This window comes from Azospirillum fermentarium, assembly GCF_025961205.1.
Taxonomy (GTDB): domain Bacteria; phylum Pseudomonadota; class Alphaproteobacteria; order Azospirillales; family Azospirillaceae; genus Azospirillum; species Azospirillum fermentarium.
On sequence record NZ_JAOQNH010000001.1, the window covers coordinates 747214 to 803590 of the forward strand.

Genomic DNA, 56377 nt, shown 5'->3' on the forward strand with positions numbered 1-56377 from the left:
TTTTTCTTGTAATGGTTCTGTTGCTATTTGAACCATTTCCAGGTCAACTGTTGACCCAAAGCCGTACCTCCGTAAAGGCCGTTCCCCGAATGGCTGGTATTTGCTGAAAAGACATACGGTTGGGCCGGGCACAATCCTGCGCGGCTTTTTCCCCTGCGGTGCCGTGCCGCTGGCGGAAAGCGGTGGCGGTTGAAAGGCTTACCTTGACGGGATCCGGCGGCTTTGGCACGCTTGACCGCACCAGGGCGCGGGGAGCCATACGGCACATGTGTGCGGCAACCCGCGTCGGCCATCCGGGGGGGGACCGACGGCGCCATGACCAAATCCGAGCTGATCCAGCGGCTCGCGGAACGCAACCCGCACCTCTACCAGCGCGACATCGAACGGATCGTCGGCACGATCTTCGATGAGATTTCCGATGCCCTGTCCCGCGGGGACCGGGTGGAGCTTCGCGGGTTCGGTGCCTTTTCCGTCAAGCGGCGCGACGCGCGCCAGGGGCGCAACCCGCGCACCGGCGAATCGGTGGCGGTGGGGGAAAAGTACGTGCCCTTCTTCAAGACGGGCAAGCAGCTCCGCGAACGGCTGAACATGGATGAATAAGCGTGGACCACACAGCCGCCGGAGCGTATGCCCGGCGGCCATGATCCTGTTTCGATAAGGAAACCCCTTCCCGTGCGTTATCTCAGCCTGATTCTGACCATCCCCGTTGCGGTACTGGCGGTGCTGTTCGCCGTTTCCAACCGGGGGATCGTGACCTTCTCCCTGTGGCCCACGCCGTTCACGGTGGATGCGCCGGTTTATCTGGCGACGCTGGTGTTCCTGGTGGTCGGGTTCGTGTTCGGCGGCGTCATCACGTGGCTGGGGCAGGGGCGTCACCGCCGCCGCGGCCGGGTGATGGCCGACCGGGTGGCGATCCTGGAACGGGATCTGAAGGACGCGCAGGTGCGCGCCGCCACCGCCGAAAAGCGTCTGGCCGAGCTGAACAAGCCGGTGTCGGGCCAGCCCCGCGCGGCGGTTCCGGCCGCCCCGGCAGTCGCGGCGGCTCCGGCGCCCGCGGCCCTGCCCGGTTCGCCCACCGTGCATTGAACGGGGGCTGTCCGTTCGAGCCGATCCCGAAGGGGGGTGCCGGAGCGATCCGGCACCCCCATTCTTTTTTTCGGTCCGCCCGTTCCATCCGCCCCGCCTCACCCAAGGAGCCTTCGCCCATGCGCACCATCACCGGCGCCGAACTGCGGTCGGTCCTGCACCACCGGATGCTGATCGAGCGGCTGCGCCAGAGCTTCCGCGCCGAGGTGCAGGTGCCGCTGCGCCATCACCACACGGTGCCCACCTATGGCGCGGACGACGCCACCTTGCTGCTGATGCCGGCGTGGGAAACCGGGCGCAGCATCGGCATCAAGGTGGTGACGGTGTTCCCCGACAACGCGGCCAAGGATCTGCCGGCGGTCCAGGGCGTCTATCTGCTGCTGGACGGCAAGACGGGGGTGCCGCAGGCGCTGATCGACGGGCAGGCGCTGACCAAGCGGCGCACCGCCGCCGCCTCGGCTCTGGCGGCCGGCTATCTGGCGAAGCCCGACGCCGAGCGGCTTTTGGTGGTGGGCACCGGCGCGCTGGCCCCGGAACTGGTGGAGGCCTATGCCGCCGTGCGCCCGATCCGCCATGTGCTGGTGTGGGGACGCAATGTGGAGAAGGCCAAGCGGGTGGTGTCCCGCTTCCACCGGCCCAAGTTCCGCATCGAGGCGACGGCGGACCTGGAAGGGGCGGTGCGCGGGGCCGACATCATCACCTGCGCCACCTTGTCCAAGGAGCCGCTGATCCGCGGGGAATGGCTCCAGCCCGGCCAGCACCTGGACCTGATCGGCGGCTTCACACCCGAGATGCGCGAGGCCGACGACGAGTGCATCCGCCGGTCCCGCGTGTTCGTGGATACCCGCGAGGGAGCGTGCAAGGAGGCGGGTGACATCGTGCAGCCCATGGCCGCCGGCATCCTGACCTCCGACGACATCGCGGGCGACCTGTACGATCTCACCCGCGGCGAGCGGGCGGGGCGGCGCTATTACGACCAGATCACCCTGTTCAAGTCGGTGGGCACGGCGCTGGAAGATCTCTGCGCCGCCCAGCTTGCGGTGGAGATGGTCATCCACAACGAGACGATCCGGTAACAGACGATCCGATAGGGATCACATCGCCGGGTCGCTGAATTCGGTGACGCCGCTGCGGTGGCAGGTGCCTTCCACCACGCGGACGGCGCCGTTGGCCCGCTCCAAAATCAATTTCCGATGATGGTGACGCTCCAGGGCCTCGTGGTCGCCGATGCTCATCACGGTGGCGTGGGGCAATTCCTCGTCCAGCAGGCGCAGCATGGCCTCCTCGCTGGCGGGATCCAGGGCGTCGGTGGTGTTTTCCATGAACACCCAGTCGGGCCGGCGCACCAGCAGGCGGGCGAAATTCAGCCGCTGCTTCTCGGTCACGGCCAGCGCCTCGTTCCAGGGCGCCACCTCGTCCAACTGGGGGATCAGGTGGTTCAGGCCGACACGGTTGAGCGCGGCCACCGCCTTGACGTCGCTGACCGTCACCCCATCGACGGGATAGGCCAGCACCGCGCGCAGGCTGGCCCGCGGCAGATAGGGGCGTTCGGGCATGAAGAACACCCGCGTGTGGGCGGGCAGGGCGATCCGCCCCCCACCCCACGGCCACACGCGGGCCAGCGCGCGGAACAGGCGGATGGCGGCCGGCGGATCGCCGGTGATCAGCACCCGCTGGCCGGGCAGGATCTCGGTGCTGAACGGTTTCAGCACCAGCTCCCCGCCCGGTTCGGTGATCGACACGCCGGTGAAGGTCAGGCTGTGGGCATCGTCGGTGCGTTCCACCAGGATGCGCTCGGTGCCTTCGCCGCCGATTTCGCGGTCGAGCTGCTCCAGCGCGTCGTGCAGGCCCAGAACCCGCTCCACCGACGCCTTCCACTCGGCGGCGCGGGCCAGATTGTCGATGGGCCAGGACAGCGCCTGCACCGTCTGCTGGAACGCCTGGGCCGTCTGCATCAGCACGCCCAGCGTGATGGCGCCGGAAATGTAGCGGGGGGCCGTCACCAGGATGGGAAAGGCGGTGGTCAGCACCGAATAGCTGGCGCTGAACATCATCATGTTGGCCAGCGCGTGGGTCTGGATGTGCCAGCCCTGGCGCACCCCGGCGAACAGGCCGGTCAGCCGCCCGCGCTCTCCCGATTCCCCGTGCAGGAGCGCGATGGGCTGGGCGTTTTCCCGCACCTCGGCCAGACCGAAGCGGAAATCCGCCTCGTACCCCTGGCGGCGGTTGGCGGCCTTGACCAGCGGCTGGCCCATGATCAGCGCGATGGTGGTGCCCAGGGCGGCATAGGCCAGCGCGATGTACAGCAGATACCCCGGCACCGGGATTACGGTCACGCCGACGCTCACCTCCAGCGTGCCGGAGAGGGTCCACAGGATGCTGGTGAAGCTGATCAGCAGCAGCACGCAGTACGAGAAGGACAGCGCCAGTTCGATGGCGGATTCGGTGGCGATACGGATGTCTTCGGCGATGCGCCCGTCGGGGTTGTCGTGGTCGCCGTCCATATAGGTGATCTGGTGCTGGCGCCCGCGGGTCAGCCAGCCGTCCAGCATCTTGGCCGTCAGCCATTGCCGCCAGCCGAGCTGCAACTGGCGCTTGACCCACAGATGCCCCAGCGTGTTGGCGATGTTGAAGGCGATGATGCCGCACACCGCCGCGATCATGACCATGAACTGGTCCATGGACCGCTGTTCCAGGGCATTGAAGAAACGCTCGCTCCACAGGTTCAGCAGAATGGGCACCACCACCATGCCCATGGTGAGAATCCCCAGAAGCACCGCCAGCAGCCGGACACCCCAGCGGTCCTTTTCCGACCAATAGCCCCCGGCCAGATCAAGAAAGCGCCGGGCGAAGCCGATCATCGCCTTGGATTTGACCCTTGAAGGAATCCTGCCGATCATTTCCGTCAAATTCCACCGAACCTGCCAGCCACCCTATACCAACACCCGCATGTCCCAAACAGGGGAGTGATCCGCCGCATACGAATGCTGCGCCGCAACCGGAGGGAGAGGGGGACGGCGGCCCTCCTGCTTCCCGGATGGGAAGGAAGAATGGCCGCCGGGGACGGAAGGATTGGTTTCATCCGGTGAAAGGTCACCGGATTATTTCACATCCTTGGCGTGTGCCTTATGCCTCGACCACCCCGCTCTTCGCCACGGTGCTGAGGAAGCGGTAGCTGTCCTTGGGCGTGCGGGCCAGGGTGTCGTAATCGACGCGCACGATGCCGAACCGCTTGGACAGGCCGAAGCCCCATTCGAAGTTGTCCAGCAGGCTCCAGCACAGATAGCCCTTGACGTTGCAGCCGTCGGCCAGCGCCCGGCCCACCGCCGCCACATGGTCGCGCAGGAAGGCCACGCGCTCGGCGTCGTGGATCCGGCCGTCGGCCTCCACCACGTCGTCATAGGCGGCGCCGTTCTCGGCCACGAACACGGCGGGGTTGCCGTAATCGTCGCGGAAATGGGCCAGCAGGTCATAGAGCCCGTCGGGCTGCACCGGCCACGCCATGGCGGTCCAGCGGTCGCAATGGGCATCGCCCCACCACACGTCGAACAGCCGTCCCGCCTCGTGCTTCATGGTCATGCGGGAGTAGTAGTTGATGCCCAGCAGGTCGATGGGGTAGCGCACGGCCTCCAGGTCGCCCGGCTGGACGATGCCCTCGGCATAAGGCGCGAGCACGGCGGGGAATTCCCCCTTCAGCACGCCGTCCAGCGCCACCCGGTTCCACACCGCGTCCCAGCGGACGGCGGCGGCGGCGTTCTCGGGTTTGTCGTCCTCGGCCCGGCAGGGCTGGAGGTTGATGACGGTGCCCAGCGTCAGGCCGGAATGCTCCGCCGCGATGGCGCGCAGCGCCGCCCCTTGCGCCAGATTCTGGTGGTGCAGGGCCTTCAGGATGCCGGCCTCGCCGAACTGGTGGCCGGGGGCGTGCTCGCCGGTGCCATAGCCGTGGGTGGCGACCACGTTCGGCTCGTTCAGCATCATCCAGTCCTTCACCCGGTCGGCCAGACGGGCGGTGACGATGCGGGCGTAGTCGGCGAAGGGGCCGACGATCTCCCGGCTCTGCCAGCCGCCGCGGTCCTCCAGCGGCTGGGGCAGATCCCAGTGGTAGAGGCAGGCCATGGGACGGATGCCCGCTTCCAGCACCGCGTCCACCAGCCGGTCGTAGAAATCCAGCCCCGCCGCGTTCACCGCCCCGGTGCCGGTGGGCAGAATGCGCGGCCACGCGATGGAAAAGCGGTAGGCGTTGAAGCCGGCATCCTTCAGCAATGCGACGTCTTCCGGCCAGCGGTGGTAGTGGTCGCAGGCGACGGCGGCGCTGCTGCCGTCCTGGATGCGCCCGGCGGCGGTGTAGGTGTCCCACACGCACGGTCCGCGCCCGTCGGCGTGGATGGCCCCCTCGATCTGATAGGCGGCGGTGGAAGCACCCCAGAGGAAGCCGGGGGGAAAGGTGATGGCGGCCATGGTCGGTTGTCCCTCGGACGGTCGGCGTTGGGACGGGAAAGCATGCCCGAAACCCCGCCCGCGCGCCATGGGTGGAAAAGCCGCGGGGAGCCGGGGCGGGCTGGGTGCGGGTGTGCCGGGCATCGCCGGGGGCGCCCGGCATAACATCTTAAAAGAACTTAACCCTTCCGCTTGATTGATTAATTAAAAATACTAAGCAAATATCAAAAAGAATGCCTGCCGTGAATTGACTTTGACATATATGTTGAAAATCTTCTCCATTTATCGTATTTGATAAGTCATAAATATAGAATACTTTGTACCCTATCGTATTCTGTTCATGCAACGGTATGTGTCCACCGATCCCGCCGCCGGGTGTCCGCCATGTCTTCTTCCCTTCCGTCCCTGAGGGCCGTGCTGTTGCCGGCCATCATCCGCGCCGTCAGCGTCTGGATGTGCGTGCCGGGACCATTGCCGCCGGTCTCTGCCAAGAGGCCCGCCCAAGCCCGGCGCCCCTGACGAATTCCGCCACAATTCCAGCCGCAAAACCGCCGCTTTCACCGCCCAGCCTCCGCTCGGAAAAAGACGAGGGGAGAACCGCCGATGAAACGGTTGGCTGTGGTCTGTGCAACGCTGGTCCTGGCGGGATGCGCGCCGGGGACCGGTTCCCTTCCGCTGAATTTCGCCAACGGTTCGGGCAGCGAGTTCGGCAACTACCCCGCCCAGGAGGATGGGGAGATGCGGGGCCCGGATGGTGAGCGTTGCGTCATCTTCAACTGGGACCGCCCGCTGACGGACACCCAGGCCCTTCGCCTGCGGTCCATGTCGTGCGAATCCCGGGAAAAGCCCGGCTGGATGGTCGGGCGCGACCTTGCCCGCACCGTCATCCCGCTGTCGGAAAGCACCCTGAAGGCTCCCTGACGGCCCTGCCGCACGCGCCGCCCTGCGGCGGGCTGCCACGCGGGGGCGTGTTTTCGTTGCGCCGGGCGCCAAGAGGCGTATCATCGGAAAAAATGCAGTGAAATCATTATGTTGCAGCGCAACTCGCGTCTGCCGCAGCGCATGAAGGGGGGCTGGATGACCCAACCGCTCAACACCGGCAAGATCGTCTTTCTCGGGGCCGGCAGCGCTGCCTTCGGCCTCAGCATGTACAAGGACATGTTCACCTGCGGCGAGCTGGCCGGGTCCACCGTCGTGCTGGTGGACACCAACGCCGAAGCTCTGGAGCGCATGACCGCCCTGGCCCGGCGGATGAACGCCGTGTCGGGGGCCGGCATCACCATCGAACACACCACCGACCGCCGGGCGGCGCTGCCGGGGGCGGATTTCGTGGTGAACGCGGTGGCCATCGACCGCAACCGCCTGTGGAGGCTGGATTTCGAGGTGCCGAAGAAGCACGGCGTGCGCCACACGCTGGGGGAAAACGGCGGCCCCGGCGGGCTGTTCTTCACCCTGCGCACCCTGCCGCTGATCTTCGACATCGCCCGCGACATTCACGAGCTGTGCCCCAACGCCCTGTTCATCAACCTGTCCAACCCGGAAAGCCGGGTGGTGTTGGCGCTCAGCCGTTACAGCCCGATCCGGTCCATGGGCATGTGCCACGGCATCTTCCTGGCCCGCTGGTTCATCTGCCAGATCCTGGGCATGGCGGAAAAGGACGTGGATTGCTGGGGGGCGGGCCTCAACCATTTCCAATGGCTGCTGCACATCCGCGACCGCGCCACGGGCCGCGACCTCTATCCCCTGCTGCGGGAGCGGGAGAAGGACCATGACCCGGCCTTCACGCCGCTGACGCGCAAGCTGTTCCGCAGCTTCGGCCTGTGGCCCACCTGCTCCGACGACCACACGGGCGAATACCTGCCCTATGGCTGGGAAGGGGGCGAGCACGGCTTCAACTTCGAACAGGACGCCCGCGACCGGGCCGGGCTGATGGGCCACATGGACCGGGTGATCCGCGAAGAGATCCCGGTGCCGGAGGACTGGCTGCAGCCCTCGTGGGGCGACCGGGCCATCCACGTCATCACCGGCATCCTGCAGAACAGCAAGCGCTTCGTGGAATCGGGCGTGGTCTGCAACCGCGGCACCATCCCCAACCTGCCGGCCGATCTGGCGGTGGAGGTGCCGGTCATCGCCGATGCCGCCGGGGTGCACCCGGTGTCGCTGGGGCCGCTGCCCGACGCCTGCGCCCGGCTGCTGACGGTCCAGGCCGGGGTGCAGCAGATGGCGGTGGAAGCCGCGGTGCATGGATCGAAGGAGATGGCGCTTCAGGCGCTGCTGCTCGATCCGGTGATCAATTCCACCGACGCCGCCGTCCACATCCTGGACGAGCTGTGGGAGATCAACCGCCCCTACATCCGCCCCTGCATCTGAGTGAGCAACGGGGCCAAGGCCGCCAGCAGCACCGCCCAGGCTGCCGGCGGCTTTTCCTTTTTGCGCCGCGGGGCCGGGGGTGGGGGCGGGGCATCGCGCGCCGGCTCGGGCAGGCGGGCGGCCAGGGTGGTGACGGTGGTCAGGGCATCGAACAGCATGGCCGTTTTCCGTGAACCAAGAGGGTCGGGTCGGCCCAGGCTGCCGCTGCCGGCGGATTTTTTGAAACGAATAGGGCTAATGCACTTATCACGGGGCGTGATGAGGCTTTGCCGTCACGGATCCGCCCGCCGGCCTTGACCGGGGATGGGACGCTCCCCTTGCCGTCCCCCGGCGGGTCTGGCAAGAATGGCGGCCATGCCGGCCAATCTCGACACCGATCTTTTGCGGGCCTTCGTCGCCGTCGCCGAGACGCGCAGCTTCACCCGTGCGGCCGATGCCCTGTACCGCACCCAAAGCGCCGTCAGCCAGCAGATCCGCCGGCTGGAGGAGACGCTGGGCTGCCGCGTGTTCGCCCGCGACACCCGCGGCGTGCGCCTGACGGGGGAGGGGGAGACGCTGCTGGCCTATGCCCGGCGCATGCTGTCGCTCAACGACGAGGTGATGGCCAATCTCGGCACCGGCCGGGCGCCGCAGCGGCCCCTGCGGCTGGGCACCCCCGACGATTACGCCTATCTGCTGCTGCCCCCCGTCCTGGCCCGCTTCGCCGCCAGCCACCCGCACCAGCCGGTGGAGGTGGTGTGCGACAATTCCAACGACCTTGCCCTTGCGGTGGAGGAGGGGGCCTATGACCTGGCCCTCATCACCCGCCCGGTGATGGACGGGGTGGCCGGCGACGGCATCCGCGTGCGGCGGGAACAGCTCGTGTGGACCGCCGCCCCGTCGGCCACCGGTCTGAGCGCCGCCGATCCCCTGCCGCTGGCGGTGTTCCCCGAGGGGTGCGTGTGCCGCAGCACCACCATCGCCGCGCTCGCCGCCGCCGGGCGGGCGTGGCGCCCGGCCTTCATCTCCGACAGCGTGGTCGCCATCCACGGCGCCGTGCTGGGCGGGGTGGCGCTGACGCCGCTGGAAGCCTGCACCGTGCCCCCCGGCCTGCTGGTGCTGGGGGACGACTGCGGCCTGCCGCCGCTGCCGCCGGTGGACATCGTGCTGCTGGGGCTGGACGTGGCGCCGCCGCCGGCCCGCGCGCTGGGCGAAACCCTGCTGGCGGTGCTGGCGGCATGAGCGTCCGGCCGTGTCATGCGCTGGCCGCCGCCGTGCTGGCCGCAACCCTGGCCGCTGCCGCGGTGCCGGTGCGGGCGGAAAGCCCGGCGTCCATCAACGCGCCCATCGAAGGGGAGGCGGTGCTGAACCGCGACGTGGAGGTGCGCATCCTCCCCCGCGAGGATTCGCGCATCATCATGACGCTGAAGGAGGGCAAGCACCTCAACGCCCTCGACACCCCCCGCGGCACCACCTGGACCAAGGTCGCCATCGGCGGCCAGCCCATCGGCTACGTGCCGTGGGACGCGCTGGACCCCGCCTTCGTCATCGCCGGCGTGGAGAAGGAGGAAAAGGCCGAGCAGCGCCGCGCCGCCGCCGCCGACAAGACGGTGGGGAAGGAGACGGGCAAGGACGGCCCCGCCACCAGCGCCACCACCGGCGCGCTGGTGCCGCTGGACGCCTGGACCCGTGCGGTGTCCAGCAACGGCGGGGCGGGAATGCCGGTGCGCGGCTACATGGTCGCCACCCGCACCACAAAGGCCACCCTGCCCAGCGTGGAGAAGAAGAAGCCCACGGTGACGCTGAACAAGGGGGATGTGGCGGGGTTCCTGGGATTCTCGTCGGGGCAGGTGGATCTGATCGTTCCGGGGGTGGGCACGGCGTCGGCCCCGGCGGCGGGCCTGATGGGGGTGGCGTCGGCCTATCCCCAGCGCACCCTGCCGCCCATGGAAAAGGGGCCGCAGGTCGCCATCCGCATCGGCGAATATCCCACGTACGAAGAGGCGCTGAACGCCTGGAACGAGTTCGTGGCCGGTCCGGGGCTGCAGTTCCGCGACGTGCCGCCCATGGTCTGGCCGCGGGTGTCGGGCCGCACGGTCAGCTTCGCCACCGGCATCGGCCCCTTTACCCGCGCCCAGACCGGCACCGCGTGCGCCGAACTGGCCAAGCGGGGCCGCGGCTGCACCCTGATGCCGCTCACCACGTTCTGACCGGCATTTCATTCAGACACTGAAATATTTTGAAGTGATGGTATCGCCCGATGATATTTGGCGATGGCTCTATTGCATTCGGTTTGTGTTGAGATATCTTTGATGCCGTGCAAGCCCCCCTGATCAGGGGTATATTGCTAAGCAGCATTTGGAAAAATTGCATGTAATCTGAATATCCCCTACTCATAGGGTGACATTTTTCCCTTTTGTTTTTGTTTTTTCTTTTAAGAAATAAAATTTCGACCTGACGGGATTCTCGGTCGGGGCAGGATCGGAAAAAGGGTAGAGGGGGCAATGATGTTCTTCAGGCGGGGTAACGAGGAGCAGAGCGCCAACGACCGGGAGTTGCTGGATCTGTTGGGGCATAACGCCGGCGTTGGCCTTTGGGATGCCCGGTTGTTTGATGGCGATCCGGCGCATCCCAAAAGCGAATGGCGCTGGTCGGACGAGTTCCGCCGGCTGGCCGGGTTCGAACGCGGCGACACCCAGGGCTTTCCCAATGTGATGGCGTCATGGTCCGACCGGCTTCATCCCGAGGATGCGAAGCCGACCTTCGATGCGTTCAGCGCCTGTCTGGCCGACCGCACCGGGCGCTACCAGTACGATGTCACCTACCGCCTGCGGGTCAAGGATGGGTCGTACCGCTGGTTCCGCGCGGTCGGCGGCGTGGCGCGCAACGCCAGCGGGGTGGCCCACCGGGCCTGCGGCGCCCTGATCGACGTGGACAAGGAAAGGAACGAGGCGGAAGGGGCGGCTCTGCTGGCCGTCTATGCCGGGGTCGGGCTGTGGGATGCGCGGCTTCACAACGCCGATCCCATGCACCCGAAGAGCATCTGGCATTGGTCGGACGAGTTCCGCCGGCTGCTGGGGTTTTCCCACGGCGACACCCAGGGGTTCCCCAATGTGGTGGGATCGTGGGCCGACCGCCTGCACCCGGACGACGCCCCGCCTACCTTCCAGGCGTTCGGCGCGTGCCTGAACGACCGGACGGGCCGGGTGGGGTATGACGTCACCTACCGCCTGCGGGTGCGGGACGGGTCGTACCGCTGGTTCCGCGCCATCGGCGGTGTTGCCCGCGATGCCAACGGCACGGCGCTGCGGGCCTGCGGCTCGCTGATCGACATCCACGCGCAAAAGGAGGCGGAGGAGAACCGCCAGCAGGCCGAAGCCCAGCGGCGCAAGGACATCAACCAGCTCACCACCACGCTGGAGGCCGACGTGTCCGCCGTCGCGCAAGGGGCCACCGGCACCGCCCAGACCGTCGCCTCCGCCGCCGAGCAACTGGCCTCGTCCATCAGCGAAATCAGCCACCGGGTGAACGATTCCGCCCATGCCTCCGCCGCCGCCTCGGCGGAAGCGGAACGCACCAACACCACGGTGCAGGCCCTGGTCGTCGCCGCCGACCGCATCGGCGAGGTGGTGCAGCTCATCAATTCCATCGCCGCCCAGACCAACCTTCTGGCGCTGAACGCCACCATCGAGGCGGCCCGCGCGGGGGAGGCCGGCAAGGGCTTCGCCGTGGTCGCCAACGAGGTGAAGACCCTGGCGAAACAGACCGCCAACGCCACCGAGGACATCACCGCCCAGGTGTCGGCGGTGCAGGAGGAGGCGAAGAACGCCGTCGCCGCCATCAAGACCATCGGCGAGGTGATCCGCAAGGTGGGCGAAATCTCCTCCGCCATCTCCGCCGCGGTGACGGAGCAGGACGCGGCGACGCGGGAAATCGCCTCCAGCGTTCAGCAGGTGGTGATCGAGACGCAAAAGGTGTCGGGCATCATCAACGAGACCGCGGGGAAGTTGCGGCGGTCCGGCTCGGCGTGACCGTCCCGCGGGGGCCGGGACCGGCATCCGGTGGAAAACGGGGCGGGGGCGCTCCGTTTTTCCTGCGGAAAGGTCGAATATTCGTGCATGCCGTGTTAGCGTTGCGCCTGTGAAGCGGCCGGCGGGACCGCCAGAGCGGGATGGGGACGATGAACGGCGACGACGACCTTCTGTTTCTTGACGATCACGATCCGGCGCAGGACCGGCCGCCCGCCTATCCGGCGCCGCGCTGGAAGATGCTGATCGTGGACGACGAGCCGGAGGTTCACTCCATCACCAAGCTCGTCCTGGCCGATTTCGAGTACAAGGGGCGCCCGGCTCATTTCATCTCCGCCTATTCCGCGGCGGAGGCCCGCGCCATCCTGGCCCGCGAGGATGACATCGCCATCATCCTGCTGGACGTGGTGATGGAAACCGACGACGCCGGGCTGAAGCTGGTGCACCACATCCGCGAGGAGCTGCGCAACCGCCACGTGCGCATCATCCTGCGCACCGGCCAGCCGGGGCAGGCGCCGGAACGGGCGGTGATCCTCGACTACGACATCAACGACTACAAGGCCAAGACGCAGTTGACCGCCCAGCAGCTCTTCACCACCACGGTGGCGGCGCTGCGGTCGTACGAGGACATCACGGCGCTGGAAACCAACCGCCGCGGCCTGGAAAAGATTATCGAGGCGTCGTCGTCGCTGTTCAAGGCGCGGTCGATGAAGCTGTTCGCCGCCGGGGTTCTGACCCAGCTTTCGGCGATCCTGGGGGTGGGGCCGGATGCCATCCTGTGCGTTCAGCGCGGGTCGGTGATCGGCGGCACCCGCGACGGCCTCTATGTGCTGGCCGGGTCGGGGCGGTTCGAGTCGCTGATCAACGAACCGGCGCTCGACCACATCGACGAGCCGGTGATGGCGTCGGTGGTGCGGTGCCTGGAAACCCATGCGAACATCTATGAACCCGATCACTGCACGCTCTACATCCGCACCCCCAACGACCGGGAGAACGTGGTCTATCTGCGCTCCGACCGTCCTCTGTCCGACCTGGACCGGCGACTGATCGAGGTGTTCTGCGGCAAAATCTCGGTGGGGTTCGACAATCTCTACGCCTTCGAACAACTGCGCCGCGCGCAGGAAGGGACGCTGCTGCTGCTGGCCGAGATGGCCGAGCGCCACGACGCCCCGTCCCCCGCGCCCGTCCCGGCGGCAGGGCGCGGCGAACCCACCCTGCGCATCGCCGCGGTGACCGAGACCATCGCCCGCCACATGGCGGAGACGGGCGGGCACCCGGACCTGGACACCGGCATGGTGGAAACCATCGGTCTGGCGGCGATCATGCACGACGTGGGCAACGCCGCGGTGGACCCGGCGGTGCTGGAGAAGCCGGGCCTGTTCACCGAGGACGAGCGCAAGGCCATGCGCGCCCACGTCAACCACGGCTGGCGCCTGCTGGAGCGGGCGGCCCATCTGGCGGAAAGCCGCACCTATCTGCATCTGGCGGTGGACATCGCACGCCACCATCACGAGAACTGGGACGGCACCGGTTACCCCGAGGGGCTGGCGGGCGCCGATATTCCGCTGGCCGCCCGCATCGTGGCGGTGGCCGATGCGTACGACGCCATGACCTCTCCCCGTCCGCACCGTCCGGCGCTGGGCCACGATCAGGCGATGGCCGAGCTGCGCGCCCAGGCCGGCGCCCGTTTCGATCCCGCCGTGATCGCCGCCTTCCTGGCGGTGGAGGAAACGGTCAGGGAATTCTGATAAAGCCTGACGGGTCCGGGGCGGCGGCCCCGTTGACCCCTACCGCGTCTCGAACCGCGGCGGCTGCAGGCTGGACCGGCAGGCGATGACCCGCGCCGGATCCGGCTGCTCGATGAACGCGCCCGCCGTCTCCAGCGCGCAGCCATCCGTCGCCGTCACCCCGTGGCCTGCGGCGCGGAACACCAGATGGCGGCTGTTGGGCAGGGTGGCGGCGGCGCGTTCCCCCCATTCCGGCGGCGTCACCGGGTCATAGGCGCCGGACAGCAGCAGCACCGGCACGGTGCTGGCCACGGGCAGGCGCTCGGCGGCGTCCTGCACCCCGGCGGGCCACAGGGCGCAGACCCGCTGGCCGGTGTCGCCGGCCCCGGCGGACCCATAGGGGGCCCAGCGCTGGCGGTTGGTGGCCACGCGCGCCGGGTCCGCCGGGTTGACGGTTTCGCGGCATTCCACGGAAAAGGCCATGCCCTCCGCCGTGTCGGGGTCGCCGATGGCCAGCGGCGGCGCGTCGCGGGCCAGCCGTTCGGGCCGCCCGCGGGTGGCGCGGTCCAGCGCCAGGGGCAGGCGGGCCAGGCTGTCGCCCTCGGCCATCAGCTCCAGCGTCGCGGTCAGCAGGCGGCGCCCGTCCAGCATCATGGTGCGGGGCACCATGGAATCCCCGACGGCGACGGCCATGGGGGAACGGTTCAGGGCCGGCACCAGATCCAGCACCCGTTTTTCCAGGTTGGGGAAGGCGGCGCGGCAGGGCCGGCTGGCGGCGCAATCGTCGAACAGCCGCCGGAACGCGCGGTAGGACAGCCACGCTTCGTCCTCGCGCGCGTTGATGTCGGGGGGATAGACGGAATCGAGAACGGCGGCCCGCACCGTTGCGCCGTGGCGGCGCAGCAGCTCCAGCACGACGCGGGTGCCGTAGGAGACGGCCAGCAGATTGACCTTGCCCCCGCCGCGCCCGGCGGTGACGGCGCGGGCGAGATCGGCCAGATCGTCGGCGGCGGTGGGGGTGGAGAACTGGGCGAGATCGACGCCCGCGGCCTGAAGCCGCTGGGCGCAGGCGGTGAGGGCCGCCCGTTCCGCCGCCTCTTCCCCCTCCTTGGCATCGGGCTCCTTGGTATCGGGGGTGGTGGCGGAGCGCCCGGCAAGCGTGTCCAGCTCGGGGCAATTGGTCTCCGGCTCGGCCCGCCCGACGCCGCGGGGGTCGAACAGCACGATGTCGCGGGTGCGGCGCAGCGGGGCCAGGGCGTCCCACCACCCCTCCATCCGCTCTTCCGCCGGTTCGCCCACCCCGAAGACGGAGGCGCCGGGCCCCCCCTCCACATAGATCACCGGGTCGGGCTGGGGGGGACCGTCGGTGGCGTGCAGGATGGCGACGGGCAGGTGCAGCATCCGCCCCTGGGGCCGGTCGCGGCGTTCGGGCACGGCGAGCGTGGCACAGGTGGCCTCTTCCCCCTCGGGCACCGAGAACCAGCAGGGGGCGGTGGTCAGCCGCGGGTCCGATGCGGGGGCGCCACGCGTTTCCGCCGCGGCTGCGGGCATGCCCGCGCCGACGGCAAACAACAGCAAGGCCGCACAAGCGGCAGGGCGGAACGCGGACAGCACGGGAGATCGCCAGACGCCAGGATCACGAAAGACGTCGGCTAAAGTGGCGGGATGGCCCCGCTTTGTCCAGGGAAACACACCGATGTGTTGCTGGAATGTCACTGCAACTGTTGCTGCGATGCAGCAAAGCTCAACAGCGGCCCGATCCCCAAAAAGAACGCGGCGGGCCGAAGCCCGCCGCACATCTTGTGCCGTCAGGGGCGAACCCCTGCGACGTGTTAACAGAAGGACCCCGATCCCCCAGCGGCTAAGCAAGGAAATTGTCATTCCATTCTTAGAATTCCACGGAACCGGACACGCGTCAAGACTGCATCGAATGCTTTCGGTGCCGGGAATTCGGCGAGCATGTTGCGATAATATTCTCTTTTAAAGAGAATGTTTTCCGAACGACCCGCTCTGGAGGAGGTCCACTGTGTCCGAACGCCCCCGCTACCGCCTCGCCCTGGATCTCGGCACCAGCAGCATCGGCTTCTGCCTGCTTGATCTGAACGGTGACGGGTGGCCCTGCGCGGTGCGCCGGATGGGGGTGCGGATCTTCCCCGACGGGCGCGACCCCCAATCCCAGGAGTCGCTGGCCGCCGACCGCCGGCTGGCCCGTTCGATGCGGCGGCGGCGCGACCGCTATCTGCGGCGGCGCGCGGTCCTGATGACCGCGCTGGTCGCCGCCGGCCTGATGCCGGCGGACAGGGACGCGCGCAAGGCCCTGGAACACACCGATCCCTATCCCCTGCGCGCGCAAGCCTTGGTGAGACCTCTGACGGTGCTGGAACTTGGCCGTGCCCTGTTCCACCTGAACCAGCGGCGCGGTTTCAAGAGCAACCGCAAGGCCGGCGGCGAGGAGTCCGAGGCCGGCAAGATCAAGACCGGCGTCTCTGCCCTGAAGACCCAGCTTCAGGAAAGCGGGACGGCAACGTTGGGGGCGTGGCTCGCCGAACGGCACGCCAAGCGCCAGCCGGTGCGGGCACGGGTGACCGGCAGCGGCGCCAAGGCCTTCTATGGCTTCTACCCCGACCGCGCCCTGGTCCGGGAGGAGTTCCAGGCGATCCGCGCCGCGCAGGCCCCGCACCACCCGGCTCTGTCGGCGGCACAGTGGGACCGGGTCGAGTCGATCATCTTCCACCAGCGCCCGCTGCGCCCGGTGCGGCCCGGTAAATGCACCCTCTTCCCGGCCGAGGAGCGCGCGCCCTGGGCGCTGCCCATCGCCCAGCAGTTCCGCATCCTGACGGAACTTGCCAACCTGCGCTTCAACCGGCCGGGTGAAGCCGCCTGGGGCCTGACGCCCGATCAGACCGCCAGCCTGTTCGACCGGCTGTGCCGCAAGGGCGACCTGTCCTTCAAGACCCTGGCCAAGGAACTGAAGCTGCCGTCCGACGTGGCGATCAACCTGGACGACGGCAAACGCGACCGGCTGAAGGGGGACGCCGTTGCCGATGCCCTGTCCGCCGACAAGGGCAAGAGGCGGCGCATCGGTGCCGCGTGGCACGCCCTGCCGCCGGACCGCCAGCGCGCCGTCGTCGGCCGCCTGCTCGACAGCGAGGACGCGGGGGAACTGGCCGATTGGCTGGAGTCGGAACTGGGCCTGAGCCGGGAGGTGGCCACCATCACCGCGGAACGGCCGGGCCTGCCCGATGGCTATTGCCGCCTCAGCGAAAAGGCGCTGGAGGCGATCGTCCCCCTGATGCGCGACCGCCACCTGACCTACAGCGAGGCGGTCGAGGCGCTGGGCCTCCACCATTCGGACTTCCGCCCGGACAGGCTGCGCGACGCCCTGCCCTATTATGGCGAGCCGCTGGAACGCTTCATCGCCTTCGGCACCGGCGAGCCGGACGACCCGCCGGAACTGCGGCTGGGGCGCTTTCCCAACCCGACCGTCCACATCGGCCTGAACGAGCTGCGCAAGCTGGTCAACCGCATCATCGAACGCTGGGGCAAGCCGGACGAGATCGTCGTCGAACTGGCCCGCGACCTGAAGCAGAGCCGCGACGAACGCGACCGGACCCAGCGCGAACAGGCGCAGAACCAGCGGAAGAACGAGGAACGGGCGCGGAAACTGCGGGAACTCGGCGTCGAGGTGAAGGCCGAGTCGCTCCTGCGCCTGCGGCTGTGGGAGGAGTTGCCCCAGCATGGCCTGGCCCGCGTGTGCGTCTACAGCGGCGAGGTCATCAGCCTGACGCGCCTGCTGCGCGGCGACGTGGACATTGACCACATCCTGCCCTTCAGCCGGACGCTGAGCGACGGCGCCGACAACAAGATCGTCTGCGTGCGCGCCGCCAACCGCTTCAAGCGCAACCGCTCGCCATGGGAAGCGTTCGGCGCCGTTCCGGTGGACGGGTACGGCTGGGCCGGCATCGCCGAACGGGCGGCGCAGTTGCCCCCGAACAAACGCTGGCGCTTCCTGCCCGACGCCATGGAGCGATTCGACGGCGAGAAGGGTTTCCTGGCCCGCCAGCTTGTCGAAACCCGGCATCTGTCGCGCATCGCCCGGCAGTATCTCGGCAGCATCCTGCCGCTGGAAAAGGTCCGGGTGGCGCCCGGCCGGCTGACGGCGCTGCTGCGGGCGCGCTGGGGGCTGAACAGGATCCTGTCCGACGCGAACCTCAAGAACCGGGGCGATCACCGGCACCACGCCATCGACGCCGCGGTGCTGGGCGTCATCGACCAGCGGCTCGTCCAACGGGTGGCCAAGGCGGCGGAGCGGGCCGAGGCCAACGAACTGGAGCGCCTGTTCGACGGCCTGCCCGATCCGTTCGACGGGCTGGGCGGCGCGTCCTTCGGCGATCAGGTGCGGGACAAGGTGCGCGGCATCATCGTCTCGCACAAGGCGGAACACGGCTGGCAGGCCCGCATGCACAACGATACCGCCTATGGCCCGGTCGGCGTTCAGCCGGACGGCACCCATCTGGTGGTGACGCGCAAGCCGCTGGCCAGCCTGACCGCCAAGGATCTGCCGGACATCCGCGACCGGAAACTGGCGGCGGCGCTGGAAGCTCACGCCGCGGCGCAGGCCGCGCAGGGCCGCAGCTTCGCCGAGGCGATGAGCCGGTTCGACTGGACGAACGGGACCGTGCGCCGGGTGCGGATGCTCGACAGGCTGGGCAGCCCCGTCCCGGTCCGCGATCCCGCCGGGGCGGTGTTCAAGCTCTACAAGGGCGACAGCAACGCCTGGTACGAGATCCTGCGCAACGGGCGGGGACGCTGGATCGGCCGGATCGTCAGCACCTATGAGGCCTATCAGCTTCACCGGGCATGGGTGGCCGAAACGGGGGTCGCGCGGGCCGAGGATGGCCGCCCCTTCCTGGATTGGGCGGCGCGGCGGGTGGCCGGCGGCGCGGGCACGCCGCTGTTCCGGCTGTTCAAGGGCGATCTGCTGGCGCTGGGCACGGCCCCCGACCGCCAGATCATGCGGGTGGTCAAGTTCTCCGAAGGGCGGATCGTGCTGGCGCCCCATCACGAGGCCGGAAACCTGAAGGAGCGCGATGCCGATCCGGGCGACCCCTTCAAGTACCGCACCTGTTCCCCGGATGCGCTGCGCAAGGCACAGGCGCGCCCGGCCGGCGTCGATCCGCTCGGCTATGTCCACGACAAAGGCCCGATCGAGTAAGCACCGTATGGAGTAGGCAATGGCAAGCGCGGCGGGAATCGTCATCGAGGTGGCGGAGGACGGGCGGCATCTGTCGCTCGACCGTGGATTCATGGTTGTCTCGGTCCGCGGCACCGAAATCGGGCGGGTGCCGCTCGACGACATCGCCGTGCTGATCGGCACCGCCCATGGGCTGACCTATTCCAACAACTTGCTTCTGGCCTTGCTGGAACGGGAATGCGCGGTGGTCCTGTGCGGGCGCAACTTCAGCCCGGCGGCGATTCTGTGGCCGGTGGACGGGCATCATGCCCAGGCCCAGCGGATGCGGGCGCAGGCGGAGATCACCGACGCCTTCCGGAACCGGCTCTGGCAAGCCATCGCGCGGGCCAAGGTCCGCAACCAGGGCGCGGTGCTGGAGGCGCTGGGCCAGCCGGCCGGGGCCTTTGCCGAGCTTGCGCGGCGCTTGCGCTCGGGCGATCCCGAGAACATCGAGGCGCAGGCGGCGCGCCGCTACTGGCCCTTGCTGTTCGGCCCCGATTTCCGGCGCGACAGCGACGAACCGGGCATCAACGGGCTGTTGAACTATGGCTATGCGGTCTTGCGGGGCGGCACGGCGCGGGCGGTGGCGGCGGCCGGTCTCCATCCGACGCTCGGGCTGAAACATTCCAACCGTTCGAACCCCATGTGCCTTGTCGATGACCTGATGGAGCCGTTCCGGCCGTTGGTCGATATCCTGGTCCATCGCCTCGCCGCCGCCGGGCAGCGGGAGGTGGACCGGGACACCAAGCGCGTGCTGGCCGGCATTCTGGTGCAGGATCTGAGAACGGAGGCCGGTGTCACCCCTTTGGGAACCTGCCTGTTCCGGCTGGCGTCCTCGCTGGCGCACCTGCTGCTGGGCGAGCGGCAGGTGCTGGACCTGCCGCTGTCGCCGCTGCCGCTCGATCTCGTTTCCCCACACACTCGCAAGGAGGGCGCGCATGGTGCTCAGCGCGTATCGCCTGATGTGGATGATGGTGATGTTTGACTTGCCCACGGTGACGAAGCCTGACCGGAAAGCCGCGGCCAAATTTCGGAACTTTCTGCTCGATGAAGGTTTCGAGATGTCCCAATTCAGCGTCTACCTGCGCTTTTGCGCCGGCACGTCACAGGTCGAGGCGCGAATCGGGCGTATTCGGGCGAACCTTCCGAAAAGGGGAAAGGTGCAGATCCTGACCTTTACCGACCGGCAATATCAGACGATGGTGTGCCTGGAAGCACGGACAAAACAAGAACCTGCTGCGCGTTATGAGCAGTTCAAGCTGTTTTAGCGGGTGATTTATGAGGCGAGACGGACAAAAATCCCGGATAATGCATTTAATTTCAATGCGTTACCCGGGATCCTATTGTAGCCGCTGGGGGATCGGGGTCCAGCCGCAACAGACACGGCGGCGGGTTTCATCCGCTGACATTGTAGCCGCTGGGGGATCGGGGTCCAGCCGCAACTGATGAGTCCAGCACGCCGGCACCGTCTGAATTGTAGCCGCTGGGGGATCGGGGTCCAGCCGCAACGTTCATGCCGCTCTACATCGAACGCCTGCGATTGTAGCCGCTGGGGGATCGGGGTCCAGCCGCAACGCGGTGGGCTCGGATGAAGAATCCTTGGCGATTGTAGCCGCTGGGGGATCGGGGTCCAGCCGCAACGTCACCATGGCAGTCGCTGGCGTGGCTGCCATTGTAGCCGCTGGGGGATCGGGGTCCAGCCGCAACAGCGTGCTCCTCCACTGCTCCAGTGCCTTGGATTGTAGCCGCTGGGGGATCGGGGTCCAGCCGCAACTGTTGGCAGTGGCGAACGACGCCGTCCGCAATTGTAGCCGCTGGGGGATCGGGGTCCAGCCGCAACGACCTTGCCCGCTACGCCGTGGCGTCGGAAATTGTAGCCGCTGGGGGATCGGGGGCCAGCCGCAACTTCTGCGGGCCAACAACGGCGACCTGCTGAATTGTAGCCGCTGGGGGATCGGGGTCCAGCCGCAACAGCATAGGGGGACAGCTACCCCCGCTTGTCATTGTAGCCGCTGGGGGATCGGGGTCCAGCCGCAACTGTCCGATATGACGCTCGTCCTGCGATTGATTGTAGCCGCTGGGGGATCGGGGTCCAGCCGCAACGTTGGCGGAGCACCAGTTGAGCACCGGGTTATTGTAGCCGCTGGGGGATCGGGGTCCAGCCGTACTGCAAGCAACAGGCTCATGTCTCGTGAGACATGGGTGAGACACCGGCTCTCAATCGCTCACAAAAAATCACGTCAGATGCTGCCGTTGCAGGTAGTCCTCGCTCTGCATCTCCATCAGTATTTCAGGCCCCTCGGCGAGGTGAACGCGAGGGCCGGAAAACGCTGGAAATGCCGGAATCCTATATGCCGGCAACAGGCTGAAGTTTCAAGGCAATTCCGAAAAGCGTGACATCATGCAGGCGACTGATTGGGCCACCGGGACTACGCTTGGATTCGCTACTCTACCCCCTGGCATCCGCGATTTGTGTGACACCGGCTGTGACACCATTTATCGGACTGTATTTCTGACAGTCTAAGAACGGCCATGCCCAAACTGACCGACACGACGATCCGTCACACCCGCGCCAAGGACGGGATTCGGACCATTCTGAGGGACGGCGCCGGCCTCGAATTGCAGGTCCATCCGAGCGGCACCAAGACGTGGTACCTGCGCTGCCGCGTCCGCGCGGAGGGCGGCGGCAAGGGCATCCAGCGCCGCGTCGCGCTGGGCGCCTATCCCGCGGTGTCGCTGTCGGACGCGCGGCTGGCGGCCGGCCGGGTCGTCTCGGAGGCGCGCAGCGGCCAGGACCCGAAGGCGGCTGAAACACGGGCCGTACTCGGCCTGGAGAAGCCGCGCACGGTGGCCGACGCTGCCGCGCTCTACATCGCGCACCTGAAAGCGGTCGGGCGGGCGGAACGCTACTGGAAGGAGCGGGAACGGCTGCTGAAGCTCCACCTCGTGCCGGCGCTGGGCAAGCTCGCGCCGGCCGACGTCGATCGCGCCATGCTGTCGGCCGTGGTGGACCGCGAGGCGAGGCGCCAAGCCAAGGCCAAGCAGAAAGGCGTGCAGACGCGCCGGCTGGGCAGCGTGATCACCGCGCTGTGGCGGCACCTGGAGGACAAGGGGTGGCTCCCCACACGCGGCACGGCGGATCGGTTGCTGGTGTCCGCCGCCGCGGAGCGCTGTACGCATCCGGTAAGCGCCGCCTTGGCAAAGTAGGGTCCGACGTCTGAGTTTTGCGTGGCGCGTCATCGCGCGGACGCAAACGAGTGGCAAACGTCATGGCTTACCAGCGGGTCGAGGTTCTGACGGGGACGGAGCGGCGGCGGAACTACACGCCGGCGGAGAAGGTCCGGATGGTCGAGGAGGCGTTCCGCCCCGGCGTGGTGGTGACGGAGGTGGCCCGCCGGCTGGGCGTGCACGAAAGCCTGCTGTATCGCTGGCGGGGGCTGATGAAGGCCACGGGGATCGCCGTGGGCGAACCGCCCAGCTTCACTGCGGTGACCATCACGCCGGAGCCGACCGTCACGGAACTGCCGGTCGTGGAGCCCCGTGCGCCATTGCCGCCTCCGGCGACGTCGGCCACGAGCCCGGCGATCCTCGAGGTCATCCTGCCCAGCGGGGCACGCCTGCGTCTGGAAGGGCCGGTCGACCCGGCCCTGGCGGCGGCCGTCATCGGTGCCCTGGCATGATCCCGGTGCCGAGCGGGGTGCGGGTGTGGCTGGCCAGCGGGCACACCGACATGCGCAAGGGCTGGGCGAGCCTGGCGTTGCTGGTGCAGGAACGCTTCGCCCAAGACCCGCACAGCGGCCATCTCTTCATCTTCCGCGGGCGCCGCGGCGATCTGGTGAAGATCATCTGGTATGACGGCCAGGGCAGTTGCCTGTTCATGAAGAGGCTGGAGCGGGGCCGTTTCATCTGGCCCACGCCGGCGGACGGCGCGGTGTCGATCTCGGTTGGGCAGATGGGCTATCTGCTCGAAGGCATCGACTGGCGCAACCCGCAGAAGACTTGGCGTCCCGAGACCGCAGGGTGACTGCGACACGGTGAATCGACGGGCCGGTTCAGGGGAGATTGCGACGGCTCGAAGGCGTGATCCCAGGTAAACTGGCGCCATGACCGCCGCCCCGCCCCCTGCCGCCGTGGCCGACGACATCGCCAGCTTGCGCGCCGCCTTGGCGCAGGCCGAGGCGCGGGCGGACGCGGCGGAAGCCGAAGCGGCGCGGGCCAGGGCGATGGCTTCGAACACCGAGGCGCTGATCGCCAGCCTGAAGCTGGAAATCGAGAAGCTCCGGCGCGAGCTCTACGGCACGCGCTCCGAGCGCAAGGCACGCCTGCTGGACCAGTTGGAGTTCCAGCTTGAAGAGCTGGAAGCGACGGCCAGTGAGGACGAGTTGGCAGCCGAGCAGGCCGCTGCCCGAACCACCGGGGTGACGGCCTTCACCCGCAAGCGGCCCTCGCGCCAGCCCTTTCCCGGCCACCTGCCGCGCGAGCGCGTCGTTGTGCCGGCCCCCGCGACCTGCCCGTGCTGCGGCTCGGACAAGCTGTGCAAGCTGGGCGAAACGATTACCGAGACGCTGGAGGTGATCCCGCGCCAGTGGAAGGTGATCCAGACGGTGCGCGAGCGGTTCTCCTGCCGGGCCTGCGAGACGATCAGCCAGCCGCCGGCACCGTTCCACACCACCCCGCGGGGCTGGGCCGGCCCCAACCTGCTGGCCACCATCCTGTTCGAGAAGTTCGGCCAGCATCAGCCGCTGAACCGGCAGGCCGAACGCTTCGCGCGGGAGGGCGTGCCGCTCAGCCTGTCCACCCTGGCCGACCAGGTGGGCACCGCCGCCGCGGTGCTGAAGCCGCTGCACGACCTGATCGCGGCGCATGTGATGGCGGCTGAGCGGTTGCATGGGGACGACACCCCGGTGCCCGTGCTGGCCAAGGGCAAGACCGATACCGGGCGCCTGTGGGTGTATGTGCGCGATGACCGGCCGTTCGCCGGCCAAGCCCCACCGGTGGCGCTGTTCCACTATTCCCGCGACCGCAAAGGCGAACATCCCGAACGGCACCTGGCCGGCTTCAAAGGCTGGCTGCAGGCCGATGCGTTCGCCGGCTACAACCGGCTGTACGAACCCGAGCGACAGCCGGGGCCGATCAGCGACGTGCTGTGCTGGGCGCATGCCCGGCGCGGCTTCTTCAAGCTGGCCGACATCGCTACGAACACCAGGCGCGGCAAGGATGCCCCGCCGATCTCGCCGCTGGCGCTGGAGGCCGTGACGCGCATCGACGCCCTCTTCGATCTCGAGCGTGCCTTGAACGGCAAGCCGGCGGCCGAGCGGCTGGCGGCACGCCAGGAGCATGGCGTCACCCTGGTAGCCGCGCTGGAGGGCTGGATGCGGACGGAGCGGGCCCGGCTCTCCCGCCATGCCCCCGTGGCCAAGGCGATGGACTACATGCTGACGCGCTGGGACGGCTTCACCCGCTTCCTCGGCGATGGCCGGCTGTGCCTGACGAGCAACGCCGCCGAACGCGGCCTGCGCGGGATCGCCCTCGGGAGGAAGGCGTGGCTGTTCTGCGGCTCCGATCGCGGCGGCCAGCGGGCGGCGATCATGTATGGCCTGATCACCACCGCCAAGCTGAACAACGTTGACCCGCAGGCCTGGCTCGCCGACGTGCTGGCGCGCATCAACGACATGCCACAAAACCGCCTGCACGAACTCCTGCCCTGGGAGTGGAAGGCGATGCGCGAGCAGGCAAAAGCTGCCTGACCGCGGTACTCAGCGGATGCTTACGGAGCGCTCGCGCGACCGCATTCTGAGCGACGGCGAACTCGGCGAACTCGCCCTGGCGCTCGGCCTGCTGGACGGCCGCACGATCTACCAGCGGGAGGCGGACGGCACCCGCCCGATCAGTCGGCAGACACTCGACGCCATGGCCCTGGCGCTGCTGCTCGGCCTGCGCGCCGGGGAGGTGCTGCGCATCCAGGCCGGCAACATCCAGGAGGACAGCGAGACGGGCTTTGTCCTACTGCGCGTGGCCGCACACGGCGGCAAGACGGCGGCGGCGCGCCGTGATCTGCCGCTTCCCCCCTTGGCGCTCAGCGTCCTACGCCGCCGCCAGCAGGCATGCGGGGATGGCCTCCTGTTTCCCAGCCCAAGCGGCAAGACCGCTGGCGCGCTCACCGTGGACGGGCTCGCGTGCGCCGCCCGGTTGCTGACTAACAAGCTGGGCCACAGCGACCTGGAAGGCCGGCGCTGGACGCCCCACGATCTGCGCCGCACTTGCGCCTCGATCCTCGGCGAATACGATACGCCCGACGCGGTGCAGAAGCGCATCTTGGGTCACGCGAGCGACGGGGTGACCGCGCGCGTTTACGACCGGTCGCGCCGGCTGCGGCAGATGCGGGAGGCGCTAATGTCGGTTGAGAAGCACACGATCATGCAGGCGCGCAAAGCCGCTGGGCTGGATACGGAGCCGGTGCGGATCGGCGGGTAGGCGTCACGCGCACTTCGGCCCACCATCGTCTCAGTCTCCGTTCCGCCACGGGCTGACCACAGCGGCGGTTTCGTTTGCTATAGGTTGACAGCCCAGCATGGGAAGCAGATCCGCCAATGACCGCATACCGGTCACCAAGTCCTCAATCTCCTGCTCGGTCAAACGCTCCCGCAAGATCTCGCCGACGGGTACCGCCCCGGAGAAGCGGGCCCCGAACGCAGCCTGGACGATCCGGCGGATTTCCCGTTCCCGCTCGATACGCTGACGGGCTTCCTTCCGTTCGTTGTCCACCCGACTCCGACCAGCAGGCAGAGCGCCGTCATGTTCAACAGGTCTTGTTGAATCCGGTCTTGTTCTGGGTGACAGCCGTGTCACGGGCCGAGGTGACGCCTCTGGCATCCCTCCGGCGACAGCGCTGTCACCCCCAGCAGCCTTTTCCACAGCCTGACCGGTGACAGCCGCGTCACCGGTTCTGTGGCGGGACGACACACCGCGACGACCACATTCACCGTATCGGGCGCGCCGCTTGTCCGTCTGAGCGACACCAATGGCCCGGCTCGACGCGAGATCTGCCGGATTGCGGATCACCCGAAACTGTCCTGCCTTTCCTTTAGCATCCACACGCACAACCCGGCCGTGCTCCTCCAGTTCGCAGAGCCAGCGCTGGAGACTACGGCGAGACACGCCTTGCTCATCGGCCAAGCGCCGCAACGAGCGCCGGCAAAGGCCCGAGCGGTCGGCATGGCCGCAAAGGAGGGCATAGAGCCACCGAGCGTCGCGTGAGAGTGCGCGGTCGCTCAGTGCGTCCACCGGGACGATGGCAAATGCACTGCCGCCGGTGATGTCGCTCATGATACCAGGCATGCAGGGCATCTCCAACGCGCCACCGGCATGCCGCACCTAGAAGACATAAGGCTACCCTGTAATTCTCAAACGGCATCTCAGTCGATACACAAGCTCTCGAAAAATTCATCATCCCCAAAGGGTACCGCAGCATAGCGTACAACTGAATACTGCGTCGTAGAGAATGCAAGATCCCGACGCCTTCCATCAGCATCGAGACGTTCATTCTTCGCACCGAATCAGCGACTCGGACGAATGTCTGCACGTCCGCTGGACGCTCCAGCCTGACAAGCGGCACACTAATCTTCACGCTTGCCTGAGCGCTGCGGTATTCGGTGCAAACACACCCACAGCCAGATAGCCGCCAAGATGGGTTGACGCGAATCCGATATAAAGATATCTTTATGTTTACATGGTTTTAAGGTGCGAAGGAACGGTGGTGACAGCTTCGCCCCTGCGAGATGGCGATATCCGGCGCCCCCTCCACCTGTGGCTGGAGAGGCAGCATGAAGGCTGCCCGGAAACCGGCATTATCCACGAGTTGAGGATACCACGCCCATCGGCGCGAGCTGATATCGCTGTCGTCAACGGAGAAATGGTCGGATACGAGATCAAGAGCGATGTGGATAGCCTCGCGCGGCTTCCAAGGCAGGCCCGCGCGTTCAACAGAGTTTTTGATCGGGCCTATATAATAACGACTGAGAAACACCTACACCAAGTCGAGGCGTCCGTGCCGTTTTGGTGGGGAATTGCCGTGCCATCATCAGGCGAAGGAACTAGCCTATTCAGCCTTATTCGCTCGGCAGGACAAAACCCATCGCCGAGTTTGGAGGCTGCCCTATTCATTCTGCGCAAGCCCGAACTGATCTCCATACTCGTCGCACATAACCTAGCAAAGGGTATGCGCGATAAGCGACATGCAGAACTAGTTAGATATGCAACTTCAAACATTGAGCAGGATACTTTGAAGGCAACCCTTCGCAAGACCTTGCGTGGACGCTTGGCGACGGCGCCCGCGCAGATGCCTTATTCGTCGTAACCCTCATCTTCGCCATCGAGACCTGCAACGTTCACGGCCGCAGCACCTATCTGCCGGTGGATATGAATGTTGACCTTCACCGCATGCCAGAAACGGGATGCGAGCACGTCGGCCGTATCTCCGTTGGCGGCCCGGCCAATCACCTCGGCGCCCCATACCTCTGGGACGGGCTGATAGCGTTCATGCGCCACCACTTCCTCCGCGCCAGCGCCCCAACCAGCTTCATCGTTGGCGTCCGGGTGGCGATAGACTAGCCACGCATCATTGAGGGGGTACACTACTGTAGCCCGGTAATCAGATGGCGTAAATGTAGTCATTCTGCGGATACGGTTCATTGCCGCATAGTCTCCGAATAGAAAAGGGAACGATTCCCTCGCAGCGCGCCAGATCCCCCAATCGTCGTTACGATAATAAATCAAACCATCATGATTTGGCTTCATGAATGTGTTGCTCATGCACACGGCGCGAATTAATGCGATTTGCGCAGGATCAAGCCCTTCCGTGATGCGCCCGATAGCATTCCGTGCGAAATTCGCGCGGTCACGGAGGCGCTGCCGCCCCTGCCCGCAATCTATAATGATGAGAAGATGGTCTGGCGAGTCGATAACCGAGATGATTTGGGAGATAATTTCAAAGATACGGGCGTTGTCCTCTTGTCGGATACGAATAGCTATTGATCCAGTCCTCGAAAAAAATGCCGCTTGCCGCAAGATTTGCCGGGCCTGCGCATCAGCGTCAGTGTATTGGATTACCGGTATTGCGTTAGGGAAGGTCGTCACCAGCCGTCGCCATGCGGAGAAACCGTCAGACGGGTCGAGCAATCGCGCAAGCCCCCTGTTGTAGGCTTCCTGCGCCTCACGCTCTTGCTCGACACGCTGCCGTTCGGCAGCCGGGTCCCGAGGATTTGCGGAGATATGGGGGTCAGGCGCGGGTTCATGGCACAAATCAAGAATGAATGCCCTCGCCCCGATGGTCTGCCTGATGTTGGCAATGGATGGGTCGAGGCTAGGGGAGTTTCCGCGCTGGCTTAGCTCAAGGACAGGGATTATCCAGTCCTTATCCGAATTTCCAAGGGATCGATAGCCCAGATGCTCTCCTGTCGAGCAACGCAACGCAGGATAGTATGGATATTGGGAGAAATCGACTATCGGCATGACGATCAGCTCCTTTGCCGCAGGAGAGGGCGCCCCCTCCTCCACCGCTAAAGAGCATACACCTTGAGACGAGCTTCTGTCGAATCCCACCTATCAGCGCGCATTCGCCACCAGCCCAATTCCACATACAATGGTATGCAACAACGGCGTCTGCGGCATAGCTTTCGACCATGGAAATTGCCTTACGCCCGGCCGTGCTGCCAGCGCGCACCATTCCACGCGCAGCGCTGCGTCGTGAAGACCGTTGCGGCTCTTCATCAGTGCGCGCCTCTGGCAATCAGCTTGGTTTCCTTGCTGCGCCTATGGCGGAACAGCTTGTAACTCATTCCATTAGGCACAGCATGTCTGAGGATAATTTACACTATTTTTAGCGTATAATTTGCAGCGCGCAGCCATCCAATTTTGAACGGGAAGTTCCCGAAATGTTCATGTATGATGCTCCTTCAGCGTTGGACTGTATGGGTAACACACAGCCAGAAAGAGAGGTGTTGTCGGGAGCTATAGCTTGGCACTAGCATCGGATGCGTCATGGACCGCCGTGGCCGCTGCGAGCCGCTAGGTTGCTAGAAGAGAGTAATAGGATGCGGAACGACCACAGAGAATTTTATGTATATGATTTAGAAATTGGAGTGCGAAAGGCGGGAGCAAAAGTACCAGACATGGAAACTGTAGTTTCCGTTTGGGACAAGCTGTCAAGGGCAAATAGGTGCCACCCCATCCAGAGTGGAAATATGACCTTATTAATCGGACAGGTGGAGATTAACCGGGAAAATAACGTGGCGACCATATTAGTTCGCCTGTCGAACAAGCTTGCCCCAAATAGTGTTTATTCCGATCCAACTACAGGAGATTTCAACGAGCACATCAAAACAGAAAATCAAGGCTCTGATTTCGCGTGCCACGTTTTGGTTTCCACAATTCAGGAAGAGAACAAGCCGAACGTATATACATGTATTATCGAAAGAGTTGCCGGACTGACTCCAAATCTTGCTCAGCGTGTCTTATCCAAGTTTCTCAACTTTGAATTCCACGAAGACACTACATCGTTCCAATACCGCTCCCCCGGAGGTGGGTTAGATCGGGCTGGTCAACCACGTATGGAAAGGTGCTGCCCACACATTGAATTGCGGGGCCGCCCTTCTGATTCGTTGGTTCGGGATATTAATAATGGCCGTATTCACGGGATATCATTAGTAAAAGTCGAACAAAATACCCCAATTGCTGGAGCTGCCTTCCTTACAAAAGAATCATCTGAGCTTAAGCTTGGGATTGATCGTGGGAATTTACCAGCAAATCTGTGGGATAATCTTCGCACAGCATTTCAAAGGAATGCTGGCAGTTATCAGCAGGCTAAAATTAGACTTGAGATGGATGGAACGAAAAGAAGCGTTACCGTAGATATCGATGCGCAAACCGGAGCCCCACTAAGAGATCTTTACATAAAATCTTTTGAAATCACCGACATCAGGCCACTACTAGCTCAATCAGCTCGCCAGATTGTACCGCATTTGCGGGATCATGCAATCCCAAGGCTACTGGAACACAGGACGGTATAGAAATATGCTGCGCCAGACAAGATATGAGCTACTTCGCGGCTTTGCATATCTCAGGATTATTCATCCTGAAATTCGAACCTATACGACGTGGCTACCGGTATGCTTGACGGTAATCGCACTTTTTTGCTATTTGGCGTTACCAGTTCCCCCAGTTTTGTTCGGGAAGGACGGAACCCTTGCGTCTCTGTTGACGCTTTTGTCCACGCTCCCGGGGTTTTATTTTGCAGGCCTTGCAGCCGTCGCTACCTTTGGCGGGGAAGGCATGGACAGGGAGATGCCAGATCCAGCACCACAAATACGGATAGTAGAATCCGGGCGGGACGTTCTAATTAAGCTGACAAGACGGCAGTTTTTGTCATATCTATTCTCTTATCTTGTTTTAATATCATTTATTATTTGCCTACTTATAATAGGATTGAATTCCAGTGTTGACTCCATCTCTTATGTGAAAACCTTAATATCTAGCTATAATTATGGAAAAGAAATGATTGCAGTTGGGCGGTTTTTGATTGTTGCTCCTCTAGCGATTTTGCTTAGCTCAATGCTGGTAGTAACATTGCACGGCGTGTTCTTTCTTGCCGAAAAAATTCATCTACCTTAAGCATAGAGAAACGTCCTTGCTGGAGATTTCGATTTAGTGTTCTACAGCCCACAACCGATTTTGTTGGCACTCTTAAAAAGATGAGACCGTTCACTGAGGTTTTAGAACTCCCCTGAATACGCAATCGCGCTACCTCCAAGCAGCACATATCGGCCAGTATTTTAGATCCGTCTGCGGTGGTGGATAGCCCAAATCTCGTCCTTGATAGCGGTGACTTCGTCCGCGTTCAGCTCATGCACTGCGTTCTGGATGGCTAGAAGCGCCACTACCATGTCCTCAATGTGTGCGATGGGGCCGATGAGTCGGTTCGGCTCATCCACGCCGTTGGCAACAGCGTCCAGGCCGAGTTCCAGGGCATAGAACAGCGCTTCGCTGTAGCTCCGCAGACCTTTGCTGGTTTGCAACAGGTCGATGCGATCCGACAAAGCCGTCGGCAGACGGACCGTCACCTTGCGCGTATCATTGGATAATGAGGTACGAGACATGGGATATCCACTCAACAGGTCTAAGAACAGGGCGCACGGCTGAACAATAAACACTTAGAGTTGCCAGCCGTTCCAGATATTTTTGCTGTGTTACAATGTATACGAAGCCGACGTTTGTCGGGCAATTTTTCCGTTGATCATCAATAACTTACGCAAACGCGTCGGACATCCTTTTATCTTGCTGAGCGATTTTGTCCGCCATCTCTACACCACGCTACGCCCCATTGCGCGGGCGTTATCCTTCGCCACCTCTTCTTCGATGCTGCACGTGATAAGCAGACGTTTTAGGCGTAGATCAGGGATGCGGCCGATGCGTCTTCGCGATCCGTTCGGCATCGGCGAGGACGCTCCAGATCAGTCGCCGCTCGGGTGGAGCGTCGTCGGACGGTTCGGTGAAGAGCTGGCCGGGCTCGTCCTGGACCATCCGCCAGAGGACCCGGAGACGGGCAACCAGACTGGCGGGCGTGTGTGCCGGCAGGGCGGCGATGCGCGTCTCGATATCGTCAAGGCGGGTGCACAGGGCTTCGAGGCGGTCGTCCAGCACATCGAGTCCGGTGGCCTTCGTGGCGGCCTTGTAGCGGGTGTAGTCGTCGGGCGGCATAGCAGCGGGGTAAGGGTAGCGGCCGATCCACTGCGCCTCCTCGGGAGCCGTGGCGCTCTTCAGGCAGGCAGCGATCAGCGTCTCGTGGTAGCGGCGCAGTAGCTTCCGGTGCTCCGCCCCGAGCCGAAGCAGCTCGGCATCCTTGCTCCACCGGATACGGGCTCTCCGGCGTGTCATGGTGGGCCTGTCGTGATCGCGGGTAGGTCGGGATGGTCCAGGGCGCTCAGCTCATTCAGGGCGCCTTGTACGAGCCGCCAGGAGGGGTCTGCGCGCTCGACCGGGTCGGCGAGTTCGAGGGCCAGGGCCAGCTTGGCGGCGATACCGGCGCGGGTCTGCGACGACTGGTCGATGATCGTTCTGACCAGGGTGTCGAGGCGGCGGTCCAGCTCCAGTTGGCGCGTCTCAATGTTCAGGAGGTCGCCGGCTTCAGGGGCGCCCGCCTTCATCGTCTCTTCGAAACGGTTGGCGCCGACCAGTTGGAGGAGCGCCTGCTCCAGGCGGCTCCACTCGCTGCGCAGAACCTCGGCTTGCACCATGTCGGCCTGCCATTCCCGCCAGAGCGGGAGGACGGGATCGGGTCCCGATGCCATGATTGAAGGAGCGAGCGTTGAGGAAGCAGCGACGCCGGCCAGCAGCTTGCGGCGGGAGAGCGGAGGAACGCTGGCGGGCGCTCCCGGATACAGGCATGCGCCATGGGCGTCGGCCATGAGATTCCCTTCCACCTCATCCGTGACCGTTTTACTATCACGCATGACCGGAATTCGTCAACACAAAACGATCTTGCGTGATCAAAAAAGGAAAACGGCATGCTGACGGGGGCACAGATCAGGGCGGCGCGCGCTTTGCTCGACTGGAGGCAGAACCGCTTGGCGGAGGAGTCCGGCGTGTCGGGGCCAACGATCCGGCGCATGGAAGGGGCGAAAGGGACGAGCAAAAGCTTGGTCGAGAACGTTGAGGCTGTCCGCCGTGCGTTGGAGGCAGCGGGGGTCGTGTTCCTGGCCGACGGGGAACAGCGTGCCGGCGGCCCCGGCGTGCGCCTGCGCGAACCGGAAGAGACCTGACCGCCCTTCCCCATCCTCCTGTTCGACCGGGAAACGACCATCCTCCCGTCCCGACCTGCGGTCCGGAGAACCCCGCCCGCAGCGGCGCGCAAGGCTGGCCGCAGGCCACCGCCGGAGGCGGCTTGGCCTTGCGCGGCGCGAGGACGGGGTTAGCCTCGGGAGCAGCGGACGGGGCGGCAGAGCGGCCCCTTCAGGCCGACGGATGCGAAGTTTTCATGGCTGCCCAGCCGTGCGGGCATGCCTCGTGAGACACAGGTGTGACACCGGCCGGAAAGCACTCGGAAAATATCAAGTAAGATGAGGGCGTTGCAGGTAGTCCTCGCTCTGCATCTCCATCAGGCGGGAGACGGTGCGTTCGAATTCGAAGGCGTGGGTGCCGTCGGGGTACAGGCGTTCGGGGGGGCCGTCGGCGGCGATGACCACGTTGACCTTGTGCTCGTACAGCGCGTCGATCAGGGTCATGAAGCGCTTGGCCTCGTTGCGCAGCTCGTCCCGCATGGTGGGAACGTTGTCGAGCAGCAGCGTGTGGAAATGGGTGGCGATGCCCAGGTAATCCGCCGCCCCCAGCGGCTTTCCGCACAGATCCCAGAAATCGGCGCGGGCCACCGATTTGGCGGCACAGGGGATCTCCACCCGGCGGCCCTGCACCAGAAGGTGGGTGGGCTCGCCCGCGGCACCGCCGGTCAGGGCGGCAAAGGCGCGGTCCAGGGCGGCGGACGCCGCAGGCCCGAGGGGATGGTGATAGATGGGCACGCCCTTTAGCCGGTCCAGCCGGTAATCGGTGGGGCCGTCCAGCGACAGAACGTCCAGCTTTTCCTTCAGCAAGGCGATGAAGGGCAGGAACAGTTCGCGCTGAAGCCCGTCCTTGTACAGCATGTCGGGCGGCCAGTTGGATGTGGCCACCACCACCACGCCCAGATCGAACAGATGGGTGAACAGCCGGCCCAGGATCATGGCATCGACGATGTTGGTCACGTGGAATTCGTCGAAGCACAGCAGCCACGCCTCGTCCGCGAGCGCGCGGGCCAGGTCGGGCAGCGCCTCGTCGGGGCCGTCGCCCTTGCCCTTGCCGGAGCGGCGGTGGTCGTGGATGCGCTGGTGGACCTCCAGCATGAATTCGTGGAAATGGACGCGGCGCTTGCGGTCCGCCGGGGCGGTTTCGAAGAACAGGTCCATCAGCATGGATTTGCCGCGCCCGACGCTGCCGTACAGGTAGAGCCCCTGGGGAGCGGTGGCGGCGATGTCGGGCGGCGGCGGGGCGGGGCGGCGGCGGCCCAGCCCGAAGCGTTCCAGCCAGCCGCCGGCCGAGGTCTTGCCGCCGTCGCCGGTGGGCTGGGGCCGGTAGCCCTTCAGCGCGTGATAGAGGCTTTCGAACTTTTCCGCCGCCAGTTCCTGATCGGGATCGGGGCGCAGCGTGCCGGTGCCCCGGCGGGCGCGGTACAGCGAAAGCGGTCCATTGAGGGGCATGGCGGCCAGCCCTGGCATCTGTCAAGCAAGACCCCCTTCCTAACGAATCGCAGCCGATGCCGCAACGCACATATCTCGACGGGTTCCAAGGGCCGCCGGCCCTTGGCGGGGGAAGCCCGAGGGGGGCGGCGCCCCCTTCGTATCCCTTCTCTGCCGAAACGGACTCTTGGCAAGACCGCGCCTTGCGGTTAACCCTGTGATGTCATCGACCAGCCCCGGAGCGTGTCCGCCATGGCCTACGCCTTTCCCCTGTGGCCCCATCCCGCCGTGCCGGTGGCGGGCAGCGATCCCTTTCCCGTGCGCCGGATCTATTGCGTCGGGCGCAATTACGCCGCCCATGCCCGCGAGATGGGGGCGGACCCGGACAAGGAGCCGCCGTTCTTCTTCATGAAGCCGGCGGACGCCATCGTCACCGACGGCGGCGTGGTGCCCTATCCCCCCGCGACGGCCAACCTGCACCACGAGGTGGAGCTGGTGGTCGCCATCGGGCGCGGCGGCAGCAACATCCCGGTGGAACGCGCGCTGGACGCGGTGTTCGGCTATGCGGTGGGGCTGGACATGACCCGCCGCGACCTGCAGAACGCCGCCAAGAAGGACGGCAAGCCCTGGGACATGGGCAAGGGCTTCGACCGCTCCGCGCCGTGCGGCTGCATCCAGCGGGCCGCGGCCATCGGCCACCCGTCCAAGGGTGCCATCCGTTTGACCGTCAACGGGGACGAGCGCCAGCACGGCGACCTGTCGGACATGATCTGGCCGGTGGCCGACACCATCGCGTACCTGTCGGGTCTGGTGGAGCTTCAGCCCGGCGACCTCATCTACACCGGCACGCCCGAGGGCGTGGGGCCGGTGAAGGCCGGCGACGTGCTGGAAGCGTCGGTGGAGGGTGTCGGCACCCTGTCCGTCACCATCGGGTAAGGGAAGACGCCGGCCCCATGCGCATCGTCACCTGGAACATCAATTCCGTCCGCCTGCGGATGCCGCTGCTGCTGCGCCTGATCGAACAGGAACAGCCCGACGTCATCTGTCTCCAGGAAACCAAGTGCGTGGACGCCGACTTTCCCTTCGCGCCGCTGGTGGCGCAGGGGTACGTGCACAACCATGTCCACGGCATGAAGTCCTACAACGGCGTGGCGATCCTGTCGCGGCTGCCGCTGGAGGGGCGGGACGTGCAGCACTGGTGCGACAAGCGGGATTGCCGCCACGCTTTGGGTGTGCTGCCCGGCGGGGTCGAGGTGCATTGCCTCTACATCCCGGCGGGTGGAGACATTCCGGACCCGGAACAAAATGACAAGTTCGCTCACAAGCTCCGCTTCCTCGACGACATGACCGCGTGGTGGGCGGAGCGGCGCGATCCGTCCCGCCCCATGGTGCTGGTGGGGGATCTCAACATCGCACCGCTGGAACAGGATGTGTGGAATCACAAGGCGTTGCTGGACGTCGTGTCCCACACCCCGGTCGAGGTGGAAAAGCTGGGCGCCATGCAGCGGTCGCTGGGTTGGGTCGATGCGATGCGCCGTTACGTTCCCGAAACGGAAAAGCTGTACACGTGGTGGAGCTACCGGGCCAAGGATTGGGCGGCGGCCGACCGCGGACGGCGCCTGGACCACATCTGGGTCACCCCGCCCCTGGCGGCGAGTCTGAAGGGAATCAAGGTCTTGCGCGAAGCCCGCGGGTGGGAGCCGAAGCCGTCGGACCATGTGCCGGTGCTGGTGGATCTCGATCCGTAACCGTAATTATTAGCAATCCGAAACAAAATTGATTTTTATTCCGCTAGCGGAATGTCTTGAATGCTGCGGCCGGCCGGCAGCCGGGGAGTGGCCGGGGGACGCCGGTCCATAAGGGATGGCGGAAAAGCGCTTGCAGTGCCCGGCGGAACGTCTATAGTCATCGGACGAACTCTCATACGTCGTGGCGGTCCGCTGATACGGTGGGCCGTCAGGATGCTTTGCGGGTGGGCCTTGGCCCACTCATTTTTTTATCGGCATAGGGACTATCCGGCGCCGCGCGGTTCCTTGGGCTTCACCGTCAAAGGGGAAGCGGTGGGGCCGGCACGCTGACAGGCTAGGTGGAATGGACGCAGCAGGTCGGATCGAACAGATCGTCACCCCTTCGATTGAAGCCATGGGCTATGAGGTCGTGCGGGTTCAGATCTCGGGGGGTCAACGGCCCGGAGTTCAGATCATGGCGGAACGCGCCGATGGTGCGGCCATGACCGTGGACGATTGCGCGGACATCAGCCACGCCGTGTCGGCGCTGCTGGACGTGGAGGATCCCATTTCCGGGCCCTACACGCTGGAGGTCAGCTCCCCCGGCATCGACCGTCCGCTGACCCGGCTGAAGGATTTCGAGCGGTTCGCCGGCTTCGAGGCGAAGCTGGAATCGCGCATCGCCGTCGATGGCCGCAAGCGCTTCAAGGGGCTGCTGCGCGGGGTGGAGGAGGGCGAGATCCTGCTCGACACCGAACAGGGGCCGGCGCGGGTGCCGTTCGACAACGTGCTGCGGGCCAAGCTGGTGCTGACGGACGAGCTGATCCGGGCCAGCGCCGACGCCCAGGGCTGACCCGTCCGGCGTGGCATCGGGCCCGTGTGGACGAAACGAAGAACCAAGTTTCAGAAGAGTGTGACGGATGGAACTGCTGCAAGTCGCTGATGCGGTCGCCCGCGAAAAGAACATCGACCGGGATGAAGTCCTGGAAGCGATGGAGCAGGCGATTCAAAAGGCCGGGCGGTCCAAGTATGGCCACGAGCACGACATCCGCGCCCGCATCGACCGCAAGTCGGGCGAAATCCAGCTCGCCCGCTTCATGGAAGTGGTCGAAGACGCGGTGGAGAACGAAGCGACCCAGGTCACGCTGGCCTATGCGCAGCGCCGCCGCCCCAACGTGAAGGTCGGCGATTTCCTGGTCGATCCGCTGCCGCCCATCGATTTCGGCCGCATCGCCGCCCAGACCGCCAAGCAGGTGATCGTGCAGAAGGTGCGCGACGCCGAGCGCAAGCGCCAGTTCAACGAGTACAAGGACCGCCAGGGCGAGATCGTCAACGGGCTGGTCAAGCGGGTGGAATACGGCAACGTCACGGTCGATCTGGGCCGGGCCGAGGCCATCCTGCGCCGCGACGAGCTGCTGCCGCGCGAGCACTTCAAGAACGGCGACCGCGTGCGCGCCTATATCTATGACGTGCGCGAGGAAAGCCGCGGGCCGCAGATCTTCCTGTCGCGCACCCATCCCCTGTTCATGGCCAAGCTGTTCGAACAGGAAGTGCCGGAAATCTACGACGGCATCATCGAGATCAAGGCGGTGGCCCGCGACCCCGGCAGCCGCGCCAAGATCGCCGTCCATTCCAAGGACAGCTCCATCGACCCCGTGGGGGCCTGCGTCGGCATGCGCGGCAGCCGCGTGCAGGCGGTGGTCGGCGAACTGCAGGGCGAGAAGATCGACATCATTCCGTGGAACGGCGACAACGCCACCTTCGTGGTGAACGCGCTGGCCCCGGCGGAAGTCGCCAAGGTGGTGATGGACGAGGAAGGCCGCCGCATCGAGGTGGTGGTGCCCGACGACCAGCTCTCGCTGGCCATCGGCCGCCGCGGCCAGAACGTGCGCCTTGCCACCCAGCTCACCGGCTGGGACATCGACATCCTGACCGAACAGGAAGAATCCGAACGCCGGTCGGAAGAGATCCGCTCGCGCTCGCAGCTCTTCATCGACGCGCTTGACGTTGACGACGTGATCGCCCACCTGCTTGTGGCCGAGGGCTTCTCGTCGGTGGAGGAGATCGCCTACGCCGAGATCGAGGAGCTGTCGGAGATCGAAGGCTTCGACGAGGACGTGGCGGCGGAGCTGCGCGAGCGCGCGCTGCACTTCCTGGATCAGCTCGACACCCAGATGGCGGAACGCCGCCGTCAGTTGGGCGTGACCGACGACGTGGCGGGCCTGACCGGCTTCAGCCCGGCCATTCTGGTCAAGCTGGGCGAGAACGGCGTCAAGACCATGGACGATCTGGCCGACCTGGCCGCCGACGAGCTCCTGGAAATTCTGGGCAAGGACGCGCCGACCGAGGACGAGGCCAACGAGATCATCATGGCCGCCCGTGCCCATTGGTATGAAAGCGAAAACGGCGGTGCGGCAGCGGCCGGCGCCGAAGACGGAGAGGCTGCCGCATCCTGAACGGGTACGTGCCATTACAGTTTGCGCATTGACGCGGACCCGTGGAAGGCGGCATAGGAACGTATGGCTGAGTCGAACGAGGCTGAGAACGGCGGCGGCAGCGGCGAGGGAGAGGATTTCGACCCCGCGCCCGCGCTGCCCGACGAGCCGGAAGAGACGGGACCGAACCGGCGGTGCATCATCACCGGCACGGTCCAGCCGAAAGACGGCATGATCCGCTTTGTGGTCGGGCCGGATGGTGAGATAGTGCCGGATCTCGACGAACGCCTGCCGGGCCGTGGCCTGTGGGTGTCGGCGGATCGGGCAGCCCTGGCGAAGGCCGGGGGCAAGGGGCTGTTTGCCCGTGCGGCACGCCGTGCCGTACGGGTGCCACCCGATTTGACCGAGCGGCTGGAGCGCCTGTTGGAGCGCCGCTGCCTCGACCGGATCGGGCTGGCACGCCGTGCCGGACAGGCATTGGCGGGCTATGAGAAGGTGCGCGAGGCTTTGCGTTCCGGCCGGATCGGCCGCGAGGGTGGGGTTCCGGGCCTTCTTGTGGAGGCGGCGGACGGATCGGAGGACCAGCGGGCCAAGGTGGCGGCGCTGGGGCCTGATCTGCCCGTGATCTGCCTTTTCGACTCGGGCGCGCTTGCCGCTGCTCTGGGCCGGGACCACGCCGTGCACACCGTCGTGGCCCGTGGAAAGCTGGCGAGCCAGCTTCTGCGGGACGCGGCCCGGCTCACGGGCATCAGGGGCTTTGACGTCGGCGCCGCCGGCGGGCCAGGGAAACCAACGACTGAGATCAACCGGAACCGATGACCGACAGCAACGACCAGGACCAAAAGAAAGTCTTGCATCTCTCCGGCTCTGGCAAAGGCAAGCTGGAGTTGAAGAAGCCGGTCGACAAGCCGGTTGACAACACGGTCCGGCAGAGCTTTTCCCATGGCCGCTCCAAGACCGTGACGGTCGAGGTGAAGCGCAAGCGCGCGGTGGAAAAGGGCGCCGTGCCCGGCGTGGCCGACGGCGGTGCCGCCGCCCGTCAGGCGGCCCAGGGCATCCCCGTCCGCGGCGGCCAGGGCGGACGCCCCGCCCGTGGCGGCGGCGGCGGAGCCGTGCGCCAGCTGACCAAGGAAGAACGCGAGGCCCGGCTGCGCGCGCTGCGCGGTGCGGTGGAGGAGGAGGCTCAGCGCCGCGAGGCGGAGGCTGAAGCCGCCGAGGCCGCCGTCGTCGCCGCCGAAATCGCCGCCCTGGAGGCCGAGCAGGCCCCCGCCGCCGCCGAGCCGGCGGAGCCGGAAATCCTGGACGCGGAAACCCTGCGCAAGCGCGAGCTGGAAGAGATGCGTCTCATCCAGGAGGAGGAGGGCCGCGTCAAGGCCGCCGCCGAGGAGCGCCGCCGCCAGGACGAAGAAGCCAAGCGCAAGGACGAAGAGGCCCGCAAGGCCGAGGAGACCCGCAAGAAGGCCGACGAGCAGCCGCGCGCCCGTTCGGGTGGCGGTGCCGCGCCGGCGCGGACCCCCGCCGCCGACACCGCGGTGTCTCAGGTTTCGCCCGCCCCGCGTGCGGCGGACGACGAGGAAGACGCCGGTGCCCGTGGCGGTGCCGGCCGCGGCAAGGCAGCACCCAAGGGCAAGGCCGCGCCCGCGGCGGCCCCGCGCAAGGCCCCCGGTGCCGGCGCTCCCGCCGGCGACCGCCGCCGCGGTTCGGGCAAGCTGACCGTCTCGCAGGCGCTGTCGAGCGACGGGTCGGAGCGGACGCGCAGCCTTGCCGCCGTGCGCCGGGCGCGTGAGCGCGAACGGCTGCGCATGATGGGCCGCCAGGAAACCCAGAAGATCACCCGTGACGTCATCCTGCCGGAAGTCATCACGGTGCAGGAACTGGCCAACCGCATGGCGGAGCGCGGTGCGGACGTGATCAAGTCGCTGATGCGCATGGGCGTGATGGCGACCATCAACCAGACCATCGACGCCGACACCGCCGAGCTGGTGGTGGCGGAGTTCGGCCACCGCATCCGCCGCGTGTCCGAAGCCGACGTGGAGCTGGGCCTGCGCGGCGATGCCGACGCGCCGGAAGCGCTGGTGGCGCGTCCGCCGGTGGTGACCGTGATGGGTCACGTGGACCACGGCAAGACCTCGCTGCTGGACGCCCTGCGCAAGACCGACGTGGTGTCGGGCGAAGCCGGCGGCATCACCCAGCACATCGGTGCGTATCAGGTGAACCTGGCCTCGGGTGCGAAGATCACCTTCATCGACACCCCCGGTCACGCGGCCTTCACCGAAATGCGTGCCCGCGGCGCCAACGTCACCGACGTGGTGGTGCTGGTGGTGGCGGCCAACGACGGCGTGATGCCGCAGACCATCGAAGCCATCCATCACGCGAAGGCGGCGAAGGTTCCGATCATCGTCGCCATCAACAAGATCGACCTGCCCGACGCCAAGCCTGAGCGCGTGCGTCAGGAACTGCTCCAGCACAGCCTGGTGGTGGAAGGCATGGGCGGCGACGTGCTGGACGTGGAAGTGTCGGCCAAGGGCCGCCTCAACCTCGCCAAGCTGGAAGAGGCGATCCTGCTCCAGGCCGAAATCCTGGAACTGCGGTCCAACCCCAACCGCACCGCCGAGGGCGTGGTCATCGAAGCCAAGCTGGAACGGGGCCGCGGTTCGGTGGCCACCGTCCTGGTGCAGCGCGGCACGCTGAACGTCGGCGACGTGTTCGTCACCGGGTCCGAATGGGGCCGTGTGCGCGCGCTGGTCAACGACCGTGGCCAGACCGTGCAGTCCGCCGCCCCCGCCACCCCGGTGGAGGTGCTGGGCCTGAACGGCACGCCCATGGCCGGCGACGATTTCACGGTGGTGGAATCGGAAGCCCGTGCCCGCGAAATCGCCGAGTTCCGCCAGCGCAAGAAGCGCGAAGCGGCGGTGGCGGCCAGCGCGCGCGGCTCGCTGCAGGACATGTTCAACCGCATCCAGGCCGGCGAGGCCAAGGAACTGCCGGTCGTCATCAAGGGCGACGTGCAGGGCTCGATCGAGGCGATCTCCGGTGCGCTGGAAAAGCTCACCGCCGAGAACACCGAGGTCAAGGTCCGCGTGCTGCACGCGTCGGTGGGTGCGATCAACGAATCCGACGTGACGTTGGCGAACGCGTCCAACGCCATGATCATCGGCTTCAACGTCCGCGCCAACCCGCAGGCCCGCGATCTGGCCAAGCGCGACAGCGTGAACATCAGCTACTACTCGATCATCTACAACGTGATCGACGACGTGAAGGCGGCGCTGACGGGCATGCTGGCCCCGACGCTGCGCGAACGCTTCATCGGCTACGCCGAAATCCGCGAGGTGTTCAACATCACCCGCGTCGGCAAGGTCGCCGGGTGTATGGTCACCCAGGGCACTGTCAAGCGCGGCGCCGGCGTCCGTCTGCTGCGTGACAACGTGGTGATCCACGAGGGCACGCTGAAGACGCTGAAGCGGTTCAAGGACGAAGTGAAGGAAGTGCGCGAAGGCTACGAGTGCGGTATGGCTTTCGAGAACTACGACAACATTCAGACCGGCGACGTCATCGAAGCTTTCGAAATCGACGAAATCGCCCGCGCACTCTGAGTGTAAGGGATGGAAGGGCCCGCGGCCCTTCCTTCTTCAAGGGATGCAAGGGCTGTCGCCCTTATTTCCAAAGGATGCAAGGATCGGCGATCCTTGCCGGGGAGAGCGCGAGAGGGCCAGCGGCCCTCTCGCTTCCTTTTTGGCGAAAGCACTGTTCCATGTCGAACAAACACCACGGCGCCGACCGCGCCGGCAAAGCCCCGTCCCAGCGTCAGTTGCGCGTGGGCGAGGAAATCCGCCACGCCCTGGCCGCCGTGTTCCAGCGCGGCGACTTCCGCGACCCCGAGCTTCAGCATCTGACGGTCACGGTGACCGAGGTGCGGATCAGCCCCGACCTGAAGAACGCCACCGCCTTCGTCACCACGCTGGGCGGGGAAAACATGGAGGAAGGGCTGGCGGCGCTGCGCCGGGCCCGCGCCTTCCTGCGGTCGCAGATCGCCCGCGCGGTCAACCTGCGCCACGCGCCGAACCTGTTCTTCGAAGCCGACACCTCGTTCGATTACGCCGGGCGCATCGGCGCCATCCTGCACAGCCCCGAAGTGGCGCGCGACCTGCTGCCCCACGAACGGGATGCGCTGGACGAGGATGAGGATTTCGACGCCGAGGGTGACGCCGGCACCGATGACGGCGAGCCGCCCGCCCATGGCGCGTAAGCGGAAGGGCCAGCCGATCCACGGCTGGCTGGTGGTGGACAAGCCCGAAGGCGTGACCTCCACCCAGGCCCTGGCGAAGGTGCGCTGGCTGCTGAACGCGGAAAAGGCCGGGCACGGCGGCACGCTGGACCCGCTGGCCACCGGCATTCTTCCCATCGCGCTGGGGGAAGCGACCAAGACCGTTTCCTATGTCATGGACGGAACCAAGGTGTACCGCTTCACCCTGAAATGGGGGGAACGCACCACCACCGACGACCGCGAAGGGCCGGTGATCGAACGCTCCGGCGTGCGGCCCGCGCGTGAACGGATCGACTCGGCGCTCGGGGCCTTTCTGGGCGACATCCAGCAGGTGCCGCCGCAATTCTCCGCCATCAAGATCGACGGCGAACGCGCGTACGACATGGCGCGCGAGGGGGAGACGGTGGAATTGGCGGCGCGCACCGTGCGCATCGACCGGTTCGAACTGGTGTCCCTGCCCGATGGCGACCACGCGGAATTCGAGGTTCAGTGCGGCAAGGGCACCTATATCCGCGCGCTGGCCCGTGATCTGGCGGTGGCGTTGGGCACGGTGGCCCATGTGACGCTGCTGCGCCGGGTGCGTGTGGGACGATTTGGTCTGGAGAACGCGATTTCTCTGGACGATCTGGCGGCGTTGGAGCAAGGTGCCGCCGTCGAAAGACTTCTGTTGCCGATCGAAACCGCGCTGGACGACATCCCGGCGCTGGCTCTGACGGACGCGGAAGCGCATCGGCTGAAACACGGACAAACGGTGACTCTTCTCACCCGGATGGACCGCGAACGTCTGAAGGATGTTCGGGACCATGTGGGCGGGGACGGCACCGCTTTGGCGCTTTGTTCCGGGAAACCGGTGGGGCTGGTCCGTGTGGAGGGTGCGGAAATCCGTACGGTGCGCCTGTTCAACATTTCGTGACTTTGGGAGACCCCGATGTCGATCACTGCTGAACGCAAGCAGGAACTCATTAAGGAATACGCCCGTGGTGAAGCCGACACCGGCTCGCCCGAGGTGCAGGTTGCCATCCTGACGGAGCGCATCCGTAACCTCACCGAACACCTCCAGACCCACAAGAAGGACTTCCACTCCCGCCGTGGCCTTCTGGTGATGGTCGGTCAGCGCCGCAGCCTGCTGGACTATCTGAAGAAGAAGAGCCAGGAGCGCTACGCCACCCTGATCGAACGTCTGGGTCTGCGCCGCTAAGGCTGTCTGGAAAACCCCGCCGGTGCTTGCCGGCGGGGTTTTTCATCACCGGATCCTCCGGCAGTGGCGGTGAGGCGTGGGGGTGTGGGCCGTGTCCCCCCTGCGTTCGGATATAAGCCTGACGATGTGTGGCGATATCCTCTTCTGCACACGTATTGCAGCAATTCTTCAAAATGTTTCATATTCAGCGGCGCGCCTGATCTTTAACAAAGGGCGCGTAGCGCTTGGCGTTTGTTTGATGTATTGAAGAACGCATCAATCGGCGAAAGACGAGACCAAGCGGCGTCATCGCCATATACGCGGGGTCTGAACGACTGGTGGCCCCGGCCCTGGACAGACAATCCGGTCTGACGGGGTGTCGGATGGAAGGAAGAAAACGCATGTTTAAAGTGTTCCGTAAAGAAATCGAATGGGGCGGGCGCAAGCTGACGCTGGAAACCGGCCACATCGCGCGGCAGGCTGACGGCGCCGTTCTGGTCACGTACGGTGAAACCACCGTGCTGTGCACCGCCGTGGGCGCCAAGTCGCCGAAGCCCGGCATCGATTTCTTTCCGCTGACGGTCAATTATCAGGAAAAGACGTTTGCGGCGGGCAAGATCCCCGGCGGCTTTTTCAAGCGCGAAGGGCGCCCGACGGAAAAGGAAACGCTGGTCAGCCGTCTGATCGACCGGCCGATCCGCCCGCTGTTCGCCGACGGCTTCCGCAACGAGACGCAGGTCGTCTGCACCGTGCTGAGCCATGATCTGGAAAACGACAGCGACATTCCGGCGATGGTCGGCACGTCCGCGGCGCTGACCCTGTCGGGCATCCCGTTCCTGGGCCCGATCGGTGCGGCGCGCGTCGGCCTGATCGACGGCCAGTACGTGCTGAACCCGGCCATGGACCAGATCGCCAAGTCCGAGCTGGATCTGGTGGTGGCCGGCACCATCGACGGCGTGCTGATGGTCGAGTCGGAAGCCAAGGAACTGACCGAAGAGGTCATGCTGGGTGCGGTGACCTTCGGTCACAAGAGCTTCCAGCCGGTGATCCAGGCGATCATCGACCTGGCCGAAGAAGCCGCGAAGGAACCGTGGGAACTGCCGCCCGCGTCCTATGACGCCAAGGCCGTGCAGGACCGTCTGCGCGCCGCCGTCGGCTCGGACGTCGAAGCCGCCTACACCGAGACCGTCAAGCAGGTCCGTTACGGCAAGCTGGACGCCGCCAAGGCCAAGGCCATCGAGACCCTGACCGCCGAAGGCTTCGAACAGGCCGCGGTTGCCAGCGAATTCAAGGAACTGGAAGCCCAGATCCTGCGCGGTTCGGTGCTGAAGACCGGCCTGCGCATCGATGGCCGCGACACCAGGACCGTGCGCCCGATCGTGTCGGAAGTGGGCATCCTCCCCCGCGCCCACGGTTCGGCCCTGTTCACCCGCGGCGAAACCCAGGCGCTGGTCGTCGCCACCCTGGGCACCAGCCAGGATGAGCAGATCATCGACGCGCTGGAAGGCGAATACCGCGAACACTTCATGCTGCACTACAACTTCCCCCCGTATTCGGTGGGTGAAGCCGGCCGCATGGGCAGCCCGGGCCGCCGCGAAATCGGCCACGGCAAGCTGGCGTGGCGCGCGGTGCATCCGCTGCTGCCGAAGAAGGAAGATTTCCCCTACACGCTGCGCATCGTGTCGGAAATCACCGAGTCGAACGGCTCCTCGTCGATGGCCACCGTCTGCGGCACCTCGCTGGCGCTGATGGATGCCGGCGTGCCGCTGCCGCGCCCGGTGGCGGGCATCGCCATGGGCCTGATCAAGGAAGACGACGGTTTCGCCGTGCTGTCCGACATCCTGGGTGACGAAGATCACCTGGGCGACATGGACTTCAAGGTGGCCGGCACCGAAAAGGGCGTCACCGCCCTGCAGATGGACATCAAGATCACCTCGATCACCGAGGAGATCATGAAGATCGCCCTGGCCCAGGCCAAGGACGGGCGTCTGCACATCCTGGGCGAAATGGCCAAGGCTCTGCCCGACGCCCGTGAGTCGGTCAACCAGAACGCCCCGCGCATCACCGTCATCAACATTCCGAAGGAAAAGATCCGCGACGTGATCGGCTCCGGCGGCAAGGTGATCCGTGAGATCGTGGAGCAGACCGGCGCCAAGATCGACATCGAAGACGACGGCACCGTGAAGGTGGCGGCTGTGGATTCCAAGGCGGCCCAGGCGGCCATCGATTGGATCCGCGGCATCGTTGCGGAACCGGAACTGGGCGTGGTCTACATCGGCAAGGTGGTGAAGGTGGTCGATTTCGGCGCCTTCGTGAACTTCCTCGGCTCGCGTGACGGTCTGGTCCACATCTCCGAACTCTCGCAGCAGCGCGTCGGCAAGGTTGCCGACGTGGTGAAGCAGGGCGACGAGGTGAAGGTGAAGGTCATCGGCTTCGACGACCGCGGCAAGGTCAAGCTGTCGATGAAGCAGGTGGATCAGACCACCGGCGAAGACCTGACCAAGAAGGCGGACTAAGGCAAAGGGGGCATTGCCCCCTTTGATCCCCCACCAGGGGCCGCCGGCCCCTGGACCCCATTGATGGGATGCAAGGGCCGTCGGCCCTTGGCATGGGGTGCCGGGGGCAAAGCCCCTGGCAAACTAATCCTTATAAATGTGCTTTTGATTGCGGAAATCCGCCGCCTCCCACCCCTCGGCGGTGGGCGACACCCATTCCCCCGCCGCCGGCGCCTTGCCGTGGCCGCCGGGGATATCCAGCACATAGGTCGGCTGACACAGCCCGGAGACCGTTCCGCGCAGGGAACGAACCAGCGCGCGCCCTTCGTCCAGCGTGGGGCGGAAATGGCTGGTGCCGGGGGCCAGATCGGGATGGTGCAGGTAATAGGGCTTGACCCGGTGGCGCACCAGCCCGCGGAACAGGTTCTCCAGCGCCGCGGCGCTGTCGTTGATCCCCTTCAGCAGCACGGTCTGGCTGACCAGCGGAATGCCGGCGTCGGCCAACCGGGCCAGGGCGCCCGTGGTCTCGGGCGTCAGCTCGTCGGCGTGGTTCACATGCACGGCCACCCAGGTGGCGAGGCCGGGCGCGCGCAGGGCCGCCACCAGTTCCGCCGTCACCCGCGCCGGATCGGCCATGGGCACGCGGCTGTGGAACCGCACCACCCCCACATGCCCCATGGCGGCCAGCCCCTGCACGATCTCCGCCAGACGGCGGGGGGCGAGCAGGAAGGGGTCGCCGCCGGTGACCACCACCTCCCACACCGCGGGATGTTCACGCACGTACGCCAGGGCGGCGGCCAGCTCGTCGGCGGTCAGGGCATCGCCACCGGGGCCGACCATCTCGCGCCGGAAGCAGAATCGGCAATAAACGGCGCAGGCGTGCAGGGGTTTCAGCAACACACGGTCGGGATAGCGGTGTACGATCCCTTTGACGGGGGAGTGTACGTCATCCCCGATGGGGTCGCCGTTCTCACCGGGGGCGGTGTACGCCTCTTCCGGGGTGGGAATGTACTGGGCGTACACCGGGCCGCCGGGGGATTGGGCCGCCTGTTCCACCACGTACGGGGTCAGGGACACGGCGTAGCGGCGGGTGACGCTTTCCACCGCCGCCGCCGCGTCCGGGGTCAGCAGTCCGGCGGCCACAAGATCGGCGGTGCGGCGGGCCGGCTTCACCGGAACGTCACTGGCGGAAACCGCGGCTTCGGGCAAAATGGTGCTCATGGTCGTATGGTGGAGGGTGAACGGTGCCGTCTCTGGCCCGTTCATATAGAGGAAAAGCCGATGCTGTCGATGATTCCCCGCTTGATCGGCCACCGGGGGGCCAAGGAATCCGCGCCGGAAAACACGCTGGCGTCCATCCGCGAAGCGGCGGCGCAGGGGGCGGCGTGGATCGAGTTCGACGTGATGCTGACCCGTGACGGCGTGCCGGTGGTCATCCATGACGACACGCTGGACCGCACCACCGACGGCCACGGCCCCATGAACGTGGTGGATCATGCCGCCCTGAAGCGGCTGGATGCCGGATCGTGGTTCGATTCGCGCTTTGCCGGCGAACGGGTGCCCGACCTCACCGAGGTGCTGGATCTGGCCCGCAGCCTGACCCTGGGCATCAACGTGGAGGTCAAACCCTTTCCGGGGCAGGAGGAGGAGACGGCGGCCACCGTCATTTCGTTCTTGCAACGATATTGGCCGGACAATGGCCGGCTTCTGGTGTCCAGCTTCGAGGTGCCGAGCCTGGAGACGGTGCGCCGTCTGGCCCCGGCCCTGCCGCTGGGCTATCTGCTGTGGGATCCGCCCGCCGACTGGGCCGCCATCGCCGGCCGGCTGCGGGCGGACACCCTGAACGTGGACCAGGAACGGCAGACGGCGCGGAGCGTGGCGGAGTACCGGGCCACCGGGCGCCCGGTGCTGGCCTATACGGTCAACGACGCCGGGCGGGCGGCGGAGCTGTTTTCGTGGGGGGTGAGCGCGGTCTTTACCGACGCGCCGGGCCGGTTGCAGCGCGAAATGGGGGCGATGTGACGGTTCTGTGTCGCCGATCGTGCAAATACACTCGAACCGTTGCGCGAATGCACTTATATATGGCCCGTCAGGAGCGGAGCAACGGCGCTGGCGGGGATGACCCGGCGGCACCGTTCCTTGCATCCCGCTTTCCGGCACATGCTCATGGGACGCTTCCGTGATAGGGTGGCGCCCGTCGTTGAAACGCGGTCGATTTGGGGTTGGAGGGTTCGTTGAAGGCGCTGAAGCCACTGGTCATGTCGGGCCGGGAAGTGCTGCCCCTGGTGGAGGGCGGCAAGGGTGTCGCGGTGTCGAACGGCGAAAGCTCCGGCGCCTGGGCAGCCGCGGGCGGTATCGGCACGTTTTCGGGCGTCAACGCCGACAGCTACGATGAAAACGGTGTGATCGTCCCGCAGGTCTATCACGGCAAGACCCGCCGTGAACGGCACGATGAACTGATCGCCTACGGCATCCGTGGCGCGATTTCCCAGGCCCAGATCGCGCACGAGCGGTCGAACGGCCAGGGCCGCATCCACATGAACGTCCTGTGGGAAATGGGCGGGGCCGAGGAAATCCTGCACGGCGCGCTGGAAGGGGCCAAGGGCCTGATCCACGGCGTGACCTGCGGGGCCGGCATGCCCTACCGCATCGCCGAGATCACGGCCAGCTACGGCTGCTACTATTATCCCATCGTGTCGTCGGCCCGCGCCTTCCGCGCCCTGTGGCTGCGCGCGTACCAGAAGTTCCGCGCCAACCTGGGCGGCGTGGTCTATGAGGATCCGTGGCTGGCCGGCGGCCACAACGGCCTGTCCAATTCCGAAGACCCGCAGAAGCCGGAGGATCCGTTCCCCCGCGTCCTGGCACTGCGCCAGATGATGAACAGCTTCGGGCTGAACGATATTCCGATCGTCATGGCCGGCGGCGTGTGGTGGCTGTCGGAATGGGAAGACTGGATCGACAACCCCGACCTCGGCCCCGTGGCGTTCCAGTACGGCACCCGTCCGCTGCTGACCCAGGAAAGCCCGATTTCCATGGCGTGGAAGCGCCGGCTGCTGACGCTGAAGGACGGCGACGTCCTGCTGAACCGCTTCTCCCCCACCGGTTTCTATTCCTCGGGCGTGAAGAACCCCTTCATGCTGGAGCTGATGGCCCGGTCGGCGCGTCAGGTGGCCTATATGTCCAAGCCGGTGGGTGAGCATTCGGCGGAGCTGCAGATCGGCCCCCGCGGGCGTCCGGTCTATCTGTCGGAAACCGACCGCCAGCGCGCCCAGGGCTGGCTCGCCGCCGGTTACACCACGGCGCTGAAGACCCCCGACAACACCCTGGTCTTCGTGGAGCCGGAACGGGCCGAACAGATCCTGACCGACCAGATCGACTGTATGGGCTGCCTGTCGGCGTGCCTGTTCTCCAACTGGTCGCAGAACGAGGAAGGCACCACCGGCAAGCGTGCCGACCCGCGGTCCTACTGCATCCAGAAGACCCTCCAGGCCGTCAGCCATTCCGACGACTGCGAGAACCAGCTGATGTTCGCCGGGCACAACGCCTATCGTTTCGGCAGCGATCCGTTCTACGCCGACGGGTTCATCCCGACGGTGAAGGAACTGGTGGACCGGATCGCCACCGGGTACTGACCGGGACGGTTGGGGGGCGGCGGCGTGCCGCCCCCCTTGATCCTTTGCCCCGGTCCCTTGCCGGCTGTCTGGTTTCGTTCTAAATTGTCGTTTTGCGACCCGTTGTCGCAGGCTGTTCCGGTCTTTCCCTCTGGTGCAGCCGAACCCAGCAGCCGATGATGGACGCCATGACCGGAAACCGACCCTACAAGCGCGCGCTTGACCGCCTGCATTCGGCCGGTCTTCGCCCCACCCGCCAGCGTCTGGGCCTGGCCCGCCTGCTGTTCGACGCCGGCGACCGCCACGTCACCGCCGAGCAGCTTCACGACGAGGCGATGCGTGCCAGCCTGCGGGTGTCGCTGGCCACCGTCTATAACACCTTGAACCAGTTCACCGACGCCGGCCTTCTGCGCGAAGTGGTGGTGGAGGCGGGGAAGTCGTATTTCGACACCAACACGTCGGACCATCATCATTTCTTCCTGGAAGAAACCGGGCATCTGGCCGACATCCCCGGCGATGCGCTGGTGGTCAGCCATCTGCCCGCCCCGCCGCCGGGCACGGCGGTGGCGCGGGTCGATGTGATCGTCCGCCTGTCCCCGGCGCCGGATGCGCCCGGCAAGCCCGACTCCAGCCCGCTCTGAGTTAGTTTAGAAAAATTCCAAAAACTTGACCGCACCAGCAATTGGTGCGATAAAGCGTGTCCACGCCTGCCCGCGAAGGGAAGACTGGGATCCAAGACCGCCGGGCATGGGATCACCTCACGGAGGGAAGCACCATGACTGCGCTGAAGGGGTCGAAGACCGAAGAGAACCTCAAGGCGGCCTTCGCCGGGGAAAGCCAGGCCAACCGCCGCTACCTCTATTTCGCCCAGAAGGCGGATGTGGAGGGGTACAACGACGTGGCGGCGGTGTTCCGTTCCACGGCGGAGGGGGAAACCGGCCACGCCCACGGCCATCTGGAATTCCTGGAGGAGGTGGGGGATCCCGCCACCGGCCTGCCCATCGGCGAAACCTCCCAGAATCTCAGGGCGGCGATCGCCGGGGAAACCCACGAATACACCGACATGTACCCCGGCATGGCCCGTGTCGCCCGCGACGAGGGCTTCGACGAGATCGCCGACTGGTTCGAGACCCTGGCCAAGGCGGAACGATCCCACGCCGGGCGCTTTCAGAAGGCGCTGGACCAGCTTTCCTGATCCCGCCGCCGGTGTCAGTCCGTACCGGCGGAGCGATCCCCCTCTCCCGCCCCGGGAGAGGGCTTATGAACCGGACGCCGTGACCCCGAAGCGGTCCCCCGTTTTGCGTTTGATCCCGGAGCCGGAAGGAACCATGCGCGAAGGCAGCCTGGACGCGCCGACCCGCCATCTTCTCGACTGGCAGGATCCCGCCTTCACCGACGCCGCCGCTTTGGATGCGGAGATGCGGCGGGTCTTCGACATCTGTCACGGCTGCCGGCGGTGCTTCAACCTGTGCGCCAGCTTTCCCCGGCTGTTCGATCTGGTGGACAACGCCGGTCCGGGGGAACTGGATGCCGTGCCGTCGGCGGCGTTCAAGACGGTGGCGGACGGCTGCACCCTGTGCGGCCTGTGCTTCATGAGCAAATGCCCCTATGTGCCGCCGCACCCGTGGGCGGTGGATTTTCCCCATCTGATGGTCCGCGTCCGCGCCGCGGAACGGGCGCGCAGCGGCACCCCCTTCGCCGTGCGGCAGATGGCGGAGACCGACCGCAACGGCACCGTGGCCGGCATGGTGGCACCGCTGGCCAATTGGGCGGCGAAGACCGGCAACCGCCTGACCCGCCCGCTGCTGGAAAAGGCGGCCGGCATCCACCGCGATGCCGCGCTGCCGCGGTTTCACGGCCACACCTTCGTCCGCCGGGCCGCGGCGGAGCCGGTGGCGGTCAACACCGCGGCCCCGGCGTACGGCAGGCGCAGGGCGGTGCTTTACGCCACCTGTTCGGTCAATTACAGCACCCCGTCCATCGGTCTGGCCGCGCGTGCGGTGCTGGCGAGACTGGGTGTGGAAACGGCGGTGGCCTATCCCGGCTGCTGCGGCATGCCCAAGCTGGAACAGGGCGATCTGGCCGGCGTCAGCGCCGCCGCCGCCCGCGTCGCCCGTGGTCTGGAGCCATGGATCGACCAGGGCTATGACGTGGTGGCCCTGGTCCCGAGCTGCGCGCTGATGCTGAAGACGGAATGGCCGCTGATGGTGCCCGCCGACGCCCCGCACCGGGCGGCGGTGGACCGGCTGGCGCGGGCCACCGCCGATCTCAGCGAGTATGTGGTGGACATCGCCCGCCGCGAGGGGCTGGCCGACGGGCTGGGGCCGCTGCCGGGCGGGGTGGCGCTCCACATCGCCTGCCACGCCCGCGCCCAGAACATCGGCCAGAAGGCGGCGGAGATGCTGCGCCTGATCCCCCAGCCGGACCTGACGGTGATCGAGCGCTGCTCCGGCCACGGCGGTGCATGGGGGGTGAGGCGGGAGAATTTTCCCGTCGCCCTGACGGTGGGCAAGCCGGTGGCAGCCAAGGCGGCCACGGCCGGCAAACGGTTCCTGGCATCGGAATGCCCCCTGGCCGGTCCCCACATCGCCCAGGGGATGCGGACCGCGGGCGCCGATGCGGTGCCGGACCCGCTCCACCCCATCGAACTGTTCGCCCGCGCCTATGGCATCGACGTGAGAGAGGGATAAGCCCCATGCCGCCCTGGAAGACCGCGATCACCCGCGCCGACATCCTGCCCATGGAGGTCTATGGCCGCGAACGGGCCGAGCGGCGCCGCGCCCTGGTGGCGGTCAAGCGGGACCGGCGGGTTCCGGTCGGCCCCCATGCCATGTTCCTGTTCGAGAACTACGCCACCATGTGGCAGCAGGTTCACGAGATGCTGTTCATCGAGCGGGGCGGGGAGGCGCAGATCGAGGACGAGCTGCGCGCCTACAACCCCCTGATCCCCCAGGGGCGGGAGCTGGTGGCGACGGTGATGTTCGAAATCGACAGCCCCACCCTGCGCCACCGGCTGCTCGGCTGCCTGGGCGGTGTCGAGCACCATATGGAGCTTCAGATCGGCCCTCACCGCATCCTGGGCCGCCCCGAGGGCGACGTGGACCGCACGACGGCGGCGGGCAAGACCTCCTCGGTCCATTTCCTCCACTTCGATTGCACCGATGAGCAGATTGCCGCCTTCCGCGACCCCGCCGTCCCGGTGCTGGCGGCCGTGACCCATCCCGCTTACAGTCACATGGCCGTGCTGCCCCCCGCCACCCGCGCCGCGCTGTGCGGGGATTTTCAGGAAGGATGCCCCCCATGAAACGGAAGGATGCCCCCCATGAAACGGGCGGAACTGACCACCGTGCCGGCGCACAGCGCGCTGCTGCCGCTTCTCGACGGCGCGGATTTCCACGACGCCTACCGCTTTCCCGTATCCGGCCCCGACGGCCTGCCGCCGCTGGGCGTCTTCATGGCCGCGATGGCGGCGACGCCGGCCTGGGTTGACCGTCTGATGTGGCTGCGCAACCGGATCGTGGAGCGGCTGGGGCTGAAGGATCTCGGCCTGCTGGGCGGCTTCCGCCCGTCCAAGCCGCTGTCCGACTATGGTCCGGGGGACCGGGTGGGAATCTTCACGATCCAGGAGATCCGGGACGGCGAGATCATCGTGGGCGACAAGGACCGGCATCTCGACGTCTGGCTGTCGCTGTGCCTGATGCCGGCGGACGGCGATGGACGGTGCGCGGTTCTGACCACGGTGGTGAGGAACCGGAACGCGCTCGGCCGGCTCTATATGCTGGTGGTCAAGCCGCTGCACCGGATCATCGCCCCGGCGGTGCTGAACACCTATCTGGCCCGCTCCCCCGGCTGACGCGGGCGAGGCAGGAAACGCGAAAGGCGGCCCTTGCGGGCCGCCTTTCATCGTTTCGGCGTCTGGGATGACCGCCGGCGTCAGGCGCGGGCCGCTTCCACCGGAGCCGGCAGGGCGGCGGCGCCGTCGGCGACCGCGTGCACGGCCACCTGGGGCGTCTTCCATTCCAGCGTGTCGAAGGCGCCGCAGTTGCCGCACAGCCCGGCCCAGTCGTGGCTGACCGCACCGCAGGGGCGGCAGGTCCAGGCGGGATCGGCGGGGGCGTCGGCGGCCTTGGCCAGCCACGCCGACGCGGCTTCCTCGTTGCCGTGCTCGGCGCGTTCCAGTTCCGCCAGCAGGCGGTAGATCCGCGGCGCGGGCTGGAGTTCCAGGGCACGGGTCAGATGGGCGCGGGCCTCGCTCCAGGTCTGGGCGTCCATGGCGGCGCGGGCCAGCGCCACATGCCCCTCGACGTTGCCCTGGCTGAGCCGGGTCAGGTTCTCGAAGGTCTTCAGCCGGGTGGCGGCGTCGTACCGCTCCAGAAGCTGGCGGTAGGCGTCGGCCAGTTCCGGGTGCGGCTGGAGCTTCCACGCCTTTTCCACCACGCGGGTCGCCTTGCGGGTCTTGCCGGCCAGATGGAGCAGGCGGGCGTAGCGGGCGGCGGCGGGGGCGAAGGTGGGCACCAGCTCGAACGCGGTTTGCGCGTGGTAGAGCGCGGAATCGGCCCGGCCATGGCGTTCGGCGTCGAAGCTGCGTTCCAGCAGCAGGGCGGCGCGGTGCTGGCGGGCGTCTTCCGCCGGAACCGCACCGGCCCGCACGGCGGCCTGGAGCGTGCGTTCCGCGGCGGCCCATTCACCGGCCCGCGCTTCCAGATCGTACAGCGTGGTCAGCACCCACGGCGTGGCCGGCTGAAGCTTCTGGGCACGGCGGGCGAGGTTCAGCGCCTCCACCTTGTCGCCGTTCTTGATCGCCATCATCAGCAGGCCGCGGAGGCCGAGGAACGCGGTCTCCGGCTGGTCGAGCATGGCGGTGAAGTATTCCTTCGCCCCGCGCTCGTCGCCGGTCAACTGTGCGGCCTGGGCCGACAGCAGCATGGTCAGGGGCGGATCGTGCAGCAGCTCATCGGCCTTGCGGGCCATGCGGCGCGCCGTCTGGGGATCGCCGGCGGCCACGGCCACCAGCCCCTGGGTCAGGGCGTGATAGCCCTTTTCCCGGCGGCGGGCGCGGCTGTAGCCGGCCAGGTTCGACGGGGCATAGCGGATGATCCGGTACAGCCGGTACAGGATGGCCGCGGCCCCCAGCGCCACCACCGTCACCAGGACGGCCATGGCGAAGGAGGTGTTCACCACGAACCCCTGCCATTCGACGGTCAGGGTGCCGGGGCGCTCGGCGAGCCAGATGGCGATGGCGATGACCACCGCCACCTTGGCCATGAACCACAGGGCGCGGATCATTGGGCCACCGCCTGGCCCTTGGCGGCCGCGTTCAGAAGCGCGATGGAACGGTCGGTCAGGGTCGTGCCGGCGGCCTCGGCCGCCAGCCGGGCCCGGGCGTCGGCCAGCCAGCCGGCGGCGGCCTGGGCGGCGGGGCCGGTCAGGGCCGACAGCTCGGTGACCGCACCGGCCAGATTGCCCTGATGCACGGCGGCTTCGGCGCGGGCGGTGATGGCCTCCGCCGTGTCGCCGACGATGCCGCCGCCCTGGCGGCGGACGGTGACCAGGGTGGACAGGGTGCCGGTGACCTGATCGACCCAGGTGGCGCCGTTGCCCTTCAGGTCGGCCTTGACGATCTCGTCGGCCAGCGGGCCGAAGCGGTCGGCAAGCTGGGCGCGGGTGGCCACGCCCCTGCCCGCCAGCGGGGCCAGGGTGTCGAGGGCCGAGACCACGGCACCGTCGGAGCCGGCGACGGCGCGGGCGGTCTTCAGCTCCGCCTCGAACGGCTGGCCGGTGGCGATGGCGCCGGCAAGCTGGCCGGCGGCGAGCACCAGCGACTGGGCCTGGGCCTGGGCGTTGGCGATCTTCTGCACCGTGTCGGCCAGGGCGGAAACCTCGCCCTTCACGCCGGTGATGTCCTGCTGGGCCTGATCGGCGGCCTTGGCGGCGTCACCGGCGGCCTTGGCGGCCTGACCGGCGGTCTGGGCCGCGGCGGCGACCTGGGCCGGGTCAACGGCGGGGCGTTGCTCCAGGGCCGCCAGACGGCTGCCGAGCGCGGCCGTCTGGGCTGTGTCGAACGAGGCACCGGGCGCCGACGGGGCGGCGGCCACGGGGGCGGGAGCCGCCGGCTGGGCGGCCAGCTTCTTTTCCACCGCGTCCAGACGGGCGGTCAGCGCCGTGGCGTCACCCGCGGGAGCGGCGGCGGGGCGCTGCTCCAGCTTGGCCACCCGGTCGGTCAACTGCTGGATCTGGGCGCGCAGGGCCGGATCGGCGGGCGGCGGCGGGGCGACGGGGCCGGCGTGGGGCCAGCCCGGCACCTTCGGACCCCAGAAGGGTTCGGACAGGGCGGCGGCGCCGACAATCAGCGCCAGCAGGGACACGACGGTGGCGAAGCCGGCACCGCCGGTCCGCTGCTCCACCACCACCGGGGCGGGGGTGTAGGTGGACTGGGAACCACCCGCCGGCCTATCGGTCTTGGGCGGCTCGGCCTTGGGCGTTTCAGTCTTGGAGGGGGCCGCGGCTGCGGTGGCGGGCTTGGTGCCTGCGGGGGGCGCGCTCGGCTT

The 56377-nt window shown here is 66.5% G+C and carries 51 protein-coding genes and 1 CRISPR repeat array (1 of these 52 cut by a window edge); of the genes, 38 read left to right on the forward strand and 13 right to left on the reverse strand.

The features are described 5' to 3' along the window. The first annotated feature begins 315 nt into the window (after window positions 1-315). The 3 genes from ihfB to M2352_RS03595 all read left to right on the forward strand — a co-directional run bounded on the left by ihfB (window position 316) and on the right by M2352_RS03595 (window position 2162). Window positions 316-600, forward strand: coding sequence for an integration host factor subunit beta (ihfB, locus tag M2352_RS03585; RefSeq protein WP_264663135.1), 285 nt, complete (start codon window positions 316-318; stop codon window positions 598-600). A 72-nt stretch (window positions 601-672) separates the two neighbouring features. Continuing rightward, window positions 673-1086, forward strand: coding sequence for a LapA family protein (locus tag M2352_RS03590; protein ID WP_264663136.1), 414 nt, complete (start codon window positions 673-675; stop codon window positions 1084-1086). A 119-nt stretch (window positions 1087-1205) separates the two neighbouring features. Beyond that, window positions 1206-2162, forward strand: a complete 957-nt coding sequence (locus M2352_RS03595; RefSeq protein WP_264663137.1) for an ornithine cyclodeaminase family protein — start codon at window positions 1206-1208, stop codon at window positions 2160-2162. A gap of 18 nt (window positions 2163-2180) precedes the next feature. Here M2352_RS03595 and M2352_RS03600 read toward each other — a convergent pair whose 3' ends face one another. Both M2352_RS03600 and M2352_RS03605 read right to left on the reverse strand, forming a co-directional pair. Beyond that, window positions 2181-3986, reverse strand: a complete 1806-nt coding sequence (locus tag M2352_RS03600; protein WP_264663138.1) for an ABC transporter ATP-binding protein/permease — start codon at window positions 3984-3986, stop codon at window positions 2181-2183. A gap of 226 nt (window positions 3987-4212) precedes the next feature. Next, window positions 4213-5544, reverse strand: a complete 1332-nt coding sequence (locus tag M2352_RS03605; RefSeq protein ID WP_264663139.1) for a GH1 family beta-glucosidase — start codon at window positions 5542-5544, stop codon at window positions 4213-4215. A gap of 582 nt (window positions 5545-6126) precedes the next feature. Between M2352_RS03605 and M2352_RS03610 the strand changes: the two genes are divergently transcribed. Both M2352_RS03610 and M2352_RS03615 read left to right on the forward strand, forming a co-directional pair. After that, a complete protein-coding gene (locus M2352_RS03610; protein WP_264663140.1) occupies window positions 6127-6444 on the forward strand; it encodes a hypothetical protein in 318 nt (105 codons plus the stop codon). Window positions 6445-6600: 156 nt separating this feature from the next. Further along, a complete protein-coding gene (locus M2352_RS03615; protein ID WP_264663141.1) occupies window positions 6601-7893 on the forward strand; it encodes a family 4 glycosyl hydrolase in 1293 nt (430 codons plus the stop codon). Here the strand turns inward: M2352_RS03615 and M2352_RS03620 are convergent. Beyond that, the gene (locus M2352_RS03620) at window positions 7872-8051 is read right to left on the reverse strand and encodes a hypothetical protein (protein WP_264663142.1); all 180 of its coding nucleotides are present in this window, start codon (window positions 8049-8051) and stop codon (window positions 7872-7874) included. The two genes, M2352_RS03615 and M2352_RS03620, sit on opposite strands and share 22 nt — an antisense overlap. Before the next feature lie 196 nt (window positions 8052-8247). Between M2352_RS03620 and M2352_RS03625 the strand changes: the two genes are divergently transcribed. From M2352_RS03625 to M2352_RS03645, 4 genes are all read left to right on the forward strand, one after another. Further along, a complete protein-coding gene (locus M2352_RS03625) occupies window positions 8248-9114 on the forward strand; it encodes a LysR family transcriptional regulator (RefSeq protein ID WP_264663143.1) in 867 nt (288 codons plus the stop codon). Continuing rightward, window positions 9111-10082, forward strand: a complete 972-nt coding sequence (locus M2352_RS03630) for an SH3 domain-containing protein (protein WP_264663144.1) — start codon at window positions 9111-9113, stop codon at window positions 10080-10082. The genes M2352_RS03625 and M2352_RS03630 overlap by 4 nt, the downstream gene beginning before the upstream one ends. 294 nt (window positions 10083-10376) lie before the next feature. Further along, entirely contained in the window at window positions 10377-11903 is a 1527-nt protein-coding gene (locus tag M2352_RS26470; protein WP_319802015.1) for a methyl-accepting chemotaxis protein, read from the forward strand. 149 nt (window positions 11904-12052) lie between these two features. Continuing rightward, window positions 12053-13648, forward strand: coding sequence for a DUF3369 domain-containing protein (locus tag M2352_RS03645; RefSeq protein WP_264663145.1), 1596 nt, complete (start codon window positions 12053-12055; stop codon window positions 13646-13648). Window positions 13649-13687: 39 nt separating this feature from the next. Here the strand turns inward: M2352_RS03645 and M2352_RS03650 are convergent, their stop codons facing one another. Continuing rightward, the gene (locus M2352_RS03650; RefSeq protein ID WP_264663146.1) at window positions 13688-15178 is read right to left on the reverse strand and encodes an alpha/beta hydrolase; all 1491 of its coding nucleotides are present in this window, start codon (window positions 15176-15178) and stop codon (window positions 13688-13690) included. 475 nt (window positions 15179-15653) lie between these two features. Here M2352_RS03650 and cas9 point away from each other — a divergent pair, with 475 nt between their 5' ends. The 8 genes from cas9 (at window position 15654) to M2352_RS03690 (ending at window position 25334) form a co-directional block, all read left to right on the forward strand. Then, complete coding sequence (cas9, locus tag M2352_RS03655; RefSeq protein WP_264663147.1) at window positions 15654-18842, forward strand: type II CRISPR RNA-guided endonuclease Cas9; 3189 nt, start codon at window positions 15654-15656, stop codon at window positions 18840-18842. A gap of 19 nt (window positions 18843-18861) precedes the next feature. Continuing rightward, entirely contained in the window at window positions 18862-19845 is a 984-nt protein-coding gene (cas1, locus tag M2352_RS03660; RefSeq protein WP_264663148.1) for a type II CRISPR-associated endonuclease Cas1, read from the forward strand. Then, the gene (gene cas2 / locus M2352_RS03665) at window positions 19799-20128 is read left to right on the forward strand and encodes a CRISPR-associated endonuclease Cas2 (RefSeq protein WP_264663149.1); all 330 of its coding nucleotides are present in this window, start codon (window positions 19799-19801) and stop codon (window positions 20126-20128) included. Before cas1 ends, cas2 begins: the two co-directional genes overlap by 47 nt. A 74-nt stretch (window positions 20129-20202) precedes the next feature. Beyond that, window positions 20203-21029: direct repeats of the CRISPR family, unit length 36 nt; unit sequence ATTGTAGCCGCTGGGGGATCGGGGTCCAGCCGCAAC. 363 nt (window positions 21030-21392) lie between these two features. After that, window positions 21393-22067, forward strand: coding sequence for an Arm DNA-binding domain-containing protein (locus M2352_RS03670; RefSeq protein ID WP_264663150.1), 675 nt, complete (start codon window positions 21393-21395; stop codon window positions 22065-22067). Between the two features lie 62 nt (window positions 22068-22129). Continuing rightward, entirely contained in the window at window positions 22130-22540 is a 411-nt protein-coding gene (gene tnpA, locus M2352_RS03675) for an IS66-like element accessory protein TnpA (protein WP_264662670.1), read from the forward strand. Continuing rightward, on the forward strand, window positions 22537-22884 hold the full coding sequence (gene tnpB / locus M2352_RS03680) for an IS66 family insertion sequence element accessory protein TnpB (protein WP_174471014.1): 348 nt from the start codon (window positions 22537-22539) through the stop codon (window positions 22882-22884). Before tnpA ends, tnpB begins: the two co-directional genes overlap by 4 nt. Before the next feature lie 79 nt (window positions 22885-22963). Further along, complete coding sequence (tnpC, locus tag M2352_RS03685; protein ID WP_264662671.1) at window positions 22964-24607, forward strand: IS66 family transposase; 1644 nt, start codon at window positions 22964-22966, stop codon at window positions 24605-24607. A 16-nt stretch (window positions 24608-24623) separates the two neighbouring features. Continuing rightward, window positions 24624-25334, forward strand: a complete 711-nt coding sequence (locus M2352_RS03690) for a tyrosine-type recombinase/integrase (RefSeq protein WP_264663151.1) — start codon at window positions 24624-24626, stop codon at window positions 25332-25334. 30 nt (window positions 25335-25364) lie between these two features. Here M2352_RS03690 and M2352_RS03695 read toward each other — a convergent pair whose 3' ends face one another. Continuing rightward, a complete protein-coding gene (locus tag M2352_RS03695; protein ID WP_264663152.1) occupies window positions 25365-26186 on the reverse strand; it encodes a helix-turn-helix domain-containing protein in 822 nt (273 codons plus the stop codon). Between the two features lie 403 nt (window positions 26187-26589). Between M2352_RS03695 and M2352_RS26545 the strand changes: the two genes are divergently transcribed. Beyond that, window positions 26590-27216, forward strand: coding sequence for a sce7726 family protein (locus tag M2352_RS26545; RefSeq protein ID WP_406567227.1), 627 nt, complete (start codon window positions 26590-26592; stop codon window positions 27214-27216). On the opposite strand, the gene M2352_RS03700 is transcribed toward M2352_RS26545, so the two are convergent. Then, the gene (locus M2352_RS03700) at window positions 27204-28370 is read right to left on the reverse strand and encodes a beta family protein (protein WP_264663153.1); all 1167 of its coding nucleotides are present in this window, start codon (window positions 28368-28370) and stop codon (window positions 27204-27206) included. The genes M2352_RS26545 and M2352_RS03700 overlap by 13 nt on opposite strands. Window positions 28371-28951: 581 nt before the next feature. Between M2352_RS03700 and M2352_RS03705 the strand changes: the two genes are divergently transcribed. Then, window positions 28952-29926: a hypothetical protein gene (locus M2352_RS03705; protein ID WP_264663154.1), complete on the forward strand. Its 975-nt coding sequence runs from the start codon at window positions 28952-28954 to the stop codon at window positions 29924-29926. A 4-nt stretch (window positions 29927-29930) separates the two neighbouring features. Next, window positions 29931-30527 (forward strand): hypothetical protein, encoded by a 597-nt coding sequence (locus M2352_RS03710; protein WP_264663155.1) that lies wholly within the window; start codon window positions 29931-29933, stop codon window positions 30525-30527. A 161-nt stretch (window positions 30528-30688) separates the two neighbouring features. Here the strand turns inward: M2352_RS03710 and M2352_RS03715 are convergent, their stop codons facing one another. The 3 genes from M2352_RS03715 to M2352_RS03725 form a co-directional block, all read right to left on the reverse strand. Next, window positions 30689-31012 (reverse strand): hypothetical protein, encoded by a 324-nt coding sequence (locus M2352_RS03715; protein ID WP_264663156.1) that lies wholly within the window; start codon window positions 31010-31012, stop codon window positions 30689-30691. 295 nt (window positions 31013-31307) lie between these two features. After that, complete coding sequence (locus tag M2352_RS03720) at window positions 31308-31790, reverse strand: hypothetical protein (RefSeq protein ID WP_264663157.1); 483 nt, start codon at window positions 31788-31790, stop codon at window positions 31308-31310. Continuing rightward, entirely contained in the window at window positions 31787-32320 is a 534-nt protein-coding gene (locus M2352_RS03725; protein WP_264663158.1) for a hypothetical protein, read from the reverse strand. Before M2352_RS03725 ends, M2352_RS03720 begins: the two co-directional genes overlap by 4 nt. Window positions 32321-32551: 231 nt before the next feature. On the opposite strand from M2352_RS03725, the gene M2352_RS03730 reads away from it, so the two are divergent. Further along, complete coding sequence (locus M2352_RS03730; RefSeq protein WP_264663159.1) at window positions 32552-32674, forward strand: hypothetical protein; 123 nt, start codon at window positions 32552-32554, stop codon at window positions 32672-32674. A gap of 288 nt (window positions 32675-32962) precedes the next feature. Here the strand turns inward: M2352_RS03730 and zapE are convergent, their stop codons facing one another. Continuing rightward, window positions 32963-34141, reverse strand: a complete 1179-nt coding sequence (gene zapE, locus M2352_RS03735; RefSeq protein WP_264663160.1) for a cell division protein ZapE — start codon at window positions 34139-34141, stop codon at window positions 32963-32965. A 231-nt stretch (window positions 34142-34372) separates the two neighbouring features. On the opposite strand from zapE, the gene M2352_RS03740 reads away from it, so the two are divergent. From M2352_RS03740 to pnp, 10 genes are all read left to right on the forward strand, one after another. After that, window positions 34373-35056, forward strand: a complete 684-nt coding sequence (locus M2352_RS03740) for a fumarylacetoacetate hydrolase family protein (RefSeq protein ID WP_264663161.1) — start codon at window positions 34373-34375, stop codon at window positions 35054-35056. 17 nt (window positions 35057-35073) lie between these two features. After that, window positions 35074-35868, forward strand: a complete 795-nt coding sequence (locus tag M2352_RS03745) for an exodeoxyribonuclease III (RefSeq protein ID WP_264663162.1) — start codon at window positions 35074-35076, stop codon at window positions 35866-35868. 343 nt (window positions 35869-36211) lie between these two features. Then, window positions 36212-36700 (forward strand): ribosome maturation factor RimP, encoded by a 489-nt coding sequence (gene rimP, locus M2352_RS03750; protein ID WP_264663163.1) that lies wholly within the window; start codon window positions 36212-36214, stop codon window positions 36698-36700. A gap of 67 nt (window positions 36701-36767) precedes the next feature. Further along, window positions 36768-38303: a transcription termination factor NusA gene (nusA, locus tag M2352_RS03755; RefSeq protein ID WP_264663164.1), complete on the forward strand. Its 1536-nt coding sequence runs from the start codon at window positions 36768-36770 to the stop codon at window positions 38301-38303. A gap of 63 nt (window positions 38304-38366) precedes the next feature. Then, window positions 38367-39101, forward strand: a complete 735-nt coding sequence (locus M2352_RS03760; protein WP_264663165.1) for an RNA-binding protein — start codon at window positions 38367-38369, stop codon at window positions 39099-39101. Further along, window positions 39098-41875, forward strand: coding sequence for a translation initiation factor IF-2 (gene infB, locus M2352_RS03765; protein WP_264663166.1), 2778 nt, complete (start codon window positions 39098-39100; stop codon window positions 41873-41875). The genes M2352_RS03760 and infB overlap by 4 nt, the downstream gene beginning before the upstream one ends. 158 nt (window positions 41876-42033) lie before the next feature. Next, window positions 42034-42528, forward strand: a complete 495-nt coding sequence (gene rbfA / locus M2352_RS03770) for a 30S ribosome-binding factor RbfA (RefSeq protein WP_264663167.1) — start codon at window positions 42034-42036, stop codon at window positions 42526-42528. Then, window positions 42518-43459: a tRNA pseudouridine(55) synthase TruB gene (truB, locus tag M2352_RS03775; RefSeq protein ID WP_264663168.1), complete on the forward strand. Its 942-nt coding sequence runs from the start codon at window positions 42518-42520 to the stop codon at window positions 43457-43459. The genes rbfA and truB overlap by 11 nt, the downstream gene beginning before the upstream one ends. Window positions 43460-43474: 15 nt before the next feature. After that, window positions 43475-43744: a 30S ribosomal protein S15 gene (gene rpsO, locus M2352_RS03780; protein WP_264663169.1), complete on the forward strand. Its 270-nt coding sequence runs from the start codon at window positions 43475-43477 to the stop codon at window positions 43742-43744. A gap of 380 nt (window positions 43745-44124) precedes the next feature. Beyond that, window positions 44125-46239 carry a polyribonucleotide nucleotidyltransferase gene (pnp, locus tag M2352_RS03785; protein ID WP_264663170.1) on the forward strand — a complete coding sequence of 705 codons (2115 nt, stop codon included), beginning with the start codon at window positions 44125-44127 and terminating at the stop codon, window positions 46237-46239. Window positions 46240-46362: 123 nt separating this feature from the next. Here pnp and M2352_RS03790 read toward each other — a convergent pair whose 3' ends face one another. Beyond that, the gene (locus tag M2352_RS03790) at window positions 46363-47439 is read right to left on the reverse strand and encodes a lysine-2,3-aminomutase-like protein (protein WP_264663171.1); all 1077 of its coding nucleotides are present in this window, start codon (window positions 47437-47439) and stop codon (window positions 46363-46365) included. Between the two features lie 60 nt (window positions 47440-47499). Between M2352_RS03790 and M2352_RS03795 the strand changes: the two genes are divergently transcribed. From M2352_RS03795 to M2352_RS03825, 7 genes are all read left to right on the forward strand, one after another. Further along, complete coding sequence (locus M2352_RS03795; protein ID WP_264663172.1) at window positions 47500-48240, forward strand: glycerophosphoryl diester phosphodiesterase; 741 nt, start codon at window positions 47500-47502, stop codon at window positions 48238-48240. A gap of 236 nt (window positions 48241-48476) precedes the next feature. Further along, window positions 48477-49850 (forward strand): NAD(P)H-dependent flavin oxidoreductase, encoded by a 1374-nt coding sequence (locus M2352_RS03800; RefSeq protein WP_264663173.1) that lies wholly within the window; start codon window positions 48477-48479, stop codon window positions 49848-49850. Window positions 49851-50008: 158 nt separating this feature from the next. Continuing rightward, window positions 50009-50470, forward strand: a complete 462-nt coding sequence (gene irrA, locus M2352_RS03805; RefSeq protein WP_406567263.1) for an iron response transcriptional regulator IrrA — start codon at window positions 50009-50011, stop codon at window positions 50468-50470. A gap of 134 nt (window positions 50471-50604) precedes the next feature. Then, on the forward strand, window positions 50605-51024 hold the full coding sequence (locus tag M2352_RS03810) for a rubrerythrin family protein (RefSeq protein ID WP_264663175.1): 420 nt from the start codon (window positions 50605-50607) through the stop codon (window positions 51022-51024). Window positions 51025-51157: 133 nt separating this feature from the next. Further along, window positions 51158-52519 carry a heterodisulfide reductase-related iron-sulfur binding cluster gene (locus M2352_RS03815; protein WP_264663176.1) on the forward strand — a complete coding sequence of 454 codons (1362 nt, stop codon included), beginning with the start codon at window positions 51158-51160 and terminating at the stop codon, window positions 52517-52519. A gap of 5 nt (window positions 52520-52524) precedes the next feature. After that, a complete protein-coding gene (locus M2352_RS03820; RefSeq protein ID WP_264663177.1) occupies window positions 52525-53133 on the forward strand; it encodes a DUF3501 family protein in 609 nt (202 codons plus the stop codon). A gap of 18 nt (window positions 53134-53151) precedes the next feature. Further along, on the forward strand, window positions 53152-53682 hold the full coding sequence (locus M2352_RS03825; protein WP_264663178.1) for a DUF2867 domain-containing protein: 531 nt from the start codon (window positions 53152-53154) through the stop codon (window positions 53680-53682). An 80-nt stretch (window positions 53683-53762) separates the two neighbouring features. On the opposite strand, the gene M2352_RS03830 is transcribed toward M2352_RS03825, so the two are convergent. Together M2352_RS03830 and M2352_RS03835 are read right to left on the reverse strand one after the other, a co-directional pair. Continuing rightward, complete coding sequence (locus M2352_RS03830; RefSeq protein WP_264663179.1) at window positions 53763-55115, reverse strand: heme biosynthesis protein HemY; 1353 nt, start codon at window positions 55113-55115, stop codon at window positions 53763-53765. After that, on the reverse strand, window positions 55112-56377 hold the 3' portion of the coding sequence (locus M2352_RS03835; RefSeq protein ID WP_264663180.1) for a COG4223 family protein. The gene runs 759 nt beyond the window's last position; only the last 1266 of its 2025 coding nucleotides appear in the window; its start codon lies off the right edge, out of view — the gene reads right to left on this strand; it ends in the stop codon at window positions 55112-55114. The genes M2352_RS03830 and M2352_RS03835 overlap by 4 nt, the downstream gene beginning before the upstream one ends.

What these genes read in the sequence shown, in the direction of transcription:
- ihfB (WP_264663135.1), top strand. Translation starts at nt 316, where the DNA reads ATGACCAAATCCGAGCTGATCCAGCGGCTCGCGGAACGCAACCCGCAC.
- M2352_RS03595 (WP_264663137.1), top strand. Translation starts at nt 1,206, where the DNA reads ATGCGCACCATCACCGGCGCCGAACTGCGGTCGGTCCTGCACCACCGG.
- M2352_RS03600 (WP_264663138.1), bottom strand. Translation starts at nt 3,986, where the DNA reads ATGATCGGCAGGATTCCTTCAAGGGTCAAATCCAAGGCGATGATCGGC.
- M2352_RS03605 (WP_264663139.1), bottom strand. Translation starts at nt 5,544, where the DNA reads ATGGCCGCCATCACCTTTCCCCCCGGCTTCCTCTGGGGTGCTTCCACC.
- M2352_RS03610 (WP_264663140.1), top strand. Translation starts at nt 6,127, where the DNA reads ATGAAACGGTTGGCTGTGGTCTGTGCAACGCTGGTCCTGGCGGGATGC.
- M2352_RS03615 (WP_264663141.1), top strand. Translation starts at nt 6,601, where the DNA reads ATGACCCAACCGCTCAACACCGGCAAGATCGTCTTTCTCGGGGCCGGC.
- M2352_RS03620 (WP_264663142.1), bottom strand. Translation starts at nt 8,051, where the DNA reads ATGCTGTTCGATGCCCTGACCACCGTCACCACCCTGGCCGCCCGCCTG.
- M2352_RS03625 (WP_264663143.1), top strand. Translation starts at nt 8,248, where the DNA reads ATGCCGGCCAATCTCGACACCGATCTTTTGCGGGCCTTCGTCGCCGTC.
- M2352_RS03630 (WP_264663144.1), top strand. Translation starts at nt 9,111, where the DNA reads ATGAGCGTCCGGCCGTGTCATGCGCTGGCCGCCGCCGTGCTGGCCGCA.
- M2352_RS26470 (WP_319802015.1), top strand. Translation starts at nt 10,377, where the DNA reads ATGATGTTCTTCAGGCGGGGTAACGAGGAGCAGAGCGCCAACGACCGG.
- M2352_RS03645 (WP_264663145.1), top strand. Translation starts at nt 12,053, where the DNA reads ATGAACGGCGACGACGACCTTCTGTTTCTTGACGATCACGATCCGGCG.
- M2352_RS03650 (WP_264663146.1), bottom strand. Translation starts at nt 15,178, where the DNA reads ATGCCCGCAGCCGCGGCGGAAACGCGTGGCGCCCCCGCATCGGACCCG.
- cas1 (WP_264663148.1), top strand. Translation starts at nt 18,862, where the DNA reads ATGGCAAGCGCGGCGGGAATCGTCATCGAGGTGGCGGAGGACGGGCGG.
- cas2 (WP_264663149.1), top strand. Translation starts at nt 19,799, where the DNA reads ATGGTGCTCAGCGCGTATCGCCTGATGTGGATGATGGTGATGTTTGAC.
- M2352_RS03670 (WP_264663150.1), top strand. Translation starts at nt 21,393, where the DNA reads ATGCCCAAACTGACCGACACGACGATCCGTCACACCCGCGCCAAGGAC.
- tnpA (WP_264662670.1), top strand. Translation starts at nt 22,130, where the DNA reads ATGGCTTACCAGCGGGTCGAGGTTCTGACGGGGACGGAGCGGCGGCGG.
- tnpB (WP_174471014.1), top strand. Translation starts at nt 22,537, where the DNA reads ATGATCCCGGTGCCGAGCGGGGTGCGGGTGTGGCTGGCCAGCGGGCAC.
- tnpC (WP_264662671.1), top strand. Translation starts at nt 22,964, where the DNA reads ATGACCGCCGCCCCGCCCCCTGCCGCCGTGGCCGACGACATCGCCAGC.
- M2352_RS03690 (WP_264663151.1), top strand. Translation starts at nt 24,624, where the DNA reads ATGCTTACGGAGCGCTCGCGCGACCGCATTCTGAGCGACGGCGAACTC.
- M2352_RS03695 (WP_264663152.1), bottom strand. Translation starts at nt 26,186, where the DNA reads ATGAGCGACATCACCGGCGGCAGTGCATTTGCCATCGTCCCGGTGGAC.
- M2352_RS26545 (WP_406567227.1), top strand. Translation starts at nt 26,590, where the DNA reads ATGGTTTTAAGGTGCGAAGGAACGGTGGTGACAGCTTCGCCCCTGCGA.
- M2352_RS03700 (WP_264663153.1), bottom strand. Translation starts at nt 28,370, where the DNA reads ATGCCGATAGTCGATTTCTCCCAATATCCATACTATCCTGCGTTGCGT.
- M2352_RS03705 (WP_264663154.1), top strand. Translation starts at nt 28,952, where the DNA reads ATGCGGAACGACCACAGAGAATTTTATGTATATGATTTAGAAATTGGA.
- M2352_RS03710 (WP_264663155.1), top strand. Translation starts at nt 29,931, where the DNA reads ATGCTGCGCCAGACAAGATATGAGCTACTTCGCGGCTTTGCATATCTC.
- M2352_RS03715 (WP_264663156.1), bottom strand. Translation starts at nt 31,012, where the DNA reads ATGTCTCGTACCTCATTATCCAATGATACGCGCAAGGTGACGGTCCGT.
- M2352_RS03720 (WP_264663157.1), bottom strand. Translation starts at nt 31,790, where the DNA reads ATGACACGCCGGAGAGCCCGTATCCGGTGGAGCAAGGATGCCGAGCTG.
- M2352_RS03725 (WP_264663158.1), bottom strand. Translation starts at nt 32,320, where the DNA reads ATGGCCGACGCCCATGGCGCATGCCTGTATCCGGGAGCGCCCGCCAGC.
- zapE (WP_264663160.1), bottom strand. Translation starts at nt 34,141, where the DNA reads ATGCCCCTCAATGGACCGCTTTCGCTGTACCGCGCCCGCCGGGGCACC.
- M2352_RS03740 (WP_264663161.1), top strand. Translation starts at nt 34,373, where the DNA reads ATGGCCTACGCCTTTCCCCTGTGGCCCCATCCCGCCGTGCCGGTGGCG.
- M2352_RS03745 (WP_264663162.1), top strand. Translation starts at nt 35,074, where the DNA reads ATGCGCATCGTCACCTGGAACATCAATTCCGTCCGCCTGCGGATGCCG.
- rimP (WP_264663163.1), top strand. Translation starts at nt 36,212, where the DNA reads ATGGACGCAGCAGGTCGGATCGAACAGATCGTCACCCCTTCGATTGAA.
- nusA (WP_264663164.1), top strand. Translation starts at nt 36,768, where the DNA reads ATGGAACTGCTGCAAGTCGCTGATGCGGTCGCCCGCGAAAAGAACATC.
- M2352_RS03760 (WP_264663165.1), top strand. Translation starts at nt 38,367, where the DNA reads ATGGCTGAGTCGAACGAGGCTGAGAACGGCGGCGGCAGCGGCGAGGGA.
- infB (WP_264663166.1), top strand. Translation starts at nt 39,098, where the DNA reads ATGACCGACAGCAACGACCAGGACCAAAAGAAAGTCTTGCATCTCTCC.
- rbfA (WP_264663167.1), top strand. Translation starts at nt 42,034, where the DNA reads ATGTCGAACAAACACCACGGCGCCGACCGCGCCGGCAAAGCCCCGTCC.
- truB (WP_264663168.1), top strand. Translation starts at nt 42,518, where the DNA reads ATGGCGCGTAAGCGGAAGGGCCAGCCGATCCACGGCTGGCTGGTGGTG.
- rpsO (WP_264663169.1), top strand. Translation starts at nt 43,475, where the DNA reads ATGTCGATCACTGCTGAACGCAAGCAGGAACTCATTAAGGAATACGCC.
- pnp (WP_264663170.1), top strand. Translation starts at nt 44,125, where the DNA reads ATGTTTAAAGTGTTCCGTAAAGAAATCGAATGGGGCGGGCGCAAGCTG.
- M2352_RS03790 (WP_264663171.1), bottom strand. Translation starts at nt 47,439, where the DNA reads ATGAGCACCATTTTGCCCGAAGCCGCGGTTTCCGCCAGTGACGTTCCG.
- M2352_RS03795 (WP_264663172.1), top strand. Translation starts at nt 47,500, where the DNA reads ATGCTGTCGATGATTCCCCGCTTGATCGGCCACCGGGGGGCCAAGGAA.
- M2352_RS03800 (WP_264663173.1), top strand. Translation starts at nt 48,477, where the DNA reads ATGTCGGGCCGGGAAGTGCTGCCCCTGGTGGAGGGCGGCAAGGGTGTC.
- irrA (WP_406567263.1), top strand. Translation starts at nt 50,009, where the DNA reads ATGGACGCCATGACCGGAAACCGACCCTACAAGCGCGCGCTTGACCGC.
- M2352_RS03810 (WP_264663175.1), top strand. Translation starts at nt 50,605, where the DNA reads ATGACTGCGCTGAAGGGGTCGAAGACCGAAGAGAACCTCAAGGCGGCC.
- M2352_RS03815 (WP_264663176.1), top strand. Translation starts at nt 51,158, where the DNA reads ATGCGCGAAGGCAGCCTGGACGCGCCGACCCGCCATCTTCTCGACTGG.
- M2352_RS03820 (WP_264663177.1), top strand. Translation starts at nt 52,525, where the DNA reads ATGCCGCCCTGGAAGACCGCGATCACCCGCGCCGACATCCTGCCCATG.
- M2352_RS03825 (WP_264663178.1), top strand. Translation starts at nt 53,152, where the DNA reads ATGAAACGGGCGGAACTGACCACCGTGCCGGCGCACAGCGCGCTGCTG.
- M2352_RS03830 (WP_264663179.1), bottom strand. Translation starts at nt 55,115, where the DNA reads ATGATCCGCGCCCTGTGGTTCATGGCCAAGGTGGCGGTGGTCATCGCC.